The 56,924-nt window shown below is 71.2% G+C and carries 51 protein-coding genes (1 of these 51 running past the window's edge); 35 read left to right on the plus strand and 16 right to left on the minus strand.

Annotated features, from left to right (window positions below):
- From ACFY6U_RS32750 to truA, 3 genes are all read left to right on the plus strand, one after another.
- Positions 1-384: DNA-directed RNA polymerase subunit alpha C-terminal domain-containing protein (locus ACFY6U_RS32750; RefSeq protein ID WP_324612174.1), on the plus strand; the 384-nt coding region annotated here is incomplete at its 5' end.
- A gap of 181 nt (positions 385-565) precedes the next feature.
- Positions 566-1,069, plus strand: coding sequence for a 50S ribosomal protein L17 (gene rplQ / locus ACFY6U_RS32755; RefSeq protein WP_390043995.1), 504 nt, complete (start codon positions 566-568; stop codon positions 1,067-1,069).
- A gap of 129 nt (positions 1,070-1,198) precedes the next feature.
- A complete protein-coding gene (gene truA, locus ACFY6U_RS32760; RefSeq protein WP_390043997.1) occupies positions 1,199-2,044 on the plus strand; it encodes a tRNA pseudouridine(38-40) synthase TruA in 846 nt (281 codons plus the stop codon).
- A 3-nt stretch (positions 2,045-2,047) separates the two neighbouring features.
- Here truA and ACFY6U_RS32765 read toward each other — a convergent pair whose 3' ends face one another.
- The 6 genes from ACFY6U_RS32765 to ACFY6U_RS32790 all read right to left on the minus strand — a co-directional run bounded on the left by ACFY6U_RS32765 (position 2,048) and on the right by ACFY6U_RS32790 (position 10,881).
- Positions 2,048-4,075 (minus strand): acyltransferase family protein, encoded by a 2,028-nt coding sequence (locus ACFY6U_RS32765; protein WP_390043999.1) that lies wholly within the window; start codon positions 4,073-4,075, stop codon positions 2,048-2,050.
- A gap of 38 nt (positions 4,076-4,113) precedes the next feature.
- A complete protein-coding gene (locus tag ACFY6U_RS32770; protein ID WP_390044001.1) occupies positions 4,114-5,211 on the minus strand; it encodes a sugar phosphate nucleotidyltransferase in 1,098 nt (365 codons plus the stop codon).
- A 15-nt stretch (positions 5,212-5,226) separates the two neighbouring features.
- The gene (locus tag ACFY6U_RS32775) at positions 5,227-6,453 is read right to left on the minus strand and encodes a glycoside hydrolase family 113 (protein WP_390044002.1); all 1,227 of its coding nucleotides are present in this window, start codon (positions 6,451-6,453) and stop codon (positions 5,227-5,229) included.
- A gap of 21 nt (positions 6,454-6,474) precedes the next feature.
- Positions 6,475-7,926 (minus strand): glycosyltransferase family 2 protein, encoded by a 1,452-nt coding sequence (locus ACFY6U_RS32780; RefSeq protein WP_390044004.1) that lies wholly within the window; start codon positions 7,924-7,926, stop codon positions 6,475-6,477.
- A gap of 260 nt (positions 7,927-8,186) precedes the next feature.
- Complete coding sequence (locus tag ACFY6U_RS32785) at positions 8,187-9,572, minus strand: glycosyl hydrolase (protein ID WP_390044005.1); 1,386 nt, start codon at positions 9,570-9,572, stop codon at positions 8,187-8,189.
- A 430-nt stretch (positions 9,573-10,002) separates the two neighbouring features.
- Positions 10,003-10,881 (minus strand): hypothetical protein, encoded by an 879-nt coding sequence (locus tag ACFY6U_RS32790; RefSeq protein WP_390044007.1) that lies wholly within the window; start codon positions 10,879-10,881, stop codon positions 10,003-10,005.
- Between the two features lie 388 nt (positions 10,882-11,269).
- Between ACFY6U_RS32790 and rplM the strand changes: the two genes are divergently transcribed.
- From rplM to ACFY6U_RS32810, 4 genes are all read left to right on the plus strand, one after another.
- On the plus strand, positions 11,270-11,713 hold the full coding sequence (rplM, locus tag ACFY6U_RS32795; RefSeq protein WP_351502660.1) for a 50S ribosomal protein L13: 444 nt from the start codon (positions 11,270-11,272) through the stop codon (positions 11,711-11,713).
- Between the two features lie 42 nt (positions 11,714-11,755).
- Positions 11,756-12,268: a 30S ribosomal protein S9 gene (rpsI, locus tag ACFY6U_RS32800; RefSeq protein ID WP_093499626.1), complete on the plus strand. Its 513-nt coding sequence runs from the start codon at positions 11,756-11,758 to the stop codon at positions 12,266-12,268.
- Positions 12,269-12,448: 180 nt separating this feature from the next.
- Positions 12,449-13,807 (plus strand): phosphoglucosamine mutase, encoded by a 1,359-nt coding sequence (glmM, locus tag ACFY6U_RS32805; RefSeq protein ID WP_390044010.1) that lies wholly within the window; start codon positions 12,449-12,451, stop codon positions 13,805-13,807.
- A gap of 109 nt (positions 13,808-13,916) precedes the next feature.
- Positions 13,917-14,435 carry a hypothetical protein gene (locus ACFY6U_RS32810; RefSeq protein ID WP_390044012.1) on the plus strand — a complete coding sequence of 173 codons (519 nt, stop codon included), beginning with the start codon at positions 13,917-13,919 and terminating at the stop codon, positions 14,433-14,435.
- A gap of 88 nt (positions 14,436-14,523) precedes the next feature.
- On the opposite strand, the gene coaA is transcribed toward ACFY6U_RS32810, so the two are convergent.
- Positions 14,524-15,492, minus strand: a complete 969-nt coding sequence (gene coaA / locus ACFY6U_RS32815) for a type I pantothenate kinase (protein WP_390044014.1) — start codon at positions 15,490-15,492, stop codon at positions 14,524-14,526.
- Between the two features lie 219 nt (positions 15,493-15,711).
- On the opposite strand from coaA, the gene glmS reads away from it, so the two are divergent.
- The 7 genes from glmS (at position 15,712) to tsaE (ending at position 23,763) form a co-directional block, all read left to right on the plus strand.
- Positions 15,712-17,559 carry a glutamine--fructose-6-phosphate transaminase (isomerizing) gene (glmS, locus tag ACFY6U_RS32820; RefSeq protein ID WP_390044016.1) on the plus strand — a complete coding sequence of 616 codons (1,848 nt, stop codon included), beginning with the start codon at positions 15,712-15,714 and terminating at the stop codon, positions 17,557-17,559.
- A gap of 27 nt (positions 17,560-17,586) precedes the next feature.
- Entirely contained in the window at positions 17,587-17,958 is a 372-nt protein-coding gene (locus ACFY6U_RS32825) for a holo-ACP synthase (RefSeq protein WP_390044018.1), read from the plus strand.
- A 55-nt stretch (positions 17,959-18,013) separates the two neighbouring features.
- On the plus strand, positions 18,014-19,468 hold the full coding sequence (locus ACFY6U_RS32830) for an NAD(P)H-hydrate dehydratase (protein ID WP_390044020.1): 1,455 nt from the start codon (positions 18,014-18,016) through the stop codon (positions 19,466-19,468).
- Positions 19,469-19,670: 202 nt separating this feature from the next.
- Positions 19,671-20,594: a L,D-transpeptidase gene (locus ACFY6U_RS32835; RefSeq protein ID WP_390044022.1), complete on the plus strand. Its 924-nt coding sequence runs from the start codon at positions 19,671-19,673 to the stop codon at positions 20,592-20,594.
- Positions 20,595-20,686: 92 nt separating this feature from the next.
- Complete coding sequence (alr, locus tag ACFY6U_RS32840) at positions 20,687-21,892, plus strand: alanine racemase (RefSeq protein WP_390044024.1); 1,206 nt, start codon at positions 20,687-20,689, stop codon at positions 21,890-21,892.
- Positions 21,893-22,022: 130 nt separating this feature from the next.
- Positions 22,023-23,285, plus strand: coding sequence for an alpha/beta fold hydrolase (locus ACFY6U_RS32845; RefSeq protein WP_390044025.1), 1,263 nt, complete (start codon positions 22,023-22,025; stop codon positions 23,283-23,285).
- Positions 23,251-23,763 (plus strand): tRNA (adenosine(37)-N6)-threonylcarbamoyltransferase complex ATPase subunit type 1 TsaE, encoded by a 513-nt coding sequence (gene tsaE, locus ACFY6U_RS32850; protein ID WP_351491242.1) that lies wholly within the window; start codon positions 23,251-23,253, stop codon positions 23,761-23,763. The genes ACFY6U_RS32845 and tsaE overlap by 35 nt, the downstream gene beginning before the upstream one ends.
- A gap of 492 nt (positions 23,764-24,255) precedes the next feature.
- Here the strand turns inward: tsaE and ACFY6U_RS32855 are convergent, their stop codons facing one another.
- Positions 24,256-24,819: a hypothetical protein gene (locus tag ACFY6U_RS32855; protein ID WP_390044028.1), complete on the minus strand. Its 564-nt coding sequence runs from the start codon at positions 24,817-24,819 to the stop codon at positions 24,256-24,258.
- A gap of 136 nt (positions 24,820-24,955) precedes the next feature.
- Here ACFY6U_RS32855 and tsaB point away from each other — a divergent pair, with 136 nt between their 5' ends.
- The 4 genes from tsaB to ACFY6U_RS32875 are packed head-to-tail and all read left to right on the plus strand — an operon-like array spanning position 24,956 to position 27,501.
- Complete coding sequence (gene tsaB, locus ACFY6U_RS32860; RefSeq protein WP_390044030.1) at positions 24,956-25,612, plus strand: tRNA (adenosine(37)-N6)-threonylcarbamoyltransferase complex dimerization subunit type 1 TsaB; 657 nt, start codon at positions 24,956-24,958, stop codon at positions 25,610-25,612.
- A gap of 17 nt (positions 25,613-25,629) precedes the next feature.
- The gene (gene rimI, locus ACFY6U_RS32865) at positions 25,630-26,157 is read left to right on the plus strand and encodes a ribosomal protein S18-alanine N-acetyltransferase (RefSeq protein WP_390044448.1); all 528 of its coding nucleotides are present in this window, start codon (positions 25,630-25,632) and stop codon (positions 26,155-26,157) included.
- Positions 26,150-27,244 carry a tRNA (adenosine(37)-N6)-threonylcarbamoyltransferase complex transferase subunit TsaD gene (tsaD, locus tag ACFY6U_RS32870; protein ID WP_390044032.1) on the plus strand — a complete coding sequence of 365 codons (1,095 nt, stop codon included), beginning with the start codon at positions 26,150-26,152 and terminating at the stop codon, positions 27,242-27,244. Before rimI ends, tsaD begins: the two co-directional genes overlap by 8 nt.
- Positions 27,241-27,501 (plus strand): hypothetical protein, encoded by a 261-nt coding sequence (locus ACFY6U_RS32875; protein ID WP_390044034.1) that lies wholly within the window; start codon positions 27,241-27,243, stop codon positions 27,499-27,501. The genes tsaD and ACFY6U_RS32875 overlap by 4 nt, the downstream gene beginning before the upstream one ends.
- A 168-nt stretch (positions 27,502-27,669) precedes the next feature.
- Here the strand turns inward: ACFY6U_RS32875 and ACFY6U_RS32880 are convergent, their stop codons facing one another.
- The gene (locus ACFY6U_RS32880) at positions 27,670-29,973 is read right to left on the minus strand and encodes a glycoside hydrolase family 3 N-terminal domain-containing protein (protein WP_390044036.1); all 2,304 of its coding nucleotides are present in this window, start codon (positions 29,971-29,973) and stop codon (positions 27,670-27,672) included.
- Between the two features lie 129 nt (positions 29,974-30,102).
- Between ACFY6U_RS32880 and ACFY6U_RS32885 the strand changes: the two genes are divergently transcribed.
- The 6 genes from ACFY6U_RS32885 to ACFY6U_RS32910 all read left to right on the plus strand — a co-directional run bounded on the left by ACFY6U_RS32885 (position 30,103) and on the right by ACFY6U_RS32910 (position 35,852).
- Positions 30,103-31,134 carry a LacI family DNA-binding transcriptional regulator gene (locus ACFY6U_RS32885; protein WP_390044038.1) on the plus strand — a complete coding sequence of 344 codons (1,032 nt, stop codon included), beginning with the start codon at positions 30,103-30,105 and terminating at the stop codon, positions 31,132-31,134.
- Positions 31,135-31,238: 104 nt separating this feature from the next.
- Positions 31,239-32,585: an endo-1,4-beta-xylanase gene (locus ACFY6U_RS32890; protein ID WP_390044040.1), complete on the plus strand. Its 1,347-nt coding sequence runs from the start codon at positions 31,239-31,241 to the stop codon at positions 32,583-32,585.
- Positions 32,586-32,680: 95 nt separating this feature from the next.
- On the plus strand, positions 32,681-33,742 hold the full coding sequence (locus ACFY6U_RS32895; RefSeq protein WP_390044042.1) for an LCP family protein: 1,062 nt from the start codon (positions 32,681-32,683) through the stop codon (positions 33,740-33,742).
- Between the two features lie 110 nt (positions 33,743-33,852).
- Positions 33,853-34,209: a YciI family protein gene (locus ACFY6U_RS32900; protein ID WP_390044044.1), complete on the plus strand. Its 357-nt coding sequence runs from the start codon at positions 33,853-33,855 to the stop codon at positions 34,207-34,209.
- Positions 34,210-34,252: 43 nt separating this feature from the next.
- Positions 34,253-35,539 (plus strand): RNA polymerase sigma factor, encoded by a 1,287-nt coding sequence (locus tag ACFY6U_RS32905; RefSeq protein WP_390044046.1) that lies wholly within the window; start codon positions 34,253-34,255, stop codon positions 35,537-35,539.
- 103 nt (positions 35,540-35,642) lie between these two features.
- A complete protein-coding gene (locus tag ACFY6U_RS32910) occupies positions 35,643-35,852 on the plus strand; it encodes a hypothetical protein (protein ID WP_390044048.1) in 210 nt (69 codons plus the stop codon).
- On the opposite strand, the gene ACFY6U_RS32915 is transcribed toward ACFY6U_RS32910, so the two are convergent.
- Complete coding sequence (locus tag ACFY6U_RS32915) at positions 35,830-37,023, minus strand: methyltransferase domain-containing protein (protein ID WP_390044050.1); 1,194 nt, start codon at positions 37,021-37,023, stop codon at positions 35,830-35,832. The genes ACFY6U_RS32910 and ACFY6U_RS32915 overlap by 23 nt on opposite strands.
- Positions 37,024-37,113: 90 nt before the next feature.
- Here ACFY6U_RS32915 and ACFY6U_RS32920 point away from each other — a divergent pair, with 90 nt between their 5' ends.
- The 4 genes from ACFY6U_RS32920 (at position 37,114) to groL (ending at position 41,235) form a co-directional block, all read left to right on the plus strand.
- Positions 37,114-38,007, plus strand: a complete 894-nt coding sequence (locus ACFY6U_RS32920) for a polysaccharide deacetylase family protein (RefSeq protein ID WP_390044052.1) — start codon at positions 37,114-37,116, stop codon at positions 38,005-38,007.
- Complete coding sequence (locus tag ACFY6U_RS32925; protein WP_390044054.1) at positions 38,004-38,807, plus strand: polysaccharide deacetylase family protein; 804 nt, start codon at positions 38,004-38,006, stop codon at positions 38,805-38,807. Before ACFY6U_RS32920 ends, ACFY6U_RS32925 begins: the two co-directional genes overlap by 4 nt.
- Positions 38,808-39,174: 367 nt before the next feature.
- On the plus strand, positions 39,175-39,483 hold the full coding sequence (gene groES / locus ACFY6U_RS32930; RefSeq protein ID WP_004955293.1) for a co-chaperone GroES: 309 nt from the start codon (positions 39,175-39,177) through the stop codon (positions 39,481-39,483).
- A 126-nt stretch (positions 39,484-39,609) separates the two neighbouring features.
- Positions 39,610-41,235: a chaperonin GroEL gene (gene groL / locus ACFY6U_RS32935; RefSeq protein ID WP_351491273.1), complete on the plus strand. Its 1,626-nt coding sequence runs from the start codon at positions 39,610-39,612 to the stop codon at positions 41,233-41,235.
- Positions 41,236-41,325: 90 nt separating this feature from the next.
- Here groL and ACFY6U_RS32940 read toward each other — a convergent pair whose 3' ends face one another.
- The 3 genes from ACFY6U_RS32940 to ACFY6U_RS32950 form a co-directional block, all read right to left on the minus strand.
- Positions 41,326-42,033 carry an ester cyclase gene (locus ACFY6U_RS32940; RefSeq protein WP_390044056.1) on the minus strand — a complete coding sequence of 236 codons (708 nt, stop codon included), beginning with the start codon at positions 42,031-42,033 and terminating at the stop codon, positions 41,326-41,328.
- 105 nt (positions 42,034-42,138) lie between these two features.
- Positions 42,139-42,912 carry an SDR family NAD(P)-dependent oxidoreductase gene (locus ACFY6U_RS32945; protein WP_390044058.1) on the minus strand — a complete coding sequence of 258 codons (774 nt, stop codon included), beginning with the start codon at positions 42,910-42,912 and terminating at the stop codon, positions 42,139-42,141.
- Positions 42,913-43,009: 97 nt separating this feature from the next.
- On the minus strand, positions 43,010-43,678 hold the full coding sequence (locus ACFY6U_RS32950) for an MOSC domain-containing protein (protein ID WP_390044060.1): 669 nt from the start codon (positions 43,676-43,678) through the stop codon (positions 43,010-43,012).
- Between the two features lie 79 nt (positions 43,679-43,757).
- Here ACFY6U_RS32950 and ACFY6U_RS32955 point away from each other — a divergent pair, with 79 nt between their 5' ends.
- Positions 43,758-44,657, plus strand: a complete 900-nt coding sequence (locus tag ACFY6U_RS32955) for a LysR family transcriptional regulator (RefSeq protein WP_390044062.1) — start codon at positions 43,758-43,760, stop codon at positions 44,655-44,657.
- 136 nt (positions 44,658-44,793) lie between these two features.
- Here ACFY6U_RS32955 and ACFY6U_RS32960 read toward each other — a convergent pair whose 3' ends face one another.
- The gene (locus ACFY6U_RS32960; protein WP_390044064.1) at positions 44,794-45,123 is read right to left on the minus strand and encodes a WhiB family transcriptional regulator; all 330 of its coding nucleotides are present in this window, start codon (positions 45,121-45,123) and stop codon (positions 44,794-44,796) included.
- Positions 45,124-45,504: 381 nt separating this feature from the next.
- Here ACFY6U_RS32960 and ACFY6U_RS32965 point away from each other — a divergent pair, with 381 nt between their 5' ends.
- The 4 genes from ACFY6U_RS32965 to ACFY6U_RS32980 all read left to right on the plus strand — a co-directional run bounded on the left by ACFY6U_RS32965 (position 45,505) and on the right by ACFY6U_RS32980 (position 49,913).
- Positions 45,505-46,116 carry a response regulator transcription factor gene (locus ACFY6U_RS32965; protein ID WP_003948568.1) on the plus strand — a complete coding sequence of 204 codons (612 nt, stop codon included), beginning with the start codon at positions 45,505-45,507 and terminating at the stop codon, positions 46,114-46,116.
- Between the two features lie 277 nt (positions 46,117-46,393).
- Complete coding sequence (locus tag ACFY6U_RS32970; RefSeq protein ID WP_089099378.1) at positions 46,394-46,981, plus strand: sigma-70 family RNA polymerase sigma factor; 588 nt, start codon at positions 46,394-46,396, stop codon at positions 46,979-46,981.
- 199 nt (positions 46,982-47,180) lie between these two features.
- On the plus strand, positions 47,181-48,683 hold the full coding sequence (guaB, locus tag ACFY6U_RS32975) for an IMP dehydrogenase (RefSeq protein WP_390044066.1): 1,503 nt from the start codon (positions 47,181-47,183) through the stop codon (positions 48,681-48,683).
- Positions 48,684-48,788: 105 nt separating this feature from the next.
- Positions 48,789-49,913 carry a GuaB3 family IMP dehydrogenase-related protein gene (locus ACFY6U_RS32980; protein ID WP_132893015.1) on the plus strand — a complete coding sequence of 375 codons (1,125 nt, stop codon included), beginning with the start codon at positions 48,789-48,791 and terminating at the stop codon, positions 49,911-49,913.
- 137 nt (positions 49,914-50,050) lie between these two features.
- Here ACFY6U_RS32980 and ACFY6U_RS32985 read toward each other — a convergent pair whose 3' ends face one another.
- Complete coding sequence (locus tag ACFY6U_RS32985) at positions 50,051-51,259, minus strand: nucleotide sugar dehydrogenase (RefSeq protein ID WP_390044068.1); 1,209 nt, start codon at positions 51,257-51,259, stop codon at positions 50,051-50,053.
- 507 nt (positions 51,260-51,766) lie between these two features.
- On the opposite strand from ACFY6U_RS32985, the gene ACFY6U_RS32990 reads away from it, so the two are divergent.
- Positions 51,767-53,473, plus strand: coding sequence for a glycerol-3-phosphate dehydrogenase/oxidase (locus ACFY6U_RS32990; RefSeq protein ID WP_390044070.1), 1,707 nt, complete (start codon positions 51,767-51,769; stop codon positions 53,471-53,473).
- A gap of 221 nt (positions 53,474-53,694) precedes the next feature.
- On the opposite strand, the gene ACFY6U_RS32995 is transcribed toward ACFY6U_RS32990, so the two are convergent.
- A complete protein-coding gene (locus ACFY6U_RS32995; RefSeq protein ID WP_390044072.1) occupies positions 53,695-54,738 on the minus strand; it encodes a serine hydrolase domain-containing protein in 1,044 nt (347 codons plus the stop codon).
- A 169-nt stretch (positions 54,739-54,907) separates the two neighbouring features.
- Here ACFY6U_RS32995 and ACFY6U_RS33000 point away from each other — a divergent pair, with 169 nt between their 5' ends.
- On the plus strand, positions 54,908-56,924 hold the 5' portion of the coding sequence (locus ACFY6U_RS33000) for a serine/threonine-protein kinase (protein ID WP_390044074.1). Its footprint extends 62 nt past the window's final position; 2,017 of the gene's 2,079 nt are visible here — the first part of the coding sequence; its start codon is at positions 54,908-54,910; its stop codon lies beyond the right edge, outside the window.

Raw genomic sequence — 56,924 nt, forward strand, 5'->3', positions numbered from 1 at the left:
ACCCTGGTCGAGCTGTTCGGTCTGGCGCGTGAGCTGAACATCGACGCCGAGGGCATCGACATGGGCCCGTCCCCCACGGACGCCGCCCTGGCCGCGGACCTCGCGCTGCCGATCGAGGAGCTGGAGCTCACGGTCCGTTCCTACAACTGCCTCAAGCGTGAGGGCATCCACTCCGTGGGTGAGCTCGTGGCGCGCTCCGAGGCCGACCTGCTGGACATCCGCAACTTCGGTGCGAAGTCCATCGACGAGGTCAAGGCGAAGCTGGCCGGCATGGGCCTGGCCCTCAAGGACAGCCCGCCCGGATTCGACCCCACGGCCGCGGCTGACGCCTTCGGTGCCGATGACGATGCTGACGCCGGTTTCGTGGAGACTGAGCAGTACTAAGAGCTCGGGCCTTCCGGTCCGTACTCGGGTGCGGGTGCGCTGTGGCTTGTCGCGCAGTTCCCCGCGCCCCTTCCGGTCGGGCCCCTTCGGGGCCTCGACCGGATCTCCGACAGACGACCGTCTGCTCGGATACTGACCCCGGTACCTGATACGGCCGGGGCAGACACACAGGAGAAGAACCATGCCGAAGCCCACCAAGGGTGCCCGTCTGGGCGGCAGCGCCGCGCACGAGAAGCTGCTTCTCGCGAACCTCGCGAAGTCGCTCTTCGAGCACGGCCGTATCACCACCACCGAGGCGAAGGCCCGCCGCCTGCGCCCGTACGCCGAGCGTCTGGTCACCAAGGCGAAGAAGGGCGACCTTCACAACCGCCGTCAGGTGCTCCAGGTCATCACGGACAAGAGCATCGTGCACACGCTCTTCACCGAGATCGGCCCGCGGTACGAGAACCGCCCGGGTGGCTACACCCGCATCACCAAGATCGGTAACCGCCGTGGCGACAACGCGCCCATGGCTGTCATCGAGCTGGTGGAGGCGCTGACGGTCGCCCAGCAGGCGACCGGTGAGGCCGAGGCCGCCACCAAGCGTGCGGTCAAGGAGGCCGAGGAGGCCAAGGTCGAGGAGACCAAGGCCGACGAGGTCGTCGAGGACGCCAAGCCGGAAGGCGAGGAGCCGAAGGAGGCGTAAGGCCGTCCTTTGGCTGCCGGTCCGTCGTGACTGGTCGCGCAGTTCCCCGCGCCCCTGACGGGGCGCGTGAGTGGGTCCGTTCCTTTCGAGGGGCGGGCCCACTTTTTTCGTGCCTGAGAGGATTCTTCCGTGAGTGACGAAGTTCAGCCCGGTCATGTCCGGGTCCGTCTCGACCTGTCCTACGACGGCACCCACTTCCACGGCTGGGCCAAGCAGGCCGGCGGGAAGCGGACCGTGCAGGGGGAGATCGAGGATGCGCTGCGGGTCGTCACGCGGTCGCAGGACACGGTGTACGAGCTGACCGTGGCCGGGCGCACGGATGCCGGGGTGCACGCGCGGGGGCAGGTGGCGCATGTCGATCTGCCGGCCGGGGTGTGGGAGGAGCAGCGGGAGAAGCTGCTGAAGCGGCTCGCGGGGCGGCTGCCGAAGGACGTGCGGGTGTGGTCGGTCGGCGAGGCGCCGGCGGGGTTCAACGCGCGGTTCGCGGCGCTGTGGCGGCGTTACGTGTACCGGGTCGGGGACCGGCCGGGAGGCGTGGACCCGCTGCTGCGCAACCACGTGCTGTGGCACGACTGGGAGCTGGACGTCGACGTCATGGACGCCGCCGCGAAGTCACTCGTCGGCGAGCACGACTTCGCCGCCTACGCGAAGAAGCGCGAGGGTGCGACGACGATCCGGGAGATCCTCGGCTTCGGGGTGAGCCGGCGCGGCGACGGGGTCGTCGAGATCGAGGTCCGGGCCGACGCCTTCTGCCACAACCAGGTGCGGTCGATGGTCGGCGCGCTGTTGTTCGTGGGGGACGGGCACCGGGGCGTGGAGTGGCCGCGGAAGGTGCTGGACGCGGGGGTGCGGGACAGCGCCGTGCACGTCGTACGGCCGCACGGGCTGACCCTGGAGGAGGTCGCGTACCCGGCGGCCGACCAGCTGCTGGAACGGCAGCGGCAGGCTCGCCGGGTACGGGTGCGGACGGTCTGAGGGTCAGCCGGCCAGGGCCTTCTTGACGGTCGGCTTGAGGAAGGGCGCCAGCGACTTGGCGTAGCTGCCCGTCATATGGCTGTTGTCGAAGTAGACGATCTGGTCCGCGATCACCGTCGGGCAGACGTTGTCCGCGCAGAACGCGGGGAGTGAGTCGAGAACCGTGGCACCATGACGTTCCGCCACCTTCTGCTCGATGACGCGGAAGTCGGGGTATTCGACGGCCGTCTTCTCGTCGGGACTGCAGGCGGTGACGTCGTGGATGTGGGTGGCGAGGCAGTCCGGGACGTTCCGGCCGGGCTGCGGGGTGTCGGTGATGTAGACGAGGTTGGCGCCCGAGGCCTCGAACTTCTTGAACGCCTTCTCGGCGCCGGCCTCGGTCACCTCACGGCGGATGCGGCTGGTGACGACGATGACGTCCGGCTTGAGGTTCTCGATGTTCTTGAACGCCGACTCCCGCCAGCTGTCGCACTCGGAGTACTCGCGGTTCAGCTCGGGGTTCTTGATGGCGTAGACCTCGGGGGAGCAGCCGCCCTTCGCCATGGTCACGACCTTCACGTGCAGCGACTGCCCGAGCTCGTTGAACGCGTCACCCCACTGCCAGGCGTGCGAGTCGCCGATCACGACGAGCGTGCGCTTCCCCGTCTTGTCGCCGATGACGCAGTTGTCGCGCATGACGAACTTCTCGACGTCCGTGTTGTCGATGCAGCCGTAGTGGGTCGCGTCCTTGGGAGCCGTCGCCAGCGCGTTCAGTGCGGTCCCCGACAGTTCGCTCTGGGTCACGGCTTTCTGCACCGACGCCTCGCCGGCGTACCCGGTGGCGCCCCCGTTCACGGCGGCGGCCGAGGTGGCGAGGTTGAGAGGGATGAACAGGGCGCACGCCGTGGCCGCGGCGGCGCTCGCGGTCGCCGTGCCGCCGGCGAAGATGCCCTTCCAGGGGGTCGCCACCAGCTGCGGGTTGTTCCGGAACCGGGCCTCGACGACGTAGTACATGAAGACGGCCAGGATGAAGGACAGCGAGAGCACCCGGAAGCGGTCCGAGTAGGTGATGTCCCGTCCCACGACGTCGGGCCACAGGACCAGGATCGGCCAGTGCCAGAGGTACCAGCCGTAGCTCACGTTGCCGACGTAGTTGGTCACCGGGTTGTGCAGGATCCGCTCCACACCGAGGCGGGGATTGGCGCAGCCACCGGCGATGATCATGCAGGCGCCCAGCACGGGGCCGGCCACCGCGTAGCCCGGCAGCGGGGTCTCCTTGGTGATGACGAGCGCGGTGCCGATGGTGGTCACCAGGCCCAGCCAGGAGATCACCGCCGCCAGCCCCTGGTTCATGCGGGAGAGCAGCGGTGCGCCGAGTGCCAGCAGGATGCCGGAGGCGAGCTCCCAGATACGGGTCTGGGTGCCGAAGTAGGCGAGGGGCTGGTTCTCGGCGGTCTGCTTGACCGAGAGGTACAGCGACCCGCCGATCGCAGCCACCAGGAACAGCCCCACCAGGGCGCGGTTGCGGAAGATCTTGCGGGACAGCCAGGCCGTGACGACCAGGACGATCGGAGCGGCCACATAGAACTGCTCCTCGATGCCCAGCGACCAGAAGTGCTGGTAGGGGGACTGCGTCCCGTCGTTCGCGAAGTAGTCCGTGCCCGTCTCGACGAGGCGCCAGTTCATGAAGCTGAGCGCTGCGCTGAGACCGTCCTTCATGGTCTCGCGGAACCTGAGCGGGCTGGCGTACAGCCAGGCCACGACCGCCGTGGTGATGACCACGACGGCCATGCCCGGGGCGAGCCGCCGCATCCGGCGCGCCCAGAACTTGCTCAGCGACACCTTGCCGGTCTTGTCGATCTCGGCGAGGAGCTGGCTGCCGATGAGGAAGCCGCTCAGCACGAAGCTGACGTCCACGCCGCCGTGGATGTCGAGCAGACCGACGTGCATCGTGACCACCATCATGATGGCTACGGCACGCAGGCCCTGGATGTCCGGCCGGTACTTGCGCAGGCGTTCCGCCTGCGTGGCCGGTGAGCGATGGCTGGTCAACGGTTCTCCAGTAACTGTGTCCGGTCGGACCGGCGACTTCAGTGGGCCGTCAGGCAGGCGGCAGCCGTACCGCTGACGCGCACCCCTTGGCTGGGAATGCGGATGCCGCACGACAACCGCAGCTGGGCGGGCAGCTCGTTCTCGGCGCCGACGTGCGCGTGGCAGCCCACCACGACCTCGCGGAGAAACGATTCGTTGCCGATCGACGAGTCGTGGTCGACCACGGATTCGTGGATCCGGGCGCCCTCGGCCACGGTGACGTGCGCGCCGATGATGGAGCGGTCGACGACCACACGCGGGCCGATGACCGCGTACGGGCCGACCGTCGAGCCGCCGGTGACACGGGCGCTCGGGTGCACGGTGGCCGTGGGATGGACCAGCGCCTCGGCCGGCGGCCCCACCAGGGGCGAGGTCGCCCTGCCGGTGACCAGGTCGGCCGACCCCTGGACGAAGGCCAGCGGGGTGCCGAGGTCGCGCCAGTAGTCGTCCGTGGTGTGGCCGAAGACCCGCCCGCCGTCCGTGACGAGCCGGGGGAAGGTCTCCTGCTCGACGCTGACCTCCCGGTCGCCGGGGATGGCGTCCAGGACGGACCGGCGGAAGACGTAGCAGCCGGCGTTGATCTGGTCGGTGACGCACTCCTCCTGGGTCTTGGGCTTCTCCAGGAAGGACAGCACCCGGCCGGACCCGTTGGTGGGCACCAGGCCGAAGGCCCGGGGGTCGGCGACCCGGGTGAGGTGCAGCGTCACGTCGGCCTCGTTGGCCTCGTGGTACGCCAGGACGCCGCGCAGGTCCACGCCGGAGAGGATGTCGCCGTTGAGGACGAGCACCGGGGCGTCGGCCGGGCCGCGCAGCAGCCGCCCGGCGTTGCGGATCGCCCCGCCCGTGCCCAGCGGGACCTCCTCGACGGCGTAGGAGATGTCCAGGTCCCGTGAGAAGCCCCGGAACTCCTCCTCGAAGAGGCCGGCGAGATAGGACGTGGCGAACACCAGGTGCTCGACACCGGCGTCCATCAGCTTGGCCACCTGGTGGCGGATGAAGGAGGAGCCCGCGACGCCCAGTAGCGGCTTCGGGGTGTGGTTGGTCAGTGGACGCAGGCGGGTTCCCTTGCCGCCCACCAGAATGATGGCTTCCTGCATGAGTGCCTCGCTCGGTCAGCTAGCGGTGGTGGTTCCGGGGCCTGCGTAGTCCGAGGTGAAGCAGGTCTTGATCGCTTTCTCGGACTGGGGGCGGCCGGCGAAGTCGAGCCGGGAGGCGACCTTGTCGTCGGGCTTGGTGTCGGGGTCGTCGTCGAAGTAGATCGACCACCAGTAGACGCCGCTCATCTTCCGTTCCTGGACGACCTTGCAGACGGCGGTGTACCAGTTGGCCTGCACCTCGGGGTTGACCGCCCGCTTGGTGTAGAAGTCGCCGGGGGCGTGGTAGGCACCGTTCATGGCGCCGATGCCGGCCTCGGCGACGGTGATCTTGGGGAGGGAACCGGTGGCCTTCCTGTTCAGCCACTTGTTCCAGCCGGCGACCAGGTCCTGCACCGAGGCGTCGTCGTCGACCTTGACCGGGAAGTAGGCGTCGATGCCGAGATGGTTCACCGGCATGGTGATGGGTCCCTCGACGTAGTTGTCCCAGTTCGCGTCGTAGGCGACCTCGCCGCTGAACAGCTTCTCGGCGTCGTCCACGACGGTCTCCCAGTGCGGGTCGCCCTCCAGGGAGTTCAGCTCGGTGCCGATGACGAACGTGGCCGCCTTCTCGCTCTCGGCCGCCTTCAGGTACGGGGTGACGAACTTCTCGTACGAGGCGAACCAGGCGCTGCGGTCGGCGGGTTTGATGGAGCCGCGCCAGCCGTCCTCGGCCTTCAGGGAGTGCTCGTCCATCAGCGGCCGGATCGTGGTGCGCAGCCCGGCCTCGTGGAAGATCTCCAGGACGCGGGCGAGCCGGTCGGGGGTCGGGGTCTTGTCACCCCGGCTGACCGCCGTCGAGGCGAGCTTCCCGGTGAAGAACGGGAAGGAGACGCTGACCGAGTTGGCGTGCAGGCCGACCAGGTAGTTCGCGTGCAGCCGGGCCTGCTTCTCGATGTAGGCGAGGGAGTGCTTGGGGTTGTCCTCCCAGTAGAGCTGGGCGCCCCACTGCGGCATGCCCTTCTTCCACTCCTTGTCCACCTTGGCGACCTCGGTGGTCGGCGAGGGTGCCGCGGAGGTCCTGCCGTCGCCGCTCGTGGAGCCGGCCGGTCCGCTGTGCTCCTTGCCGTCGAGCACCAGGTGGGGCACGAACGAGCCGGACGACCACTGCAGCGGGTGGTCGCCGACCACGAAGGGGGTCGCCACCACGACGGCGATGACGGTGACGGGGAGCACGGCGAGCAAGGGCAGGCGTGCGCGCTTCATGACTGTGGGGTCTCTTCCGGGTCAGGCGGGCTTGGCGATGACGACGAACTTGTTCTCCTCGCGGCGAACGAACTTCCACAGGCCCTTGATGCCGCCGATGCCCTCGATGAGGGAGAAGAAGGGCAGCATGACGAGGACGGCCATGGGTTCCCACCACCTGCGCCTGCCGTTGAGGGAGGCGATCGCGTTGAGCCGCAGCCCTTCCCAGTACGCCCAGATCACGTAGGCGAAGCTGATCGACCAGAGGACGACCACGGACTGGGTCACGGGGGAGGTGTTCATGTCGCCGATGAACCAGGCCACGAACAGGATCGTGCCGACGTGCTGGAGCGGACCGAGGATCCAGCTCGTCACGCAGATGGTCAGGAACCAGCGGTAGCGCAGCGGCACCTTGCGGTTGAAGCAGAGGGCGACCAGGCCCCAGGCCCAGCGCTCGCGCTGCTTGATGAAGTCCTGGGTGTTGGCGGGCGAGGCGCCGTAGCAGCGGCCGTTGAACCAGTCGCTGCGCCCCGGGTAGAGGCGGCAGAAGGTCAGGGCCAGCCGGGCGTCCTCGACGATCTCCTTGGGGCCGAAGTCCCAGCCGATCTCCGCCTCGATGGAGGCACGGATGACGAGCAGCTCGCCGTGCACGCCGGCGGCCGGGGTACCGAGGCCTGTGAAGGCGCGGAACCGGGCGATGTCGTCGGCGGGACGGATCGCGTCGGCGAACCAGGTGAGCATGGACACGGCGTTCTCGCGCGGGTACGTCAGGATGCCCTGCGCCATGTGCTTGACCTCTTCGGGGGTCGCACGGCGCTGCCGGTTGATGAACTGGGCCAGGGACGCGGCGGTGTCGGGGCCGACCCCGGTGTCGTCGTCCATGTGCAGCACCCACACGTGGTCGAGGGCCTCGCCCTCCTCGATGCGCAGTTCGTGGGCGTAGTTGTTGGCGCGGGCCTTGAAGCGGGTGCCGTTCTTGGTCTGGTAGGCCTTCGGGACCGTGACCACGCGGATCAGGTGGCTGGTCGCGGCCAGCGCGTCGATGCGCTCGGCGGCCTCGCAGCCCTCCTCGGTGAGCACGTCCACGCGCATGTACGGGAACCACTCCGGCAGGTGCTCCACGTAGGAGAGGACGGAGCGCTCCAGGGCCGGGTAGGTGTCGTGGCGCCCGATCGTCGGCACCAGCACGGTCAGGAAGTCCTGCTCGACCAGGGCCGGCGGGGTCATCAGATGGGCCTTGCGGATCCGGCGGCGGATGAGCAGGAAGCCCTGGATCGACACCAGCACGCCGGGCACCGGAAGGGCCCAGCAGATGGTGATCAGCCAGGCCAGCGGCGAGTCGCTGGGGGTGTAGGACCACAGGCTGAAGAGGGTCAGGAACACCAGCGGGATCAGGAACGGGAGGATGCCCGGTTTCCAGTCAGCAGTGCGCTTGGCCAGCTTCGCGTTGTGTCGCGAATGCGGGGTTCCCCCGTCGACCACTGTCGATGCCATACGGCTACATGCTCTTCCGTGAGATCGGTGGCTGCCGGACGGCATGGCTCGGCGACGGGTGTGGTGACACGAGAAACCTCGTCTCGCCGCACACGTTGCGGGCCGTGATGTTGCCCCCCGGTGCCGTCTTCGGCGTTCTGCGGCCGGTTCAGATGCCCCCCGGGCGACCTGCGCCCCGGCCATGCAAGAAAACAAATCCTGCCACGTAAGAATCAGCCAAGAAACATCTGTGAGCAAGATGTAGTGGGAAAGTAATAATTCTATGGCTTGTGCAACGAAGCCCAGTCGAAGCCGGAGTGTTCGCCTCCGGTGCCGGTGATGACCTGCGAAGACGTGTACGTCCATTTCACGTCTTCTGGGGTGTTTTTCCCGCTCGGACCGGAGACATTGGTGTAGGTCAGGGCCTGGCCCCACACCGTCCAGAGCACCCACGGGGTGTCCGAAAGTGTGCTGTGCTGAGCGGAGCCGAGCGGAACGTAGAAGGACTCGGCCAGGACGCGGGGGCGGTCGTAGCGCTCCAGGCCCCGGTGCCAGACCTCGGTCCAGGGCCTGCCGTGGAACGGTCGCCGAGGGGTGTCGCTGTAGTCGTCCACGCCCACGACGTCGACGTACCGCCCGCCCGGGTAGTAGGCGCCGGGCTCCCGCGCGAAGGTGCCTTCCCAGGCGCTGGGGGCCCAGACGAAGAGCAGGTTGTGCAGGCCGCGGTCGTGCACCAGGTAGTCGTATGTGACATGCCACAGCTTCCGGTAGGCCGCCGGATCCTGCCCCGCCCACCAGAACCCGTGCCCCGGCCTGGCGTTCATCTCGTGGTACGGCCGCAGCAGGACCGGCACCCCGTGCTCCGCGAGGTAGCCGAGGTGGTCGGCGAGATAATCCAGGTCCAGCAGCAGGGCCCGGTGCTCGGCGGTGCCCGGGGTGACCACCCGGCCGAACCAGCCGCTGTCCCGGGCCGCCGGGGAGTTCTGGTAACGGGTCTGCTCGAAGCCCTTGACGGTGCTGCCCGGGTAGGGCTGGTGGAAGGAGAAGCCGACGATGCCCGCCGGGCCGCCCCCGTTCTGCGGCAGGCTCACCCGGGTCCCGGAGGCGCAGTCGAGGTGCGTGCCAGAGGGGTGGTAGGAACCGTCCGCCGGCCGCGGCAGCCCCGCCCACACGCCGAGCGCCAGGTCCACCGCGTCCTCGACGTACCCCCAGCACCTGCGGCAGCTCGGCCACGAGGAGCGGGAGTACGTGCGCGGCTCGCCCACCGCCCAGCCCGGCTGTCCGTACCCGGGCCCCAGGTCCACCTCCACGAACCCCGGGAACCTGCCGGTGATGTCGTGGGCCTTCTTGTAGTAGTAGCCGGGCTGCTTGGTGCCCCGGTAGTCGCCGTACGACGCGTTGTAGCGCTCGTTGTGCAGCTCGACGTGCTGGCCGATGACCGTCCGTGACGGTTCGCCGCGCCGCGCCCGGTTCTCCAGGCCGGCGAGCAGGGCGTAGACCCGGCGGGCGGCGGGCGTCGCCTCGGGATCGCGGTTCCGCAGTTCGGTGGGGACGAGCGAGGGGGTCCGCGGGGAGTCCTCGGCGTCCCGCCAAGCCCACCACACAGCCGACGGCCCCAGTAGCCCGGCAGCGGCACCCGCCCCTATGAGCGCAACCCGTCTCCGCATGCGCATGACCCCCGCCCGCCCCCGTATCTCTCCCCGACCGGCCCCCAACCTCTGGCCGAAACCATTCTGCCCCGCCCCGAGCAGGGCGCCCCGTAAGGGGCGCTGGGGGTACCCCGGCCGAAGGCTGGGGGAGGAACTGCGCGACCGGCCACGATGACGCCGCAGTGCACCTGGTTGAGCTGGAAGCCGGCCGCGTCGATGGCGTTCCGGACGGCCGGCTGGTCGTCGGTGGAGTCGTCGCCGAGGGCGCGGTACGCGGTGTCCCGCACGTTCAGCCGGCCCGCGGCGGCCGCCTCCGGCACCGGCGCGGGCCGGCGAGCAGTCTGCGTCTGGACGTGTCCGTCATGAGTCCCCCCAAGGGCGCGACGACCGGTGCTGGCCCTGATCACCGGTCGGGTAGGGGGAGGCTCTCACGCGCCGCGCGGACGGGTCACCGGTCGGCCGCCGCCGACGCCTGGGCCTCGCCGCGGCGGTGGATCTGGCGGAAGGTGAACTCCGCCAGGTCGTCGCCGGCCTGGAAGACCTTGGTGTCCTTGGTGGTGACGTCCTTGCCGTTCAGGAAGCCGGCGGTGGTGAAGTACGCGTAGCGGCCGTACGCGTTGGTCGTCGTACGGCAGACGCCGGAGTCGCAGAAGGCCTTCACGCCGGAGCCGGCCAGGGCCGTCACGAAGCCCTTCTTGTCGGCCTCGGTCTTGGCCTTGCTCGCCTGCGCCTCGGTGTTGAACACGGCCACGCCGACCGTGACCGCGACGCCGTCCTTGGAGTAGGTGACCCGCAGCAGGCGGGTGCAGCCGTCCTTGTCGAGGACGGTCGGGAGGGTGCCCTTGGCGGCCGTGGAGCACTTCTTGGTGTCGGCCGTGGCGCCCTTCTTGTAGACCGTCCCGCCCATGGTCAGCTGGGTGCCGGGGAAGAGGGTCTCGGCGCTCAGCGGTGCCGTGTCCTTCTGCACGCTGGATATGAACTCCTGCGGGTCCAGCGGTGGCGGCGCGCTGGTCGGCGCGAAGGACGGCACCGAGCCGGCCGTGTCGCTGGGCAGCGAGCCGCTGGCCGGCAGGTTGGTGGGCGTGCCGGAGGCCTTGTTGTCGCCGTTCGCGGACACCACGGCCATCGCGACGGCGGTGCCGATCGCCAGCGTGGCGACCACGCCACCGCCTATGAACAGCACTCTGCGGCGCTTGTTCCGCGTTTCCGAGGCCTCGGCGAGCGACGCCCAGTCCGGAGTCTGGCCGGTGCCGCTGCCCCACGGCTGCTGAGACTGCGGTTTCCACGGATCCCACTGGGACTGAGGTCCCCCCTGCCCATAACTCATGGGGCGCATCTTAGACGGGGGCCGGGCGGTACCGGTGCGACTGTACGAACGGAGAATGGGGACCTTCAGGAGACCTTCGGGGGACCTTTGGGGGCAGGACGGCGCATCCCGGTACGGCCGCGCGCCCAGGATTTCCGCCCCGGTCGACGACCGCTCGTCCCGATGTCCACGCGAGCTCGTTTTGACCCTTCCGGGGCCACCCCGGTACGCTAGCTCTTCGTTGTGTATTGGCTTGCTCATTCTCACGGGACGGGCCCTTACACCGGTCCACCGGGCCGATGACCAGCAACCCCACGTACGCGGTATGCGTCGCCGCAGTGGTCCAGGCTGTCGTGATCGTTTCGGTGACCTGTTCAGGACCATTCACTCGAAGCGAAGGCTACGAACCGTGCGTACGTACAGCCCCAAGCCCGGCGATGTGACGCGCCAGTGGCACGTCATCGACGCTCAGGACGTCGTCCTGGGTCGTCTCGCCACCACTGCAGCGACCCTCCTCCGGGGCAAGCACAAGCCGATCTACGCGCCGCACGTCGACGCTGGTGACTTCGTCATCATCATCAACGCCGACAAGGTGCACCTGTCCGGCAACAAGCGGACCCAGAAGATGGCGTACCGCCACTCCGGCTACCCGGGCGGTCTGCGCTCCGTCCGCTACGACGAGCTGCTGGACAAGAACCCCGAGAAGGCCATCGAGAAGGCCGTCAAGGGCATGCTCCCCAAGAACACCCTGGGCCGTCAGATGCTCACCAAGCTGAAGGTCTACCGAGGCGAGAACCACCCGCACGCTGCGCAGCAGCCGGTTCCGTTCGAGATCACCCAGGTCGCGCAGTAATCCCGGCCACCCCCTAAGACTGAAGAGAATCTGAGGAGCATCGTGGCCGAGACCACTGCCGAGCAGCCGCTCGAAGAGCTTGACATCGACAGCTACACCACGGAGTCGGACGTCCCCGTCGAGGGCGAGTACACCTCCGAGTCCCTCGCGTCCCGCTTCGGCGACCCGCAGCCGGCCGCCGGCCTGGGCCGTCGCAAGAACGCCATCGCCCGCGTCCGGATCGTCCCGGGCACCGGCAAGTGGAAGATCAACGGTCGCACCCTCGAGGACTACTTCCCGAACAAGGTGCACCAGCAGGAAGTCAACGAGCCCTTCAAGGTGCTCGAGCTCGAGGGCCGTTACGACGTCGTCGCCCGCATCGCCGGTGGCGGTGTCTCCGGTCAGGCCGGTGCGCTCCGTCTCGGTGTCGCCCGCGCGCTGAACGAGGCCGACGTCGACAACAACCGCGGCCCGCTCAAGAAGGCCGGCTTCCTCAAGCGCGACGACCGTGCGGTCGAGCGCAAGAAGGCCGGTCTGAAGAAGGCCCGCAAGGCCCCGCAGTACAGCAAGCGCTAATCACCAGCTGCCTGCACGTACTCCGAACGCCCCGGCGGCACGCCACATGTGCCGTCGGGGCGTTCGTTTATCCCGGTCAAGGGCGTATAACGACACAAGACGCTCAAAGGCTGGTGTGATCGCATGACTAAGCGCCTGCCATCATTTCCTGGCAGCAAGGACGCTTCTTCAGGAGGACAAGTGGGACGACTCTTCGGCACGGACGGCGTGCGGGGTGTCGCCAACGCGGACCTGACCGCCGAAATGGCGCTCGGCCTGTCCGTCGCGGCGGCGCACGTGCTGGCCGAGGCGGGTACGTTCGAGGGCCACCGGCCGACGGCGGTCGTCGGACGGGACCCGCGCGCGTCCGGGGAGTTCCTGGAGGCGGCCGTGATCGCCGGTCTGGCGAGCGCGGGCGTCGACGTCCTGAGCGTGGGCGTCCTCCCGACCCCCGCCGTGGCCTTCCTCACCGGCGCGCTCGGCGCCGACCTCGGCGTCATGCTCTCCGCCAGCCACAACGCCATGCCCGACAACGGCGTCAAGTTCTTCGCCCGCGGCGGCCACAAACTCGCCGACGAGCTGGAGGACCGGATCGAGGCGGTCTACGACTCCCACCGGCACGGCGAGCCGTGGGAGCGGCCGACGGGTGCGGGCGTGGGCCGGGTGCGGTCGTACGGCGAGGGCTTCGAGCAGTACGTCGGTCACCTCCTGTCGGTCCTGCCCAACCGGCTCGACGGGCTGAAGATCGTCCTGGACGAGGCGCACGGCGCGGCCGCGGGGGTCTCGCCGGAGGCGTTCCGCCGGGCCGGCGCCGAGCTCGTCACCATCGGCGCGGAGCCGGACGGGCTCAACATCAACGACGGCTGCGGGTCGACCCACCTCGGCAAGCTCAAGGCCGCGGTCGTCGAGCACGGCGCGGACTTCGGCATCGCGCACGACGGGGACGCGGACCGCTGCCTCGCCGTCGACCACACCGGCGAGGAGGTCGACGGCGACCAGATCCTCGCGGTGCTCGCGCTCGCCATGCGGGAGCGCGGTGAGCTGCGTGCCGACACCGTCGTCGCCACCGTCATGTCCAACCTCGGCTTCAAGCTGGCGCTGGAGCGGGAGGGGCTGCACCTCCTGCAGACCGCGGTCGGCGACCGGTACGTGCTGGAGGAGATGAAGGAGCACGGGTACGCCCTCGGCGGCGAGCAGTCCGGCCACGTCATCATCCTCGACCACGCGACGACCGGCGACGGCACGCTGACCGGGCTGCTGCTGGCGGCGCGGGTCGCCGAGACCGGGCGGACGCTGCGGGAGCTGGCGGGCGTGATGGAGCGGCTGCCGCAGGTGCTGATCAATGTGCCGGACGTGGACAAGTCACGGGTGAAGACGTCCGGGGACCTGGCGGTGGCGGTCGCGGAGGCGGAGCGGGAGCTGGGGGAGACGGGGCGTGTGCTGCTTCGCCCTTCGGGGACCGAGCCGTTGGTGCGGGTGATGGTCGAGGCGGCCGACATCGAGCAGGCCCGGTCGGTGGCCGGGCGGCTGGCCGATGCGGTGAAGTCGGCGCTGGGTTGAGCTGCAAGGCGTAGCAAAAAGTGCGCGACTGATCACCGGCTGTTTCTCTTGCGTCGAGGCCGCTCTGTGCGGCGCCCCCTCGACGGAAGAGAAACACAGCATGAAGATCGTGAGCACCATCCTGAAGCGAGCGGCCGGTCCGGTTCTGGTGGCGGGTCTCGTCGTCACCTCGTCCGCCACCCCGGCCGCCGCCCAGACACCGGGCTCCACGGCGTTCCGTATCCTCGGCGGACTGGTCGTACTCCAGGCGCGCGCCGGAGTGAACAACCAGGTCACGGCCGACACTTCCACCGGCCGACTGGTCCTCACGGACACCACGGGCATCGCGATCGGCCCGGGCTGCACCCGGGTGAACGCCACCAGCGCGGACTGCGGCAGCGCCGCCACGGTCAGCCGACTCGCGGTACAGCTGGGCGACGGGGACGACACCTTCAACGGCTCCAACGCTGCCGTCAGCACCACCGTCGATGCCGGTACGGGCGTCGACAAAGTGACCACCGACGGCCGCAGCGACGTCATCAGCGTGGAGGACAACGCGGGTGGTGACACGGTGGACTGCGGCGCCGGCGCCGACACGGTGTTCGCCGACCCCGGCGACACCGTCGTGAACTGCGAGAGGCGGCTCTAGGGGCCGCCGGAAGCCGCCGGGCTTCGCCGTACGTGCACGCTGCCCGGCCCGGAGCGACTTCCGGGCCGGGCAGCGGCACTTGGGCGCCCTACAGCTTGCGGAGCCGCAGCCGCTGCACCTTGTGGTCCGGTCCCTTGCGGACGACCAGGGTGGCGCGGCCGCGGGTCGGGGCGATGTTCTCCACCAGGTTGGGCTTGTTGATGGTCCGCCACAGGCCGCGGGCGTAGTCGACCGCCTCCTCCTCGGACACCTGGGTGTACTTCCTGAAGTACGAGTCCGGGTCCTGGAAGGCGGTCTGACGGAGCTTCCTGAAGCGGTTGAGGTACCAGCGCTCGATGTCCTCCGCGTTCGCGTCGACGTACACGCTGAAGTCGAAGTAGTCGGCCAGGCCGACGCGGGTACGGCCGTCCTGGCCGGGGAGTGCGGGCTGCAGGACGTTGAGGCCCTCGACGATGAGGATGTCGGGGCGGCGGACCGTGAGCTTCCGGTCCGGGACGATGTCGTAGATGAGGTGGGAGTAGACGGGGGCGGTGACCTCGTCCTTGCCGGCTTTGATGTCGGCGACGAAGCGGGTCAGGGCCCGGCGGTCGTACGACTCGGGGAAGCCCTTGCGCGACATCAGGCCGCGCGCTTCGAGCTCCTTGGTCGGGAGCAGGAAGCCGTCCGTCGTCACCAGCTCGACGCGCGGGTGCTCGGGCCAGCGGGACAGCAGCGCCTGGAGCAGACGGGAGACGGTCGACTTGCCGCAGGCCACGGAGCCGGCGACGCCTATCACGAACGGGGTTCCGGACTGGGAGCCCTGCTCGCCGAGGAAGGTGTTCAGGGCGCCTCTGAGGCCGTCCGTGGCCCCGACGTAGAGGTTGAGCAGCCGCGACAGCGGGAGATAGACGTCCCGCACCTCGTCGAGGTCGATGACATCGCCGAGACCGCGCAGCTTCTCGACCTCCTCGGCGGTGAGCGGCAGCGGCGTCTTGTCGCGGAGCGCGCTCCACTCGGCACGGGTGAGGTCGACGTAGGGAGTCGCCTCCGGCTTGTGCCGGTGGGCGCTCCGGGGCATCGGGGAGACCGGAGAGATCACATTCCATTGTTAACGGAGTTTGAACGGCGCGGGGGGTGGGGTCGGTCACGTGGGGTTCTGATCATGTGCAGTCGGCGCAGGCGAGGTGGACGCCGCAGACCCGGCACCGGAAGAGGCAGGCGGTGATGGGCCGATAATTTCCGATTTCGGGCACGCTGAGCCGTGTTCGGGCCGGGGGCGGCACTTAGGCTGCCGGTCATGTGCGGAATCGTGGGATACGTGGGGGCGCAGTCTGCGCTCGATGTGGTGGTCGCCGGGCTCAAGCGGCTGGAGTACCGGGGGTACGACTCGGCGGGGGTCGCCGTGCTCGCGGACGGTGGGCTGGCGTCGGCGAAGCGGGCCGGGAAGCTGGTCAACCTGGAGAAGGAGCTGACGGAGCGGCCGCTGCCGGCCGGTGCCACCGGTATCGGGCACACCCGCTGGGCCACGCACGGCGGGCCGACGGACGCCAACGCGCATCCGCACCTCGACAACGCGGGCCGGGTCGCCGTCGTCCACAACGGGATCATCGAGAACTTCGCCGCGCTGCGGGGGGAGTTGGCCGAGCGCGGGCACGACCTCGCGTCCGAGACGGACACCGAGGTGGTCGCGCACCTGCTCGCCGAGGAGTTCTCCGTCACCGCCGACCTCGCCGAGGCGATGCGGCTGGTGTGCCGGCGGCTGGAGGGCGCGTTCACGCTGGTCGCGGTGCACGCCGACGAGCCGGACGTGGTCGTGGGCGCGCGCCGGAACTCCCCGCTCGTGGTGGGCGTCGGAGAGGGCGAGGCGTTTCTCGCCTCGGACGTCGCCGCGTTCATCGCCCACACGCGGTCGGCGATCGAGCTGGGCCAGGACCAGGTGGTGGAGCTGCGCCGGGACGGCGTGACGGTGACGGGCTTCGACGGCGCCCCGGCGGACGTCCGCTCGTACCACGTCGACTGGGACGCGTCGGCGGCGGAAAAGGGCGGGTACGACTACTTCATGCTCAAGGAGATCGCCGAGCAGCCCAAGGCGGTCGCCGACACCCTCCTGGGCCGCATCGACGCGAACGGCTCGCTGACGCTGGACGAGGTCCGGATCGGCGCCGCCGAGCTCCGGGAGGTCGACAAGGTCGTCATCGTCGCCTGCGGTACGGCCTTCCACGCCGGCCTGATCGCCAAGTACGCCATCGAGCACTGGACGCGCATCCCGTGCGAGGTGGAGCTGGCGAGCGAGTTCCGGTACCGGGACCCGATCCTGGACTCGCGCAGTCTCGTCATCGCCATCTCCCAGTCCGGCGAGACCATGGACACGCTGATGGCCCTCAGGCACGCCCGCGAGCAGGGTTCGAAGGTCCTCGCGATCTGCAACACCAACGGCTCGACGATCCCGCGCGAGTCGGACGCGGTGCTGTACACCCACGCCGGACCGGAGGTCGCGGTCGCCTCGACCAAGGCGTTCCTCACCCAGCTGGTGGCCTGCTACCTGGTGGCGCTGTACCTCGGCCAGGTGCGGGGCACCAAGTGGGGCGACGAGATCAGCGCGGTGATCCGGGACCTCTCGCACATCTCCGGCGAGGTCGAGCGGGTCCTGGAGACCATGGAGCCGGTACGGGCGCTGGCACGGTCGCTGGCGGACAAGAAGACCGTGCTGTTCCTCGGCCGGCACGTCGGCTACCCGGTCGCCCTCGAAGGCGCCCTGAAGCTCAAGGAGTTGGCGTACATGCACGCCGAGGGCTTCGCGGCGGGCGAGCTGAAGCACGGGCCGATCGCGCTGATCGAGGCGGACCTGCCGGTGGTGGTCGTGGTCCCGTCCCCGCGCGGTCGCTCGGTGCTCCACGACAAGATCGTGTCCAACATCCAGGAGATCCGGGCCCGCGGCGCCCGCACCATCGTGATCGCGGAGGACGGCGACGAAGCGGTCGTACCGTACGCCGACCACCTGATCCGGATCCCCGTCACCCCCACCCTCCTGCAGCCGCTGGTCGCCACGGTCCCGCTCCAGGTCTTCGCCTGCGAACTGGCCACCGCCCGGGGCAACGAGGTGGACCAGCCGAGGAATCTCGCCAAGTCGGTCACCGTGGAGTGAGCGTGGCGTGACCTTAGGGTGCTGACCATGAGCATCATCGGGGTAGGCATCGACGTCGCCGAGATCGACCGGTTCCGGGAGTCGCTGGAGCGGACTCCCGGGCTGGCCGGGCGGCTTTTCGTGGAACGGGAGTTGTATCTGGCGAGCGGGGAGCGGCGCGGTGTCGCCTCGCTCGCGGTGCGGTTCGCGGCCAAGGAGGCGTTGGCCAAGGCTCTCGGCGCGCCGCCGGGGCTGCTCTGGACGGACGCGGAGGTGGTCGTCGAGGACAACGGCCGGCCGCGGCTGCAGGTGAAGGGGAGCGTGGCCGCCTGCGCGGCGGAACTCGGGGTGCGGTCGTGGCATGTGTCGCTCAGTCACGACGCCGGGGTGGCGTCGGCGGTGGTGATCGCCGAGGGGTGACACGGGCGGGGCGGGGCGGATGCGCGTCCCGCGGGTTCCGGGGGAGACTCGGGGCATGCGGACTGCTTACAGCGTGGAGACGGTACGGGCGGCCGAGCGGGAGCTGATGGCGCGGCTGCCGGAAGGGGCGCTGATGCAGCGGGCCGCCGCCGGGCTGGCCGCCGCCTGCGCCGAGTTGCTCGGACGGGTGTACGGCAGCCGGGTGGTCCTGCTCGTCGGCAGCGGGGACAACGGCGGGGACGCGCTGTACGCCGGGGCACGGCTGGCGCGCAGAGGGGCGGGGGTCGCGGCCGTACTGCTCGCGCCGGAGCGTACGCACGAGGGCGGGCTGGCGGCGCTGCGCCGGGCGGGCGGGACCGTCGTACGGGACGGCGGCGCCGAGGAGTTGCTCCTGCGGGCCGATCTCGTCGTCGACGGGATCGTGGGGATCGGCGGGAAGGGCGGGCTGCGGCCCGAGGCGGCCGCGCTGGTGGCGGTCGTGGAGCGGTCCCGGGCCGCCGTCGTCGCCGTGGACCTGCCGAGCGGCGTGGAGGCGGACAGCGGTGAGGTGCGCGGGGCGGCCGTACGCGCGGACCTGACCGTGACCTTCGGGACCCACAAGCCGGGGCTGCTGATCGATCCGGCGCGGGAGTACGCCGGTTCGGTACGGCTGGTCGACATCGGGCTCGAACTGCCCGAGGAGGCCGAGCTGGAGGCGTTGCAGGACGTGGACGTGGCGCGGCTGCTGCCCATGCCGTCGGCGGAGAGCGACAAGTACCGGCGGGGAGTGGTGGGCATCGTGGCCGGCTCGGCGCGCTATCCGGGGGCGGCCGTGCTGGCCGTCGCCGGGGCGTTGCGGGGCGGGGCCGGGGCCGTACGGTACGTCGGTCCGGCCAAGGACGAGGTGCTGGCCCGCTTTCCCGAGACGCTGGTGTCGGACGGGGGGCCGCGCAAGGCCGGGCGGGTCCAGGCGTGGGTGGCCGGACCGGGGGTCGGGGACGACGCCGACGCCGTCGCCGAGGTGCTGGAGGCGGACGTGCCGGTGCTGGTCGACGCGGACGGGCTGCGGCTCGCCGACCGGGACACGGTGCGCGGCCGTACGGCGCCGACCCTGATGACGCCGCACGCCGGGGAGGCGGCGGCCCTGCTGGGGGTACGGCGGGAGGAGGTCGAGGGCGGTCGGCTCGCGGCGGTGCGGGAGCTGGCGGCGGCGTATCGGGCGACGGTGCTGCTGAAGGGGTCGACGACGTTGGTGGCGGCGGTCGGGGGAGGGGCCGCCGCCGTCCGGGTGAACGCGACGGGGACGCCCTGGCTCGCCACCGCCGGGAGCGGGGATGTGCTGTCGGGGCTGGCGGGGTCGTTGCTGGCGGCGGGGCTGGACGGGCGGGACGCGGGGAGTGTGGCGGCGTATCTGCACGGGCTCGCGGGGCGGTTCGCGGCGGAGGGGGCGCCGACGGTGGCTCACGCCGTCGCCGACGAGTTGCCGTCGGCCTGGCGGGGCGTCTTCCCACCCGCCCACCCGACTCGCTAGGCCGAGCCCGCACCGTCACGGGGCTCCGCCCCGGCCCCGGCCCCGGCCCGACGCCCGACGGTCGGGTGCGGGCGGGTGGGGCGGGTGGGGGCTGGTTGCGCAGTTCCTCCCCCAGCGCCCCTTACGGGGCGCCCTGCATCCCCCGGGTGACCTCCCCGCGCGGCTTCCCGGAATCCCGGATGCTGCGGGGTTGTCTGATCGCATGATTAGTGGACGAATTGTGTGTCAGCGGGGCGGTCTTGCGCGGGGTGCCGCAGGAACCCTCGTCGCTGCCGTGGCCGTTCTCTCGCTGGGTGCCGGGACCGGGGTCGCGGCCGGTGGCGTTCCCGGACCGGGCGCCGCCGTCCCCGAGTCGGAGCTGGTACCGGGGGTCGCGCCGGGGCCCGCGCAGCCCTGGCAGATCGACACCCCCGACCAGATGCTGGCGCCGAAGGTGTACACGCCCAGCGCCAAGGAGGACGCCGTCGAGCCGAAGGCGGCGCCGCCGGGGACGTACGACCTCATCGAGTACGTGCCGCTCAGCGACGCCGTCTCCAAGGTGAGCTGCTCCAAGCTCACCGGGCCGTATCAGAAGCAGATCGAGCAGTGGCTGAAGCTGAAGGCGGACGGGAAGCAGTCCGCCGCCGACTGCAAGGCCATCCAGAAGTTCCAGAAGACGTACAAGATCAAGCCGGCGATCGGGTTCGCCGGGCCCGTGACCTGGTACCAGATGATGCTCCTGTCGGCGAAGAAGAACCCGAACGCCGCCAGGAACTGCCCCGTGAAGTCGTACCGGGTCGCCTGCGTCGACCTCAACCGGCAGGTCACCTGGGTGCAGAAGGGCAGCAAGGTGGTCTACGGGCCGGTGCAGATGCGCAGCGGGCGGAAGGGGTACGCGACCCGGGCCGGGTGGCACACCGTCTACTGGCGGCACAAGAACCACTGGTCGACCCTGTACAACTCGCCGATGCCGTACGCCCAGTTCTTCGACGGCGGACAGGCCTTCCACGCCGTCTACGGCTCCATCTACACCACCGTCGGCTCCTGGGGCTGCGTGAACCTCAAGCTCGGCGACGCGAAGAAGCTGTGGGGCGTGCTGAAGAAGGGCGACAAGGTCTACGTGTGGGGGCACCGGACCGGTACTTGAGTCCGTGATCGGCGGGTACCCGAGGACGGCCGGTGCTCAACCAGGGGCTGTGCCGGAGGGCTGTCGGAGGCCTCTGAGACACTGGGGGCGCGATGAGTGATACACCGACTGCGCAGACCGCACCGACCGCGCCCCTGCGCGCCCGCGCCGAGATCGACCTGGCCGCCCTGCGGGCCAATGCGCGGACCCTGCGTGCCCTCGCGCCGGGCGCGGCCCTGATGGCCGTCGTGAAGTCCGACGCGTACGGCCACGGGGCCCTGCGGTGTGCCCGCGCGGCCGTCGAGGCGGGCGCGAGCTGGCTGGGCACGGCCACCCCGGAGGAGGCCCTGGCGCTGCGCGCGGACCCGGAGCTGCCCGCGGACGTGCGGATCATGTGCTGGCTGTGGACTCCGGGCGGGCCCTGGCGGGAGGCCGTCGAGGCCGACCTCGACGTGTCCGTGAGCGACATGTGGGCCCTGCGGGAGGTGACCGAGGCGGCCCGGACGGCAGGCCGGCCGGCCCGCGTGCAGCTCAAGGCCGACACCGGACTCGGGCGCAACGGCTGCCAGCCCGCCGACTGGCCCGAGCTGGTCCGCGAGGCGCTGCGCGCCGAGGCGGCGGGGCTGGTCCGCGTCACCGGGCTGTGGTCGCACTTCGCCTGCGCCGACGAGCCCGGCCATCCCTCCATCGCCGCCCAGCTCACCCTCTTCCGCGAGCTGCTCGGGTACGCCGAGGAACAGGGCGTGCGCCCCGAGGTGCGGCACATCGCCAACTCGCCGGCCACCCTCACCCTGCCCGAGACCCACTTCGACCTCGTCCGCACGGGCATCGCGCTCTACGGCCTCTCGCCCAGCCCCGAGCTGGGCAGCGCGGCCGACTTCGGCCTGCGCCCCGTGATGACGCTGTCCGCCTCCCTCGCCCTGGTCAAGCACGTACCGGGCGGGCACGGGGTCAGCTACGGGCACCACTACGTCACGCCCGGCGAGACCACCCTCGGACTCGTCCCCGTCGGCTACGCGGACGGCATCCCGCGGCACGCCTCCGGCGCCGGGCCCGTCCTGGTCGGCGGCAAGTGGCGGACGGCCGCCGGGCGCATCGCCATGGACCAGTTCGTCGTGGACCTCGGTGGCGACGAGCCGGAAGCCGGCGCGGAGGCCGTGCTCTTCGGTCCGGGCGACCGGGGCGAACCCACCGCCGAGGACTGGGCCCAGGCCGCGGGCACGATCGCATACGAAATCGTCACCCGCATCGGAACCCGGGTTCCCCGCGTCTATGTGAACGGGGAACCGACTGGGCAAGAACCAGGGGACGGCGCCTGACCTTCGGGGTTCGGCGGCGGCACGACCCGGTTACACCTGTATCAACAGCAACATCAGCAACAGGCATCGCGTCAGCATCACCCGTGTTCACCTGAGCAGCGAACTGCAGTACGGCGAAGAGGAGCGGTACGTGAGCGAGAGCAGTGCGGAGGCCGTAGCGGAAGCCGCCGCGGCGGCCGTCGTCGCCTCGGCCACGGGGGCGGCCTCCGGCAGCTGGCGCAAGGTGACGGGCGTCGCCGGAGCCGCCATAGGAGTGCTCGCCGCCGGTGCCGCGGCCGGCGTCGCCGTGGAGCGGATGACCGTCGGCCGCGGGATGCGCCGCAAGGCCCGGCTGGCACTGGACTCGGCAGGCCCGTACGGCACCCTGCGCGGCACCCCCGGCAAGGCGTACGCCGACGACGGCACCGAGCTGTACTACGAGGTCGACGAGGTGGAACCCGACCCCGGCCCCGCCGTCTCGCCGCGCCGCCGCCGGCTCTTCGGCCGCAAGGCGCCCGCGCCCGTCACCGTCGTCTTCAGCCACGGCTACTGCCTCAACCAGGACTCCTGGCACTTCCAGCGGGCGGCCCTGCGCGGGGTCGTGCGCACCGTGCACTGGGACCAGCGCAGCCACGGCCGCTCCGGACGGGGCGTCGCCCAGCACGAGGACGGGGTGGAGCTCACCATCGACCAGCTGGGCCGGGACCTGAAGGCCGTCCTGGACGCGGCCGCGCCGCAGGGGCCGATCGTGCTGGTCGGGCACTCCATGGGCGGCATGACGGTGATGGCGCTGGCCGCGCAGTATCCCGACCTGATCCGGGAGCGGGTGGTCGCCACCGCCTTCGTCGGTACCTCGTCCGGGCGGCTCGGCGAGGTCAACTTCGGGCTGCCGGTCGCCGGGGTCAACGTGGTGCGCCGGGTGCTGCCCGGGGTGCTGAAGGCACTGGGCACGCAGGCCGCGCTGGTGGAGAAGGGGCGGCGGGTCACCGCCGACCTCTTCGCCGGGATCATCAAGCGGTACTCGTTCGCGTCCAAGGACGTCGACCCGGCGGTGGAGCGGTTCGCGGAGCGGATGATCGAGTCGACGCCGATCGACGTCGTCGCCGAGTTCTATCCGGCCTTCACCGACCACGACAAGACCGCCGCGCTCGCCTACTTCCAGAACCTGCCGGTGCTGGTGCTGGCCGGGGTGCAGGACCTCGTCACGCCCAGCGAGCACAGCGAGGTCATCGCCGACCTGCTGCCCGACGCCGAGCTGGTGCTCGTCGCGGACGCCGGGCACCTGGTCATGCTGGAGCACCCGGAAGTGGTCACCGACCGCCTCGCCGACCTGCTCACCCGCGCGGGTGCCGTGCCGGCAGGGGCTACGGTAAGTGGCTATGGAAGCACCAGCAGCACGGCACAGCCAGGCTGAGACCGAGTTGATCGTCACCTCCCCTGAGCAGATGGGGGAGCTGGGCCGCCGACTGGCGAAGTTGCTGCGCGCCGGTGACCTCGTGATGCTCAGCGGGGAGCTCGGCGCCGGCAAGACGACGTTGACGCGCGGGCTCGGGGAAGGGCTCGGTGTGCGCGGGGCCGTCACGTCGCCGACGTTCGTCATCGCCCGCGTGCATCCCTCCCTGGGGGGCGGGCCGCCGCTCGTCCATGTGGACGCCTATCGCCTGGGCGGCGGGCTCGACGAGATGGAGGACCTGGACCTCGACGTCTCGCTGCCCGAGTCCGTGGTCGTCGTGGAGTGGGGCGAGGGCAAGGTCGAGGAGCTGACCGACGACCGGCTCATGGTCCGGATCCACCGGGCGGTCGGCGACACCGCCGACGAGGTGCGGCACGTGACCCTGGCGGGGCTGGGGGAGCGGTGGGACGGGGTGGATCTCGGGGTGCTGTCCGCCTGAGCACCGTGTGAACGTTCCGACAAGGCGTCGGCAAGATATTGCGCCGGACGTATCGGGCGTGGTCACATGGTACCCAGTCCGTAGTTAGGTCTACCTAACTACGTCCGCCCCCGCACCTCAGGAGGCGCCAGTGTCCGTGTCCCAGTCCGAGGAGCGGCGACCGGCCGTGGTCGCCGTGGCCCCCGGTGTCTCCATGCGCGAGCTGCTGGCGGCCTGTGTGGCGGCCGACGCGGTGTCCCGGCCGCCGAGAGCGCCGGAGCTGCCTGCGAAGCCGATTTCGGCAGCGCCCCGAAGGGGCGCGGGGAACTGCGCGATCAGCCACGACGGCGCGGCAGCCGACGGATCGCGGTACTTGCCGCGGAGCGCTTAGGCGGGTTCGGCCGGTAGGTCCGTGCGGGCCGGTGGGGGCTGGTCGCGCCCACGCGGCGGAGCTGCACATCAGATACGGCCCCGCGCCCCCGGGCGGCGGCTGCGCCGCCGATCAGGGGCGCGTCAGCGGATCACGATCACCTTCACCCCGATCGTCGCGAAGTTCCACATCGCGTTGCCGTCCGCGCGGGTCTCGCGGATGCCGCCCGTCTTCACCGTGGGGTCGGGGGGTGCGGCGGCGCGCTGGGCGGTGACGGCGCTGAAGCCGATCGCCGAGCCGTCCTTCGTGGTGGTGAAGCGGACCACGTGTTCGATGGGGAGGCCGTCCGTGCCCGTGACGGCCTTCGAGCGGGACGTCACCCAGTACGCGCCGAGCGGCGGGTCGATGGTGCCGGGGCTCACCTTGAAGGTGCGCTCGACGCGGCCCCGCTCGCTGACGAGCCAGACCCGGTCGTCGTCCACCGAGTACACCACCCGTTCACCCGTCCCGGAGGTGTTCGGCAGCGCGGTGGGGTGACGGCGGTCCCGGGGCGCCTTGGCGCCCGGCGCTCCGGGCGCGGGGCTCGCCGACGACCGGCTGCCGAGACCGGGCGGGACGGTGGCCGAGGCCTGGTAGGCGAGGAATCCGACCGCCCCGACGGCCGCAGCGGTGAGGCCGGCCACGACTCCCGAGCTGGTCCCTGCCACGTGCGCCACCTCTGCCTGCCGTAGAGCCTCACGGGGAGTCTCGCCGTATATGTCGTACTTCGTACAGACCGTAGCAGTCAGTGACCGTCCGACCCGGCCGGGCGTGCTCGCGGCGCCGGAGCCGTAGGCTGTTCGCGTGCTCTTGCTCGCTCTGGATACCGCCACCCCCGCCGTCACCGTCGCCCTGCACGACGGTACGGCCGTCATCGCCTCGTCGAGCCAGGTGGACGCGCGCCGGCACGGCGAGCTGCTGCTGCCGGCCGTCGACCGCGTCCTCGCCGAGGCCGGGGTATCGCTGGACGCCGTCACCGAGATCGTCACCGGCATCGGTCCCGGCCCCTACACCGGCCTGCGGGTCGGTCTGATGACCGCGGACACCTTCGGGCTCGCGCTCGGCGTGCCCGTCCACGGCCTGTGCACGCTCGACGGGCTCGCCTACGCGGCCGACATCGAGAAGGGCCCGTTCGTCGTCGCGACCGACGCCCGCCGCAAGGAGGTCTACTGGGCGGTGTACGAGGACTCGCGCACCCGGCGCACGGACCCCGCCGTCGACCGGCCCGCCGACATCGCCGAGAAGGTGGCCGGGCTGCCTGCCGTCGGCGCCGGGGCGCTGCTCTACCCCGACACCTTCCCGGTCGTCCACGAGCCCGAGCACGTCTCCGCCGCGGCCCTCGCGTCGCTGGCCGCCGCGAAGCTGGCCGCGGGCGAGGAACTGCCCGCGCCCCGGCCGCTGTACCTGCGCCGGCCGGACGCCCAGGTGCCCAAGAACTACAAGGTGGTCACCCCGAAGTGACCGCACAGCTGCGCGAGATGCGCTGGTGGGACATCGACCCGGTCCTGGAGCTGGAGAAGGACCTGTTCCCCGAGGACGCCTGGTCGCGGGGGATGTTCTGGTCCGAGCTCGCACACGCGAGGGGACCCGGGGCGACCCGCCGGTACCTGGTGGCCCTGGAGGGCGACCGGATCGTCGGGTACGGAGGGCTCGCCGCCCAGGGCGCCGCCGCCGACGACAGCGGTTCCGCCGCGGTCGGCGACATCCAGACCATCGCCGTACGCCGTGACCAGTGGGGCACCGGGCTCGGCGCGGAGCTGCTCACCGAGCTGCTGCGGGCCGCGACCGCCTTCGAGTGCGCCGAGGTCATGCTGGAGTGCCGGGTCGACAACATCCGCGCCCAGAAGCTCTACGAGCGGTTCGGCTTCGAGCCCATCGGGTTCAGACGCGGCTACTACCAGCCGGGGAACGTGGACGCCCTGGTGATGCGCCTGACGACCGGGCAGCCCGGCAGTGGCTCCGCCACCGGGCCCACCTCCGAACAAGGAACCGAGATCAATGGCTGACGAACCCCTGGTTCTGGGGATCGAGACCTCCTGCGACGAGACCGGCGTCGGCATCGTCCGGGGCACCACCCTGCTCGCCGACGCCGTCGCCTCGTCCGTCGACGAGCACGCCCGCTTCGGCGGAGTGGTGCCCGAGGTGGCGTCCCGGGCCCACCTGGAGGCGATGGTCCCGACCATCGAGCGTGCGCTGAAGGACGCGGGCGTGAGCGCGAAGGACCTCGACGGCATCGCGGTCACGGCGGGCCCCGGCCTGGCCGGCGCGCTGCTGGTCGGCGTCTCGGCAGCGAAGGCGTACGCGTACGCGCTCGGCAAGCCGCTCTACGGCGTGAACCACCTCGCCTCCCACATCTGCGTCGACCAGCTCGAACACGGCCCGCTCCCGGAGCCGACGATGGCCCTCCTGGTCTCCGGCGGCCACTCCTCCCTCCTCCTCTCCTCGGACATCACCTCCGACGTACGACCGCTCGGCGCCACCATCGACGACGCGGCCGGCGAGGCCTTCGACAAGATCGCGCGCGTCCTGAACCTGGGCTTCCCGGGCGGCCCGGTCATCGACCGGTACGCGAAGGAGGGGGACCCGCAGGCCATCGCCTTCCCGCGCGGGCTCACCGGGCCCCGCGACCCGGCGTACGACTTCTCCTTCTCCGGGCTCAAGACGGCGGTGGCCCGCTGGATCGAGGCCAAGCGGGCGGCGGGCGAGGAGGTCCCGGTCCGCGACGTGTCCGCCTCCTTCCAGGAGGCGGTCGTGGACGTCCTGACCCGCAAGGCCGTCCGGGCCTGCCGTGACGAGGGCGTCGACCACCTGATGATCGGCGGCGGGGTCGCCGCCAACTCCCGGCTGCGCGCCCTCGCGGCGGAGCGCTGCGAGGCGGCCGGCATCCGGCTCCGGGTGCCGCGCATGAAGTTGTGCACGGACAACGGCGCGATGGTGGCCGCGCTCGGCGCGGAGATGGTCGCACGCAACCGGACCCCGTCCGGCTGGGACCTCTCGGCGGACAGCTCCCTGCCGGTGACGGACCCGCACGTCCCCGGCAGCCACCACCACGACCACGTCCACGAGGTCAGCAAGGAGAACCTGTACTCGTGACAGTCGCCTTGATGTGGGAGGCACGGGCGACGGAGGGCCGGGGCGCGGAACTCGTCGCCTGGGCGCGCGAGCAGAAGCTCCCCGAGGCCCCGTCGCGCCGGGAGACCTTCCAGGCACCGCAGGACCGGGTGCTGGTCATCACGTGGTGGGAGGCGTCGTACGACGCCTCGGACCTTCCCGAACTCCCCGACCCGCCCCGTGACTTGGTCACCCGGCCGGTGCACCGGTGGCGGTTCGAGGCCGTCGGCGAGGGCTAGTCGGTGGAGATCAGCGGACGCGATCGTCGTTGTCGGCGGCCTATTGCCGGAACGTCCTGCCTGGAGCACGGGTGATCTGGGTGACGGTGTCGCGTACGGCGAGAAGTTCAGCAGTGCCCAGGGCCCGCCTGGGCCCCTTTCGTCGCGCACGCTGCCGCGTCCTGACGGTCAGTCCACCTCCGTCTCGCAGCGCAGCACCCGGTCCGGCCCCAACCGTCGTACCGGACCGGTCAGTTGGAGTGTCACCGTGCCCTGGGTGTCCGCGCTCGACGCCCCCACGCGCAGCTCCAGTGCCCCCGGCTCCACCACCCGCGCCCCCTCCCGGTCCGTGAACGCCGACAGGTCCGCGTGGAAGTGGAAGGTCACCTTTCTCGATGCGCCCGGGGCCAGGTCCACGCGCTGGTAGCCGATCAGGCGGACGTCCGGGCGGGTCACCGACGCCACCGGGTCGTGCAGGTACAGCTGTACGACCTCGGTGCCTGCCCGCTCGCCCGTGTTGCGGACCGTCAGCGTCACGTCGTAGGAGCCGTCCGTGGTGATCTCGGCCGTGGCCGGTGAGCCGAGGGTCCAGGCGAACGCCGTGTAGGAGCGGCCGTGGCCGAAGGGATACAGCGGGGTCGGGTCCAGGTTGCTGACCTCGCCCGCGAGGCCGAGCGGGGGCTGGAGGTAGGTCCAGGGCTGGCCGCCGGGCTCGCGGGGCACGCTCACCGGGAGGCGGCCCGAGGGGTTGACGCGGCCCGACAGCACTCCCGCCACCGCCGGGCCGCCCTCCTCGCCGGGGAAGAACGCCTGGACGACCGCGCCGAGCCGGCCGTGCCAGCGGCCCAGCGCGTACGGGCGGCCGGTGAGCAGGACGAGGACCACCGGGACGCCCGTCGAGAGGAGTGCGTCCAGCAGGTCCGCCTGAACGCCCGGCAATCCGAGGTCCGTGACGTCGCAGCCCTCGCCCGAGGTGCCCCGCCCGAACAGGCCCGCGCGGTCGCCCAGGACCGCCACGCACACGTCGGCCTCGGACGCGCGTGCCACCGCTTCCGCGAAGCCGGACGGGTCCGGGTCCGTGACGTCGCAGCCCTCGGCGAACGTCACCTTCGCGTCCGGGAGTTCGGTGCGCAGGGAGTCGAGGACGGTAGGGATGGCGATGCCCAGGTCGACCTCGGGGTGGTGGGTCAGGACGTGGGACGGGAAGGAGTAGCAGCCGAGCATGGCGAGGGCGTCGGCGGCGCGCGGGCCCACCACCGCTATGCGGGTGTCGGGGGCGAGGGGGAGCGCGCCGTTCGGGTTGTCCAGCAGGACCACCGACTCCTCGGCCAGGCGGCGGGCCAGCGCGCGGTTCGCCGTCGAGTCGAGGTCGATCGGGCCCTCCCGCGACGGCTCCGGGGTCCAGTCCTCGTCCAGCAGGCCCAGCTCGCACTTCTGGAGCAGGACCCGGCGGGCCGCGCGGTCGACGAGTGACTCCGGGATCGCGCCTTCCCGCACCGCCGCCACCAGCGGACGCCCGTAGCACTTCAGCGTCGGCAACTCGACGTCGATGCCCGCCGCCAGGGCGAGATGGGCCGCCTCCGCCTCCGTACCGGCGACCCGGTGCAGTGTCTGCAGGAAGCCGATGCCGAAGTAGTCGGCGACGACCGTGCCGTCGAAGTCCCATTCCGCGCGCAGGAGGTCGGTCAGGAGGCGGGGATCCGCGGAGGCCGGGACGCCGTCGGTCTCGTTGTACGCCGCCATCACCGAGCGGGCTCCGCCCTCCCGGAGCGCCATCTCGAACGGGGGGAGGGTGACATCCGCGTACTCCCGTACCCCGGCGCGGACCGGGGCCAGGTTGCGGGCGCCCGCGGAGGAGGCGTAGCCGGCGAAGTGCTTGAGGGTGGCGATCACCCCGGCCGACTCCAGGCCCCGGACGTACGCGGAGCCGATGGTGCCGACGAGGTACGGGTCCTCGCCGATCGTCTCCTCGACCCGGCCCCAGCGCGGGTCGCGGACCACGTCCAGGACGGGGGCCAGGCCCTGGTGGACGCCGACCGAGCGCAGGTCCTCGCCGATGTGCCGGCCCAGCTCCTCGACAAGGGGCGGGTCGAAGGCGGCGCCCCAGGCGAGCGGGACCGGGTAGGCCGTCGCCTGCCAGGCGGTGAAGCCGGCCAGGCACTCCTCGTGGGCGATCGCCGGGATGCCGAAGCGGCCGGCCGCGGTGATCCGGCGCTGGGCGCGGGCCAGTGCTCGCGCGCCCAGCGCCGGGTCCACCGGGGCGGTGCCGAAGGAACGCGTCAGCTGGCCGATGCCGAGGGTGATCAGCTCGTCCCAGTCGTAGTCGGCGGTCATCTCGCGTTGCAGCGGGGCGACCCCGTCGCCGTCCGTGGCGGCGCCCACCCAGACGCCGTACAGCTGGGCGGTCTTCTCCTCCAGCGTCATCCGGGTGAGCAGGTCGTCGACACGGGTGGCGGCGGGCAGTGCGGGGTCGCGCCAAGGAGCGGAGGTCATGAAACTCCCGTCTCTGTTCTCTGCTACGAACGCTGCTACGAATGTTTCGTACCACACACCGAATGTTCCGGGAACCTATGGCGTGCGAGGGTCTTCGTCAAGGGGGAGCGCAGGGATACGATCGCGGGCATGACGCCTCCGAAGCCCGCAGAACCGCAGACGGCGACGCTCGCCGAAATCGCCCGTGAGGCCGGTGTGTCCGCTCCGACTGTTTCGAAGGTCCTCAACGGGCGCGCCGACGTGGCCCCGGCGACCCGCACCCGGGTCGAGGAACTGCTGCGCGCCTACGGCTACCGGCGGCGGCGCGCCGAGGCCTCCCGGTCGCCGCTGATCGACCTGGTCTTCCACGAGCTGGAGAGCGCCTGGGCGATGGAGGTCATCCGGGGGGTGGAGAACGTGGCCCGGGACGCCGGGCTGAGCGTCGTGCTCAGCGAGAGCGCCGGGCGGCTCACCCCGGGGCGGACCTGGGCGGACCAGGTGGCGGCGCGGCGGCCGCACGGGGTGGTGCTGGTGCTGTCGGGTCTTGACGAGTCGCAGCGGGCGCTGCTGCTGAGCCGCTCCATTCCGTTCGTGGTGATGGATCCGGCGGGGGATCCGGGGCCGGACGTGCCGTCCATCGGGGCCACCAACTGGCAGGGCGGGCTCGCCGCCACCCGGCACCTCGTCGAACTGGGGCACCGGCGCATCGGGGCGATCAGCGGGCCGTCCCGGATGATGTGCAGCCGGGCCCGGGTGGACGGGTACCGGGCCGCGCTGGAGACCGCCGGGCTGCCGGTGGACCAGGCCCTGGTCAAGGCCGGCGACTTCCACCACGACGCGGGCTACCGGCTCGGCCTGGAGCTGCTGCGCATGCCCGACCGGCCCACCGCGATCTTCACCGGCAACGACCTGCAGGCCCTCGGGCTCTACGAGGCCGCGCGTGAGCTGGGGCTGCGCATCCCGGAGGACGTGAGCGTCGTCGGGTTCGACGACCTGCCGGTGGCCCGCTGGGTGGGGCCGCCGCTGACGACCGTACGGCAGCCGCTGACCGAGATGGCCGAGGCGGCGGCGCGGCTGGTCCTCGAGATGGGGCGGGCGGAGGAGGCGACGACCGCGACCCGGGTGGAGCTGGCGACCAGCCTGGTGGTGCGGTCGAGCACGGCGGCGCCCGCGGCCGGGTGAGGCGGGCTTGGCCAAAAGTTGACGTATTGACGGGTGGTGCGGGCGTCTCCACACTCCTCCGAAGCCAATCGGTTGGACGACCGAAAGTTTCGGAGGTACCCGCAATGAGATCTCTGAGAACGGGCTCTTCCCTGGCGGCACTGTTGACAGGCGCCGCGCTGCTGTTCACGGCGCCGTCGGCGCACGCCGCCGACACCCCGCTGCGCGACCTCGCCGCCGCGAAGGGCAAGGTCATCGGCACCGCGGTCACCGGCTCCAAGCTCACCGGCACCTACGGCGACCTGGCCGGCAGCCAGTTCAGCTCGCTGACCCCGGGCAACGCCATGAAGTGGGGGACGGTCGAGCCCACTCAGGGCACGTTCAACTGGACCGAGGCCGACCAGATCGTCGCCTTCGCCCAGGCCCACAACCAGCAGGTGCGCGGCCACACCCTGGTCTGGCACAGCCAGAACCCCAGCTGGCTCACGAACGGCACCTGGACCTCCGCCCAGCTCGGCAGCCTGCTGCAGAACCACATCAGCACCGAGGTCGGCCGCTACAAGGGGAAGATCGCCGCCTGGGACGTCGTCAACGAACCCTTCAACGAGGACGGCACCTACCGGTCGACGATCTGGTACAACGGCCTCGGCTCCGACTACATCGCCAACGCCCTGACCTGGGCACACGCGGCCGATCCGGCCGCCAAGCTGTACATCAACGACTACAACGTCGAGGGCGTCGACGCGAAGAGCACCGCCCTGTACAACCTGGTCAAGGACCTGAAGAGCCGGGGCGTCCCGATCGACGGGGTCGGGCTGCAGGCCCACCTGATCCTCGGCCAGGTGCCCGCCACCCTCCAGCAGAACATCCAGTGCTTCGCCGACCTGGGCGTCGACGTGGCGATCACCGAGCTCGACATCCGGATGGCACTGCCCTCCGACAGCACCGAACTCGCCCAGCAGAAGGCCGACTTCAAGTCGGTGGTGGCCGCGTGCGTGGCGGTGAGCCGCTGCGTCAACGTCACCGTGTGGGGCTTCACCGACTCCGACTCCTGGGTGGACAGCACCTTCCCGGGCTACGGCGCGGCGACCCCGTACGACGCCGACTACGCGCCGAAACCGGCGTACTACGGCATCGCCGAGGCGCTCGGCGGCACCACGACCACCCCGCCGCCGACCGGTGCCTGCACCGCCGCCTACAGCGTGACCAGCCAGTGGAACACCGGGTTCACCGGCCAGGTGACGATCTCCTGTTCAGGGGCCGCGCTGAGCTCCTGGCACGTGAGCTGGACGTACGCCGCAGGGCAGCAGATCACCCAGGCCTGGAACGCCGGCTGCACCCAGTCGGGCGCGGTCGTCTCCTGTGCGAACGCCTCCTACAACGGGACGGTGGCGGACGGGAGTTCGGTCACCTTCGGGTTCAACGCGTCCTGGAGCGGGAGCAATCCGGTGCCCGCGGTCACCCTGGGCTGAAGCCCGAGTGAGAAGGGTGAGATTTTCCGAAGAAAACCGCTTCGCGGCGCTCGCGCTAACAGTCCCCTAATAATTCGGACTTACGTTCCTGCCTTGTGACGGGACACGAGGAGCAAGGCGGCGCGGGCAGACGGGTGGGCCGGCGGTCGAGAGCGCTGAAGATCGTCGGCCTCACCCTGGCGGGGGTCATGACGCTCGGCATCGCCGGCGCGGGGTGGGTCTACTGGCACCTCAACGACAACATCAAGAGCGTCGACATCAACAGCGCGCTCGGGGACGACCGCCCGGCGAAGGCGGTGACGACACCGACGGCCGCCGCGTCCGCCTCGGCCTCCGCGTCCCCGCTGCCCACCGGCTCGATGAACATCCTGGTGCTGGGCTCGGACTCGCGCAGCGGCAAGGAGAACAAGAAGCTCGGCGGCGGCAGCAGCTCTGGTGCCCGCTCCGACACCGCGATGGTCGTCCACATCGACGCCGGCCGGACCTCCGCCACGATCGTCAGCATCCCGCGCGACACCCTGGTCACCCGGCCCTCCTGCCCGCTCTCCTCCGGCGGCTCGACGTCCGTGGCCTACAACGCGATGTTCAACAGCGCCTACTCGGTGGGCGGGGCGGTGTGCGCGGTCAAGACGGTGGAGTCGATCACCGGCGTGCGCATGGACCACTACCTGGAGATCGACTTCTCGGGCTTCGCGAAGCTGGTCGACGCGCTCGGCGGGGTGACCGTGACCACCGACCAGGACATCGACGACGACGACAGCCACCTGCACCTGAAGAAGGGCACCCACCACCTCGACGGCACCCAGGCCCTGGCGCTCGCCCGCACCCGGCACGGCATAGGCGACGGCAGCGACCTGGGCCGGATAGGCCTCCAGCAGAAACTGGTGAAGGCGCTCCTGGACCAGATGGCCTCCATCAGCCTGCTGACCGACCCGGCCAAGCTCTACGAGGTCGCCGACGCGGTCACCTCCAGCCTCACCACCGACACCGGCCTGGACTCGCTCAGCGAGCTGATGCGGCTCGGGCAGAGCCTGAAGGGACTGACCTCCGAGCACACGAAGACGGTGATGATGCCGGTGGTGACCGCGCCCTCCGACCCCAACCGGGTGATCGCGAAGGAGCCGGCGGCGAACGAGCTGTGGGACTCGCTGCGCTAGGCCGGAAAAAAACCCCGGGGAATTCCGGCGGGTGTGTCGATCCGGTGGCGGGCCGTTCGACGCAAGGGTGAGATGCGGGGAGAGACCCCGCCGGAACCCGAGGAGCCACCATGCCCCGTTACCTGTCGCTCGTGCGCATCGACGAGACCACCGCCCCCGCCGAGGGCCCCAGCGAGGCGCTGATGCAGCGGATGGGCGAGCTGATCGAGGAGATCACGAAGGCCGGCGTGATGCTGGACACCGCCGGCCTGACGCCGACCGCCGACGGCACCCGGGTGCACTGGGAGGGCGGGAAGATCTCCGTCACCGACGGGCCGTTCACCGAGGCCAAGGAGGTCATCGGCGGCTACGCGATCATGCAGTGCAAGGACAAGGCCGAGGCCCTGGAGTGGACCAAGCGGTTCCTCCAGGTGCACGAGGAGTTCTGGACCGTGACCTGCGAGGTCCGGGAGATCGCGGAGGGCTGACCCTCCTGGCGTACGTCCGGCGGTGGGTGTTGCATGGGGGGCTGTGAGCACACAGCCCCCCGCCGACGCCCCCGCGGACGCCCAGGCCGACCCCCGCCACGCCATCGAGACCGTCTTCCGGCTCGAGTCGCCCCGCGTGATCGCCGGCGTCGCCCGGATCGTCCGGGACCTCGGCATCGCGGAGGAGCTGGCGCAGGACGCGCTGGTCGCAGCCCTGGAGCAGTGGCCCCGGGACGGGGTGCCCGGCAATCCGGGCGCCTGGCTCATGGCGACCGCCCGCCACCGCGCCGTCGACCTGGTCCGGCGCCGGGAGAACTACGCCCGCAAGCTCGCCGAGATCGGCCGCAGCACCGAGACCACGGCCCCGCCGGAGGAGCCCGCCGACCCGGAGGACATCGACGACGACCTGCTCCGGCTCGTCTTCACCACCTGCCACCCGGTGCTCTCGCCCGAGGCCCGCACGGCCCTCACCCTGCGCCTCCTCGGCGGCCTGACCACGGCCGAGATCGCGCGTGCCTTCCTCGTCCCCGAGCCGACGGTCGCTCAGCGCATCGTCCGCGCCAAGCGCACCCTCGCGACGAAGAACGTCGCCTTCGAGGTGCCGTACAGCCCCGACCGCGAGGCCCGGCTCGGCTCGGTCCTGGACGTCATCTACCTGATCTACAACGAGGGGTACGCGGCCACGGCGGGCGACGACTGGCTGCGCCCGTCGCTCTGCGAGGACGCGCTGCGGCTGGCCCGGGTGCTGTCGGGGCTCATGCCGAAGGAGCCGGAGGTGCACGCCCTCGCCTCGCTCCTGGAGTTCCAGTCCTCCCGCACGGCCGCCCGCACCGGCCCCGACGGCGAACCGGTCCTGCTCAGGGACCAGAACCGCCGCCGCTGGAACCGCATGCTCATCGCCCGCGGCATCAGGGCCCTGGCCCGCGCGGACGCCACGGCGACCGGCGTCCCGGGGCCGTACGCCCTCCAGGCGGCCATCGCGGCCTGCCACGCGCACGCGTACACGTACGAGGAGACCGACTGGAGGGCCATCGCCACCCTGTACGGGCTGCTGGCGGCCCGCTCCCCGTCCCCGGTCGTCGAGCTGAACCGAGCGGTGGCCGTGTCGATGGCCGAGGGCCCGGCGGCCGCCCTGGAGATCGTGGACCCGCTGACCGCGGAACCCGCCCTGAGCGACTACCACCTGCTGCCGAGCGTCCGCGCCGACCTGCTGGCCCGCCTCGGGCGTACGGCGGAGGCCCGCACGGAGTTCGAACGGGCCGCGGGCCTCGCGCGCAACGAGCGGGAACGGGAGCTGCTGCTGGCCAGGGCGCGGGAGTGCGCTTCGTAACCTTTCGGCAGACTGCTGTTCAAGCGACGCGCACAGCACGGAGTACGTCGACCTGAAGTCGGCCGGCACCCAGGCCGCCATCGCCTTCGGCGGCACCGGTTCGGTGACGGCAGGTGCGCTGAACACGGCCGGCTCGTCGATCAGCGCGAGCGGGAACGACTTCGTGTACCAGCCGTACTGCAACGGCCTCGCCGCGACGAAGAGCGCCCTGGCGCTGCGCACGGACGCCGGTGCGCCCGCCGCGGCCCCCACCGGGTCCGGTACGGCGGCCGACCGGAACCTCGCGCCGCTCAGGACCGCCCAGCACCAGTAGCCGGCTGCGCGGGGGCGCCGACGAGCATGGTCGGCGCCCCCGCCACCCGGGTCAGGAACACGGTCGCCGCGTTCGGTCCCTGCGGCTTGACCTTCCTGCGCAGTTCCTCGGGCTCCACCGCGGAGCCGCGCTTCTTCACGGTCAGGTTCCCGACCTCGCGCTCGCGCAGCAGGGCCTTCAGCTTCTTGACGTTGAAGGGGAGTTCGTCGGTGATCTCGTACGCCGTCGCGCAGTCGGAGGCTTGGAGGGTGTCGGCCGTGACGTACGCGATCGTCGGGTCGATCAGGCCCGCGTCCAGCTCCTCGGCCACCTCGGCGACCAGGTGGGCACGGATGACGGCGCCGTCCGGCTCGTACAGGTAACGGCCGACCGGGCGGACGGCGGGGTCGGGCAGGCCGCGGCCGAGCAGGGTGCGCGGGCCGGGGAGGAGGGTGGCGCGGACGGCCCCCGGGGCGCCGGTGCCGAACCAGAGGACGGCTTCCTTGACGTCGCCGTGGTCCGAGATCCACTCGGCCTCGGCCGCCGCCGGGACCGCCTCGTGCGGGATGCCGGGGGCGATCTTCAGCGCGGCCACGCGGGCGGCCGACGCGGTGGCGACCGCCCAGGACAGCGGCGGTGAGTAGGCCTCCGGGTCGAAGATGCGGCCACGGCCGCCGCGCCGGGCCGGGTCGACGAAGACGGCGTCGTGGCCGGCCGTGTCCACCTCCTGGACGTCCGCCTCCCGTACCTCGATCAGGCCGGCGAGCCCGAGCGCCTCGGCGTTCGCGCGGGCGGCGGCCGCCGTCACCGGATCCCGGTCCACGGCGAGGACGCGGATTCCGGCCCGGGCGAGCGCGATCGCGTCGCCCCCGATCCCGCAGCACAGGTCGGCCACCGAGGTCACCCCGAGCGCCTTCAGCCGCCCCGCCCGGTACGCGGCGACACTCGCCCGCGTCGACTGCTCGACCCCGTTCGGGGTGAAGAACATGCGGCCCGCGTCCGCCTCCCCGAACTTCGCCGCCGCCCGCTGCCGCAGCCGGGCCTGGGCCAGCGCCGCCGACACCAGCTCGGCGGGGTGCTCGCGGCGCAGCCGGGTGGCCACGGCCAGCTCGTCGGCGGGCGCGGTGCCGCGCACCTCGTCGAGGAGGGCGTGGCCCTCGGGGGTGAGGAGGGGGGAGAGGAGGTCGTTCACCGGGTCATTGTCGGCCAGTCGGTGGATGGTTCGCCTCCGGCCGCGGTGTCTGCCGGGGTTCCGGGGAGAGGGCTGGAAAGATCCGAGGCCATGCGAGCAGTCGTACAAAATGACAAAAATAGGGTGGTTTTGGCCATGGCCGCCCTCGCCGCCGTGGCGGCCGTCACCGTCGTCTCCGGCTGCGCCGGACCGGAGGACGAGGCCGGGGTCCGTCCCGCCGCGGGCCAGCAGGCCCATCGGGCCGCCGCCGCCCCCGACGACCACGCCGCCCTGGTCGCCGCCGCCCGGCGCTGGGGGCTGGACGCGGTCCCGCTGCGGCCCCCGGCCCCGCCGAAGTACAAGCCGAGGATCACCGCTCGCGACGGCTTCGAGGTGGACGGCCAGGTGGAGGACGACCTGCCCCCGGTCTTCACCACCGTCCCCACCAGGAAGAAGGTCGTCTTCCTCACCGTCGACGACGGCTCCGAGAAGGACCCGGACTTCCTGCGGATGATGAGCGAGCTGCGGATCCCCTACACCGCGTTCCTCAGCAACTACCTGGTCAAGGACGACTACGGCTACTTCCGCCGGATGCAGGCCGAGGGCCACACCCTCAACAACCACACCCTCACCCATCCCTACATGCCCGGTCTGACCTACGAGGAGCAGAAGCACGAGATCTGCGGCATGCAGGACATCATGAAGCGGCAGTTCGGCAAGGCGCCGACGGTCTTCCGGCCGCCCTACGGCAACTACAACGGCGACACCCTGCGCGCCGCCAAGGCCTGCGGCATCAAGTACGCGCCGATCTGGGACGAGGAGGTGTTCGTCGACCACTGGGAGTACCGCGAGTGGGACCGCGGACTGCACCCCGGTGACATCGTCCTCACGCACTTCCGGGGCCGGAACGACTGGGACGGCACCATGGTCGACGACATGCGCCGCTTCCTGAACAAGGTCACCCGCGACGGCTACGCGGTGGCGCGCCTGGAGGACTACCTGTGAGCCGACCGAGGGCGACGGCCGCCGTCCTGGCCGCCGCCCTCCTCCTGTCGGCCTGCGCGCCGTCCGTCGACCCCATCGAACGGCTCGGCAGGAAGGCCGCCGACCGGGTGCACCCGCACGGCCCGTCGGGCGAGCCGCCGTACCGCCGCTGGGGCTTGACCGCGCCCCTCTCCCCGGCCCCACGCCCGCCGCTCCACCCGCTGTCCCTCCGCACCACCCGCCCCCCGGTCGTCGACCACATCCCCACCTCCGACCGGGTGGTCTTCCTGACCTACGACGACGGCGCCGAGAAGGACCCCCGCTTCGTCGACATGGTCCGCGAACTGCGGCTGCCGGTGAGCATGTTCCTCACGGACAGCGTGGTCGGCCCCGGCTACGGCCACTTCGCCCGCCTGCAGTCGGTCGGCGCGAGCGTCCAGAACCACACCCTCGACCACCCGGCCATGCCCGGCCTGCCGTACGCCGGCCAGCACGCCGAGATCTGCGGCCAGCAGGAGAAGCTGAAGTCCCGGTTCGGCATCCGCCCCCGCCTCTTCCGCCCGCCCTACGGCATCTACGACACCACCACCCTGCGCGCGGCGGCGGACTGCGGGGTCACTGCGGTGGTCCTGTGGCGGGCGGCGATGACCCCCGACGGCATCACCTACCGCACCGGCGACAAGCAGCTCCGCCCCGGCGACATCATCCTGGTCGGCCCCGACGAGGCCCTCGGCCCGACCCTCAGGAGCCGCACCGCCCGCCTCCTGCGCCGCGTCCAGGCGGCCGGCCTGACGGTGGGCCGGCTGGAGGACTATCTGTAGTCCTACCTCCGGGCTTGGCCGCACATCCCGCCGGTCGGGTGTCTGACGACGGCGCTCGGCCACAAAATCCAGCCCGTCCGGCGTTTGGGGACGAGGCCGAAGGCCGACAGGCGGGGGTCTGGGGGCGCCAGCCCCCAGGGACGGTCACCGCAACACCGCGCAACCCGGTTTTTTCGGCGCCGCGCCGCAGGCAATTGGCACTCCGCTTGACCGAGTGCTAATCGCGGTCATAGTCTCGGCTCTGGCACTCGGCAGATGAGAGTGCCAACAACGCGACGGGCAGGTCCGGCACCCGCGACGACGGATCCACCTGGTCGCCACCTCAGACAGTTAACCCCGTGAGATCTCCGAAGGGGGAGGTCGGATCGTGACGACCGCCAGCTCCAAGGTTGCCATCAAGCCGCTTGAGGACCGCATCGTGGTCCAGCCGCTCGACGCCGAGCAGACCACGGCCTCCGGCCTGGTCATCCCGGACACCGCGAAGGAGAAGCCCCAGGAGGGCGCCGTCCTCGCCGTGGGCCCGGGCCGTTTCGAGAACGGCGAGCGCCTGCCGCTCGACGTCAAGGTCGGCGACGTCGTGCTCTACAGCAAGTACGGCGGCACCGAGGTGAAGTACAACGGCGACGAGTACCTCGTCCTCTCGGCTCGCGACGTGCTCGCGATCATCGAGAAGTAAGCCTGCGACTTACACCTCAAGCACTCCGCTTGAAGCTGCGCCCCTGGCCCCCGCGATCCTCCAAGAAGCCGGGCGCCAGGGGCGCAGTCTTGTTCACCCCAGATTTCCGAGAGGGCATCCGCTGCCATGGCGAAGATCCTGAAGTTCGACGAGGACGCCCGTCGCGCCCTTGAGCGCGGCGTCAACAAGCTTGCCGACACGGTGAAGGTGACGATCGGCCCCAAGGGCCGCAACGTCGTCATCGACAAGAAGTTCGGCGCCCCCACCATCACCAACGACGGTGTCACGATCGCCCGCGAGGTCGAGATCGAGGACCCGTACGAGAACCTCGGCGCGCAGCTGGTGAAGGAGGTGGCGACCAAGACCAACGACATCGCGGGTGACGGTACGACCACCGCCACCGTGCTGGCCCAGGCGCTCGTCCGCGAGGGCCTGAAGAACGTCGCCGCCGGTGCCTCCCCGGCCGCCCTGAAGAAGGGCATCGACGCCGCGGTCGCCGCCGTCTCCGAGGACCTGCTCGCGTCGGCCCGCCCGATCGACGAGAAGTCCGACATCGCCGCCGTCGCCGCGCTGTCCGCCCAGGACCAGCAGGTCGGCGAGCTCATCGCCGAGGCGATGGACAAGGTCGGCAAGGACGGTGTCATCACCGTCGAGGAGTCCAACACCTTCGGTCTGGAGCTGGACTTCACCGAGGGCATGGCCTTCGACAAGGGCTACCTGTCGCCGTACTTCGTGACGGACCAGGAGCGCATGGAGGCCGTCCTGGAGGACCCCTACATCCTCATCAACCAGGGCAAGGTCTCCTCCATCGCGGACCTGCTGCCGCTGCTCGAGAAGATCATCCAGTCCAACGCCTCGAAGCCGCTGCTGATCATCGCCGAGGACGTCGACGGCGAGGCCCTGTCGACCCTGGTCGTCAACAAGATCCGCGGCACCTTCAACGCGGTCGCGGTCAAGGCCCCCGGCTTCGGCGACCGCCGCAAGGCGATGCTGGAGGACCTGGCGATCCTCACCGGCGCCACGGTCGTCTCCGAGGAGGTCGGCCTCAAGCTCGACCAGGTCGGCCTGGACGTGCTCGGCTCCGCCCGCCGTGTCACCGTCACCAAGGACGACACCACGGTCGTCGACGGCGCCGGTGACTCCGGTGCCGTGACCGGCCGCGTCGCCCAGATCAAGGCCGAGATCGAGAACACCGACTCCGACTGGGACCGCGAGAAGCTCCAGGAGCGCCTCGCGAAGCTGGCCGGCGGCGTGTGCGTGATCAAGGTCGGCGCCGCCACCGAGGTGGAGCTGAAGGAGAAGAAGCACCGTCTGGAGGACGCCATCTCCGCGACCCGCGCCGCGGTCGAGGAGGGCATCGTCTCCGGTGGTGGCTCCGCGCTCGTCCACGCCGTGAAGGTCCTCGAGGACAACCTCGGCAAGACCGGCGACGAGGCCACCGGTGTCTCCGTGGTCCGCAAGGCCGCCGTCGAGCCGCTGCGCTGGATCGCCGAGAACGCCGGCCTGGAGGGCTACGTCATCGTCTCCAAGGTCGCCGAGCTGGAGAAGGGCAACGGCTACAACGCCGCCACCGGCGAGTACGGCGACCTGGTCAAGGCCGGCGTCATCGACCCGGTCAAGGTCACCCGCTCCGCCCTGGAGAACGCCGCCTCCATCGCCTCCCTGCTCCTGACGACCGAGACCCTCGTCGTCGAGAAGAAGGAAGAGGAAGAGGCCGCCGCCGCAGGCCACTCGCACGGCCACTCGCACTGAGGCGACAGTCTCTGAGCTGAGGAAGCCCCCGCTCCCGGTCGTCCGCCGGGAACGGGGGCTTCGCCCCTCGCGGGTACTTCGATGGTCGGCCTACTTCGCCAGTGCGTCCAGCGCACCCAGCTGTGCCAGCAGCCCCATCCGGTCGTACTGCAGCCAGCCCTCGGCCATCTTCCCGTTCGCGTCGAAGCGGTGGATCGTGGTCCCGGCCATGGTGACCTGCCGGCCGGTGTTCGGGATCCCCATGAACGGCCCCTGGTGCACGCCCGTCCAGAGCCACCTGGTGCACACCCGGTCGCCCTGGGCGATCTGGTCCTCGACGCGGAACGTGAAGTCGAAGGCCCCCCGCCACATCTCCAGCTTGCGCCGCATCGCGTCCATGCCGATGGTGTCCTGTCCCTCGACCGGATCGTGGTCGTGGTAGTCCTCGGCGAGCAGGCCGTCCAGCGGAGCCAGCGGGCCGGCCGCCGCGATCGTCTCGAAGAACCGCCGCGCGGTGCCGGCGTACAGCCCCTCGTCGCGCACCACGTCCAGATCGGTGAACGTCGGCGTCCCCTCGCACAGCGCCAGCAGCTCGTGGAAGACCTTGTCGGTCTCCGGCAGCCGTGAGTTCCGCATCGCCTCCTCGTACGACGGGAACTCCACGATCTCCACGACGTGCTCCGCGTCGCTGCGGTCCTTGCCGACCAGCGTGTGCGTCGCCGTCCGCTTCCCCTTGGTCTGCTCGACCCACCTGTCCATCAGCCGGTCCATCTCGTCGAACCGCCTGGTCCTGCACTCGATGAGCTGCACGAACGTCATGAAACCGCCTCCGGCCCCCCTGCGGGCGCGACCGAACTACACCATCGTCTCACCGGCCCCGTTCCGGTGGGTCCCGGTGCGCCCTGGTGCAGCCCGGCCGGCTCCCTACTGCGGCCCGTACTTGCGGCCCGTCTTCGAGCTGATGCCGCCCACCAGCCCGCGCGGCGCCATCTTCGCCAGGCCCGTCAGCACCTTGTAGCGGGGATCCGGGACCGACAGCGTCTTCCCGCGCGCGAGGTCGGCCAGCGCCGCCGCGACCAGCTTGTCGGCGTCCAGCCACATCCAGCCCGGGATGTTGTCCGTGCCCATCCCGGCCCGCTGGTGGAACTCCGTACGGACGAACCCCGGCGCCAGCGCCATCAGCCGCACCCCGGTGCCCGCGAGGTCGCGCGCGGCGCCCTGGGTGAACTGCACGACCCACGCCTTGGAGGCGCCGTACGTCCCGCGCGGCACGAAGGCCGCCACCGAGGCCACGTTGACGACACCGCCGCGGCCGCGCTCGCGCATCGCCTCGGCCGCCGCCGAGGTCAGCCGCAGCACCGCCTCGCAGTGCACCTTGAGCATGCGCAGCTCGTCGGCCATCGAGACGTCCAGATAACGGCCCTTGTTGCCGAAGCCGGCGTTGTTGACCAGCAGGTCGACCGGGTTCTTGCGGTCCCCGAGCCGGGCGGCCACCGACTCGATGCCGGCGTCCTCGGCGAGGTCGGCGGTGAGCACCTCCGCCTCGATGCCGTGCCGGTCGTGCAGCTCGGTCGCCTGCTCGCGCAGCCGCTTGGTGTCCCGCGCCACCAGGACGAGGTTGTGCCCGTCAGCCGCCAGCCGCCGCGCGAACGCGGCACCGATCCCCGCGGTCGATCCCGTAATCAGAGCCGTTGTCATGGACCAAGGGTAGTTACCCGGACTGACGGCGTCCGCTGTGCGCACCGGCTCTCCCTAACGGTGAAGTGCCGGTGAACGGCCTGCGCGTGACAGCCGTTCAGCCGCTCTGCGCCGCCACGTACTTCCGGGCCTGCGCCAGCGCCTCCGGGTGCAGCGCCGCGCCCGCCGCGAGCAGCCGGGGCAGCAGCTCCCGCTCGGTGGTGGTCGCGCGGAACTCCATCGCCGCCGTCACCCCGTGCTCCGGCAGGTGGATGATCTCGATGGGGTCGCCGGACCGGATCTCACCCGGTTCGATCACCCGGAGGTAGGCACCGGTGGCACCCTTCCGCGTGAATCTCTTCACCCATCCCCGCTCGCCCAGATGGCCCTGAAAAGTACGGCACGGGATGCGCCCCGAGGTGACCTCCAGTACAACCCCGGAGCCGATCCGCCAGCGCTCGCCGATCAGCGCCTCCGACACGTTCAGCCCGTTTGTCGTGAGGTTCTCACCGAAACAGCCGTTCGGCAGCGGCCGGCCGAGCTCCTTCTCCCAGTGGTCGAGGTCCTCGCGCGCGTACGCGTAGACCGCCTGGTCGTCGCCGCCGTGGTGGCGCAGCTCGCACACCGCGTCCCCGGCCAGCCCGCTGCCCGCGGTCCCCTTGGGCCCGGGCGCCGCCACCCGCACCGGCCCGTCCACCGGCCGCTTGTCGATACCGGTCACGCCGTCGACCTGGTCCGTGTGCGGCGACGGCGTCGGACGGCCGAGGTTCACCGAGAGAAGCTCCATGCTCCGACGGTACGGGAGCATCCTCAAAGCGTCGACGCGTTTTCGGGCGCCCTGTCCAAGCCCGTCTTATGCTCAAGAGATGATCGAGGCACGTCATCTCCGCGTCCTGCGCGCCGTCGCCACCACCGGGTCCTTCTCGGCGGCGGGGCGCGAACTGGGCTGCACCCAGCCCGCCGTCAGCCAGCAGATGAAGGCCCTGGAGACCTCCGTGGGCACCCCGCTGCTGGTCCGCAACGGCCGCGAGATGCGCCTGACCCAGGCCGGCGAGGCCCTGGTCCGGCACGCCTCCGGGATCCTCGCCGGGCTCACCGCCGCCGAGGAGGAGGTCGCCGCGATCGCCGGGCTGCGCGCGGGCCGGGTGCGCCTGGTCTCCTTCCCGAGCGGCAGCTCCACGCTGGTCCCGACGGCACTCGCCGCCCTGCGCGCCGCCCACCCCGGCACCCGCGTCTCCCTGGAGGAGGCCGAGCCGCCGAAGTCCGTGGAGCTGCTGCGCGCGGGTGACTGCGACATCGCGCTGGCCTTCCGCTACGAAGGTGCCGCGGACGCCGAGGAGTGGGACGACCTGGTGGTACGGCCGCTGCTCACGGACCGGCTCGTCGGCCTGGTGCCGGAGCGGCACCGGCTGGCCCGGGCGGAGTCGGTCGCCCTCGGGGAACTCGCAGACGAGCCCTGGATCGCGGGCTGCCCGCGCTGCCGGGGGCAGCTCGTCCAGGCGTGCGAGAGTGCGGGCTTCACGCCCCGCATCGACTTCGCCACCGACGACTACCCGGCCGTGGTCGGCCTGGTCGGGGCGGGGCTGGGCGTCGCCGTACTGCCGCGGCTGGCGGTCGAGTCGGTACGGCCGAGAGGCGTCCGCACGGTGGTCCTCGAGCCCGCGGTGCGGCGGGAGATCGTCGCCCTCACCCTGGCCGACCTGGCGCAGGTGCCGGCGGTGGCGGCGACGTTGGAAGAGCTGGGCCGGGCGGCCCGGCGGGCGTAGCGGCTCACAGGCCGTCGGGGGCGCAGGCGCGGCCCGGCGAGGGCACCCACGTGCGCGTGCCCGGTCGTCGGCAGGTGCTCAACGAATTGTCAACAGATTGCAGAAACGTTCTTTCATGTGTCGGAGGCGGAGCTTCTCAGGTGTCGGAGGCGGCGCCGCCGCTGGTCGTCGACGCCGACACCAGCCTGTTGCGCGCCCGCCCCATGAGCTCTTCACGCTCGTCCTCGGTCAGGCCGCCCCACACGCCGTACGGCTCGCGGACCGCCAGCGCGTGCGCCGCGCACTCTGCGCGGACCGGGCACCTCATGCACACCTCCTTGGCCGAGTTCTCACGGGCACTCCGAGCCGCCCCGCGCTCGCCCTCGGGATGGAAGAAGAGCGAGCTGTCGACCCCACGGCAGGCAGCCAGGAGCTGCCAGTCCCACAGGTCCGCGTTCGGTCCGGGAAGGCGGGAGAAATCTGCCATTACGTGACCCCTTGTAGCCGTTCTGGGCGGATACGGTGCCAATAACCGTATATCTCCGGTCTAGAGAGATGAAAATATGACTCATTGGCAATCTAGCCCCAGACACCGTGAAACGGGAAGAAAAAGGTCTAAATGGGGCATTGGTTGTGATGAAAAGTTGAGGGTCTGACGTCCATGTCTGCACCGTGTCCGCACCCTCACGTAGAGTGCCGAAGACGGCATGCAGCCCCGTAACTCTTTCGAGTGACCGTCGTTGAGAGTGCGGTGGCGGTTGAAGCAACAAGCGCTCGGGCAGGCGTCCGAGACGTTCGACCGCACAGGTGACGATTCCGTACCAGCCTGGAGGCTCAAGGTGACGCGCATCAGCTGCGGAGGGCGGTCATGACATCCGTCCTCGTCTGCGACGACTCCCCGCTTGCCCGAGAGGCGCTGCGCCGCGCGGTGGCGACCGTGCCCGGCGTCGAGCGTGTGACGACGGCGGCCAACGGCGAGGAAGTCCTCCGCCGCTGGGGCGCCGACCGATCCGACCTGATCCTGATGGACGTGCGCATGCCCGGACTGGGCGGCGTCGAGACCGTGCGCCGGCTGCTGTCCGCCGACCCCGGCGCGCGCATCATCATGCTCACGGTCGCCGAGGACCTGGACGGCGTGGCCCTGGCCGTCGCCGCCGGCGCCCGCGGGTACCTGCACAAGGACGCCTCGCGCGCCGAACTGCGGGCAACCGTGACCCAGGCCCTCGCCGACCCGACCTGGCGGCTGGCCCCGCGCCGCCTCCGCTCGGCCGAGATGGGCGCCGCGCCCACCCTCACCGCGCGCGAGATCCAGGTCCTGGAGGGTATGAGCCACGGCCGTTCCAACGCCGAGATCGGCCGCGAGCTGTTCCTCTCCGAGGACACGGTGAAGACCCACGCCCGCCGGCTGTTCAAGAAGCTCGGAGCGTCCGACCGCGCCCACGCGGTGGCCCTCGGCTTCCGCTGGGGACTGGTTCGCTGACACGGCGGTGAGCTGCACCGCAGCGGAGAAGCGGACCGACCGGACGCCCCCGCCTACCCCAGGGCGGGCGGGGTCCACAAGACGGAGCGCCGGAGGCGCGCTGCTCGTTTCGGCGCGGATGCCGCATCCTTGAGGTGTGGAGTCTCTCGGGGACGAGTCGTTCGAGCGGAAGGGGAGGGCGCAGGAGATGAGTTCCGGCGCACCTGCTCATAACGCTTCGGTGCACAACGAAGGACGCGATGCCACGCCGCCGACGGCAGCAGGGCACCATGGACCGATGCGCGACGACGAGGCGGTCACCGCCGTAGGGACGATCGGCGCTCTCGTCCATCGCGCCGTAGACGGGGACGAGCAGGCCACGCACGACCTGCTCGCCCATGTCCACCCCCTCGCGCTGCGCTACTGCCGCACCCGCCTGTCCCGCCTCCCGGGCGACGCCCGCCACTTCGTCGAGGACCTCGCCCAGGAAGTCTGCGTGGCGGTCCTGCTGGCCCTGCCCCGCTACCGCGACACCGGCCGCCCGTTCGAGGCCTTCGTCTTCGCGATCGCCTCCCACAAGGTCGCCGACCTGCAGCGCGCCGCCATGCGCCACCCGGGCTCCACGGCCGTCCCCTCGGACGAGATGCCGGAACGGCCCGACGACTCCCTCGGTCCCGAGGAGCGCGCGCTGCTCAGCAGCGACGCCGAGTGGGCCAAGAAACTCCTGGCCAACCTCCCGGAGAACCAGCGCGAGCTGCTGCTGCTCCGCATCGCCGTGGGGCTCACGGCCGAGGAGACCGGCCAGATGTTGGGAATGTCACCGGGCGCGGTGCGCGTCGCCCAGCACCGGGCCCTGAGCCGGTTGCGGGCGCTGGCGGAGCAGTAGGCGACCGGGTCCCGCCCTGCGGCCTACGGGCCCCGCTCCCTGGAGCCGACGGGTCCACCTCCTCCCCGATGAACAGGCGCGCCCTCGTTCCCGTACGAACATACGAAGCCCGAAGCTGAGTCGTACCGTGGAATTTGGGAGCCGTGCTTCCCGTTAGCATGGACATCCGCACCGATCAAGGCCATTTGGGGAAGGTGTCATGACCACCAACGTCGACGGAGTGCCCGACAAATTCGCCACCCTCGGGCTGACCTACGACGACGTGCTGCTGCTGCCGGGAGCCTCCGAGGTCCTCCCGAACGCGGTCGACACCTCGTCCCGCATCTCTCGCAACGTCCGGGTCAACATCCCGCTGCTGTCCGCGGCGATGGACAAGGTGACCGAGTCCCGCATGGCGATCGCGATGGCCCGCCTCGGCGGTGTCGGCGTGCTGCACCGCAACCTCTCCGTCGAGGACCAGGTCAACCAGGTCGACCTGGTCAAGCGGTCCGAGTCCGGCATGGTCACCGACCCGATCACGGTGCACCCGGACGCGACCCTCGCCGAGGCCGACGCACTGTGCGCGAAGTTCCGGATCAGCGGTGTCCCGGTCACCGACCCCGACCGGAAGCTGCTCGGCATCGTCACCAACCGCGACATGGCCTTCGAGAGCGACCGCTCCCGCCGTGTCCACGAGGTCATGACGCCGATGCCCCTGGTCACCGGCAAGGTCGGCATCTCCGGCACCGAGGCCATGCAGTTGCTGCGCAAGCACAAGATCGAGAAGCTGCCGCTCGTCGACGACCAGGGCGTCCTCAAGGGTCTGATCACGGTCAAGGACTTCGTCAAGGCCGAGAAGTACCCGAACGCCGCCAAGGACTCCGAGGGCCGCCTGCTCGTCGGCGCCGCCGTCGGCGCCAGCCCCGAGGCCCTGGAGCGGGCCCAGGCGCTCGCCGAGGCCGGCGTGGACTTCCTGGTCGTCGACACCTCGCACGGCCACAACAGCAACGCCCTCAGCTGGATGGCGAAGATCAAGTCGAGCGTGGACGTCGACGTGATCGGCGGCAACGTCGCCACCCGCGACGGCGCGCAGGCGCTGATCGACGCCGGTGTCGACGGCATCAAGGTCGGCGTGGGCCCCGGCTCGATCTGCACCACCCGGGTGGTCGCCGGCATCGGCGTCCCGCAGGTCACCGCCATCTACGAGGCCTCCCTCGCCGCCCGCCCGGCCGGCGTCCCGCTGATCGGCGACGGCGGCCTGCAGTACTCCGGCGACATCGGCAAGGCGCTGGCGGCCGGCGCCGACACGGTGATGCTGGGCTCCCTCCTCGCGGGCTGTGAGGAGTCCCCGGGCGAGCTGCTCTTCATCAACGGCAAGCAGTTCAAGTCGTACCGCGGCATGGGCTCGCTGGGCGCCATGCAGTCGCGCGGCCAGGGCCGGTCGTACTCGAAGGACCGCTACTTCCAGGCCGAGGTCTCCTCCGACGACAAGCTCGTCCCCGAGGGCGTCGAGGGCCAGGTGCCCTACCGCGGCCCGCTGGCCAACGTGCTGCACCAGCTGGTCGGCGGTCTGCGCCAGACCATGGGCTACGTGGGCGCGGCCACCGTCGACGAGATGGAGTCCAAGGGCCGCTTCGTGCGGATCACCGCCGCGGGCCTCAAGGAGAGCCACCCGCACGACATCCAGATGACGGTCGAGGCGCCGAACTACAGCCGCAAGTAGTCGCCAGAGCCTTTCCAGGGCGGTCCCGGGCGCACCGGGGCCGCCCTTGCCGTACCCGTCGGCGATACTGGAAGACGCTGAAACGCAGAGGGAAAGGCCACAGACGTGACTGAGATCGAGATCGGGCGCGGCAAGCGCGGCCGCCGGGCGTACGCCTTCGACGACATCGCCGTCGTCCCCAGCCGCCGTACGCGGGACCCGAAGGAGGTCTCGATCGCCTGGCAGATCGACGCCTACCGCTTCGAGCTGCCGTTCCTGGCCGCCCCCATGGACTCGGTCGTCTCCCCGGCCACCGCGATCCGCATCGGAGAGCTCGGCGGCCTCGGCGTCCTGAACCTCGAAGGCCTCTGGACGCGGCACGAGGACCCGCAGCCGCTGCTCGACGAGATCATCGGGCTGGACGCCGACACCGCCACCCGCCGCCTCCAGGAGATCTACTCCGCCCCCATCAAGGAGGAGCTGATCGGCGCGCGCATCAAGGAGGTGCGCGACTCCGGCGTGGTCACGGCGGCCGCGCTCTCCCCGCAGCGCACCGCCCAGTTCTCCAAGGCGGTCGTGGACGCGGGCGTCGACATCTTCGTCATCCGCGGTACGACGGTCTCCGCGGAGCACGTCTCGTCCTCGCACGAGCCGCTGAACCTGAAGCAGTTCATCTACGAGCTGGACGTCCCGGTGATCGTCGGCGGCTGCGCCACGTACACGGCGGCCCTGCACCTGATGCGCACGGGCGCGGCGGGCGTGCTCGTCGGCTTCGGCGGCGGCGCGGCCCACACCACGCGCAACGTGCTCGGCATCCAGGTCCCCATGGCCACCGCGGTCGCGGACGTGGCCGCCGCCCGCCGCGACTACATGGACGAGTCCGGCGGCCGCTACGTCCACGTCATCGCCGACGGCGGTGTCGGCTGGTCCGGCGACCTCCCCAAGGCGATCGCCTGCGGCGCCGACTCGGTGATGATGGGCTCCCCGCTGGCCCGCGCGACCGACGGTCCCGGCAAGGGCCACCACTGGGGCATGGAGGCCGTCAACGAGGAGCTCCCGCGCGGCAAGAAGGTCGACCTCGGCACGGTCGGCACCCTCGAGGAGATCCTCACCGGCCCGTCCCACACCCCCGACGGCTCGATGAACCTCTTCGGCGCCCTGCGCCGCGCCATGGCCACCACCGGCTACAGCGAGCTGAAGGAGTTCCAGCGCGTCGAGGTGACGGTCGCGGACTCGCAGCACAAGCGGTAGCCGCCGCACGACGGACGGAGGGCCGGTCACCCCGGGCGGGTGACCGGCCCTTTCGCATGCCCGAGTGCGCTGGTGGGGGCGCGTTGTGCGGGGGAGGGGCGTGCGGTTGCGCCGACTTCTGCGAGCGCCGGGCCCGCTCAGAGCCGGTGCGCCGCCCCGGTCGGGGTCGCCCCGCGCGTGTCCAGCAGCAACTGGGCCTTCACCGACAGGCCCTGCAGGTCGTACGTGCGGTGCTGCTGGACCAGGATCGTCAGATCGGCGTCGGCGGCGGCCTCGTAGAGGGAGTCCGCGCGCGGCACCGGGCGGTCCAGGACGCTCCAGGAGGCGACGTGCGGGTCGTGGTAGCTGACCGAGGCGCCCAGCTCCATGAAGCGGATCGCGATCTCCTGGGCGGGGCTGCTCTGCTGGTCGGCGAGGTCGGCCTTGTAGGTGACGCCGAGCAGCAGCACGCGCGCGCCGCGCGCGGACTTGCCGTGCTCGTTGAGGAGGGCGGCGGCGCGCTGCACGACGTACCCCGGCATCCGGCTGTTGACCTGCTGGGCCAGTTCCACCATGCGCAGGCCGCGGCCCGCGCGGCCGGACAGGTCCTGGGCGACGCCGTGGCCGCCGACACCGGGGCCGGGGCGGAAGGCCTGGAAGCCGAACGGCTTGGTCTCCGCGCAGCGGATGACGTCCCACAGGTCGACGCCCAGGTCGTGGCAGAGGACGGCCATCTCGTTGACGAGGGCGATGTTGACGTGCCGGAAGTTGGTCTCCAGGAGCTGCACGGTCTCGGCCTCGCGCGGGCCACGCGCGCGTACCACCTTGTCGGTGAGCCGGCCGTAGAACGTGGCGGCCGACTCCGTGCACGCGGGCGTGAGGCCGCCGATGACCTTCGGGGTGGTGGCCGGCGTGAAGTCGCGGTTGCCGGGATTCACCCGGCTGGGCGAATAGGCGAGGTGGAAGTCGCGGCCCGCGCGCAGGCCCGAAGCCTTCTCCAGCAGGGGCCGCAGGAAGTCCTCGGTCGTTCCCGGACGGACCGGGGACTCCAGGATCACCGTCGTGTGCGGACGCAGTCGCTCGGCCAGGGTGCGCGCGGCGGCCTCCACCTGGCTCAGGTCGAGCCCGCCGTCGGCGCCGCGCGGGGTCGGCGCGCAGATCACGGCGGTGCGCACCCGCCCCAGCTGTGCCGGGTCCTCGGCCACCCGGAAGCCCTTCGCGAGCATCCGGCGCAGCTCGGCGGGGCTCAGCGAGCCCGCCTCGGGGCCGGTGGCGTAGCCGATCGTGGAGACGCCGGCGGCCACGGCGGCCTGGGCGAGGGGCAGGCCGTAAGGGCCGAGTCCGATGACGGCGAGGTCTGCGGGCATGGTGGTGGGCCGTCCTTCCCAGTAACCGAAGCGGGACAGGTGCGCAAGCCCGGTGGACAGGATGAGCGAGGCGCACGGTCAGACTAGGAGTAAATATGACCGTTATGCGGGATTGTGTTCATGTGTCTTCCGTGGGTTCGGTGACCGTTGTCCACAGGCTGGGGGTGAGTGGTGGCTGAAGCCGGGCAAGCCGGTCAGAATTTGGGCAGGGGCCACGCCCGCCGGGGGCGCGGCCGACGCGACCGATGACCGACGACGCGACCGATGACCTACGAGGCGTTCGACCGCCGGACGACTCGATCGACGACGCGATCTGCGGCGCAGCCGACGACGCGATCGACGGCCGACGACGACCAGTGACCGACATCGACCCAAGACCGACGGGTACCAGTAACCGATGGCGGTTGATCGCCGGGGGCGCCCGACGACCCACGGCGGTCGACGGCCGACGGCGAGCGGTGGCCCACGGCGAGCGACGGCCGCATGGCGGCAGAGCGGGAGGCAGCGGTGAGGACAGCGACACTGGGGCCGGAGCAGCGAGCGGCGTCCCTGGCGGCCATGGCAGAGCGCGAGCTGGACGTGCTGGTGGTGGGCGGTGGAGTGGTCGGCGCGGGCACCGCGCTGGACGCGGTCACCCGAGGCCTGAACACCGGCATCGTCGAAGCCCGCGACTGGGCCTCCGGCACCTCCAGCAGGTCCAGCAAGCTGATCCACGGCGGCCTGCGCTACCTGGAGATGCTCGACTTCGCCCTGGTCCGGGAGGCCCTCAAGGAGCGCGGCCTGCTCCTGGAGCGCCTCGCCCCGCACCTGGTCAAGCCGGTGCCCTTCCTCTACCCGCTCCAGCACCAGGGCTGGGAGCGCCTGTACGCCGGCTCGGGCGTCGCGCTCTACGACGCGATGTCGATGGCCCGCGGCCACGGCCGGGGCCTGCCGGCCCACCGCCACCTGAGCCGCCGTCACGCCCTGCGCGTCGCGCCCGCGCTGCGCAAGGACGCCCTGGTCGGCGCCCTCCAGTACTACGACGCCCAGATGGACGACGCCCGCTATGTGGCGACCCTGGTGCGCACGGCGGTGTCGTACGGCGCGAAGGCGGCCAACCGCGCGCGCGTGACCGGTTTCCTGCGCGAGGGCGAACGGGTCGTCGGGGCCCGGGTGCAGGACGTGGAGGGCGGCGGGGAGTACGAGATCCGCGCCCAGCAGGTCGTCAACGCGACCGGGGTGTGGACCGACGACACGCAGGCGCTGGTCGGCGAGCGCGGCCAGTTCCACGTGCGTGCCTCCAAGGGCATCCACCTGGTCGTCCCCAGGGACCGCATCCACTCCACGACCGGCCTGATCCTGCGCACCGAGAAGTCGGTCCTGTTCGTCATCCCCTGGGGCCGGCACTGGATCATCGGCACCACCGACACCGACTGGGACCTGGACAAGGCCCACCCGGCCGCCTCCAGCGCCGACATCGACTACCTCCTCAACCACGTCAACTCGGTGCTCGCGGTGCCGTTGTCGCGCGACGACGTCCAGGGCGTCTACGCCGGTCTGCGTCCGCTGCTGGCCGGCGAGTCCGACGCCACCAGCAAGCTGTCGCGCGAGCACACGGTCGCGCATCCGGTGCCGGGGCTCGTGGTCGTCGCGGGCGGCAAGTACACGACGTACCGGGTGATGGCCAAGGACGCCGTCGACGAGGCGGTGCACGGGCTCGACATGCGGGTCGCGGAGTGCGTCACCGAGGACATCCCGCTGCTCGGTGCGGAGGGGTACCGGGCGATGTGGAACGCCCGGGCCAGGATCGCCGCCCGCACCGGCCTGCACGTGGTCCGGGTCGAGCATCTCCTCAACCGCTACGGCTCGGCGGCGGAGGAGGTCCTGGACCTCATCGCCGCCGACCCCGGCCTGGCCGAGCCGCTGTCGGCCGCCGACGACTACCTGCGCGCCGAGGTCGTCTACGCCGCTTCCCACGAGGGCGCCCGCCACCTCGACGACGTCCTGACCCGCCGCACCCGCATCTCCATCGAGACCTTCGACCGCGGCACCCGCAGCGCTCGCGAGGCTGCCGAACTGATGGCCCCCGTCCTCGGCTGGGACAAGGACCAGATCGAGCGCGAGGTCGAGCACTACGAGAAGCGCGTGGAGGCGGAACGCGAATCCCAACTCCAGCCGGACGACCAGACAGCGGACGCGGCAAGGCTGGGAGCCCCGGAGATCGTGCCGCGGTGATTCCCTGCCGGGGGTGGGGCGCGTGGGGCCGGGTGGGGCTGGCGTGAGTCGGCGGGGTTCGGTGTTTGTCGGTCGACCGCCGGAAAGTTCTTCCCCGTCGCGATGGCGTCGAGTCACGACGGGGGTTTCCGGTGGTACCGGAGCGGCCGCGCCAGCCGACCGTCCGACATCACCTGATCGAGCGACCCCGCGTCGGGATCTCCCTCCGAACCCCAACCGTTCTACCCATTGCGAGGGCAGAACTCGGCAGTGAGCAGTGCGGGTTCGAGGGCCGGGTCTGCGATCGCCGTCGTGTTCACACGGAACGTGAGGACATGTCGGCCGCCGATCGAGGCAGCGCTCCGCACATAGCTGCCCGCGATCCGGCCGTTGTGCCCCCACACCGTGGTCCCGCACGGCAGCTTCACAGGAAAGATCCCCAGGCCGTACGCGCCATGTGCGGCACGGGTGTCCAGCATCTCGCGCAGCCGGCGCGGGGGCAGCAGCTCGCCGTCCAGCAGCGCCGCGTAGAAGCGGTCCAGGTCGTCGAGCGTGGTCACCAGCTCACCCGCCGCGCCGGCCACGCGCGGGTCGAGCTCGGTGACGTCGGAGCCGTCGGTCGCGTAGGCGCGGCCGTGCGGGGAGGGCAGGGTGGTGCGGGCGCCGGGGAAGGACGTGCCCGTGAGACGGAGGGGGGTGATGATGCGGCGCCGGACCTCGGTGGCGTAGGAGTGGCCGGTGACCTGACGGATGACCATGCCGAGCACGACGTAGTCGGTGCTGGAGTAGGCGTAGTGACCCGGCCGGGTCGAAGGGAGGGCGAGTGAGACGCGTACGGCCTGAAGCGGGGTCAGGGGGACGGCCCCCCGGGTGACCGTCGTGAAGTCGGGGAGTCCGCTGGTGTGGCTGAGCAGGGCTCGCAGGGTGATCCTCCGCCCGTCGACGCCACGTCCGCGCAGCAGTCCCGGCAGATACCGCTCCACGGTGTCGGACAGGGAGAGCCGGTGTTCCGCGGCCAGTTGCAGGACGACGGTGGCGATGAAGGTCTTCGTGATGCTGCCGGCGCGGAAGCGGTCGGCACGGGCGACACCCGGACCGGCGGACGCATAGCGGACGTCGTCGCCGTCGTGGACCAGGAGAGCCGCGGCGGGTGCCCTGCCTTTGGTGACGAACTGTGACAGGAGGGGGTCCCTGGCCTCCGCCGAGGACGCGGAACCGCCCATCAGAGGGGCGAACATCAGGGCAAGAGAGACCGGTATGGTCACCAGTGTCCGAAGCGACGGCATCCGGGTTCCTCCCTTCTCGGGACCCATCATCCCGCCCGCGTGACGCCCTCGTCACCGGGGGTTCCGACAGGCCGGCCCCGATGCGCGGTCAGGGGGCCCCTGGGCGTTGGGCACTTGTCGGGTGAGGGACAATGGAGGCTCTGTCAGGGCGGGTTGCATGAGGGGACGCATGTCGGAGGCGGAGCGGGCGGGGACTTCTCGTCAGGAGACTCGTCAGGACAACAAGGAGCGTCTTCTCGCCGGGCGGTACCGGCTGGGAGGAGTGCTCGGCCGCGGCGGCATGGGCACGGTGTGGCGGGCCGAGGACGAGACCCTCGGCCGGACGGTGGCCGTCAAGGAGCTGCGGTTCCCGTCGAACATCGACGAGGAGGAGAAGCGGCGCCTGATCACGCGCACCCTGCGCGAGGCCAAGGCGATCGCCCGGATCCGCAACAACAGCGCGGTGACGGTCTTCGACGTGGTCGACGAGGACGACCGGCCCTGGATCGTGATGGAGCTGGTCGAGGGCAAGTCGCTGGCCGAGGTCATCCGGGAGGACGGCCTGCTGGAGCCGAAGCGGGCGGCCGAGGTCGGGCTGGCGATCCTGGACGTGCTGCGGTCGGCACACCGCGAGGGCATCCTGCACCGGGACGTGAAGCCGTCCAACGTGCTGATCTCCGAGAGCGACGGCCGGGTCGTGCTCACCGACTTCGGTATCGCCCAGGTCGAGGGCGATCCGTCCATCACCTCCACCGGCATGCTCGTCGGCGCTCCCTCCTACATCTCCCCGGAGCGGGCCCGTGGTCACAAGCCCGGCCCGGCGGCCGACCTGTGGTCGCTCGGCGGCCTGCTGTACGCGGCGGTCGAGGGCGCGCCGCCGTACGACAAGGGGTCGGCGATCGCCACCCTGACGGCGGTGATGACCGAGCAGCTTGAGGAGCCGAAGAACGCGGGACCGCTGAAGGACGTCATCTACGGGCTGCTCACCAAGGATCCGGCCAAGCGGCTGGACGACGCGGGCGCGCGGGCGATGCTCGACGCGGTCATCAACGCGCCGGCGGAAGTGCCCGCGGACGCCACCCGGGTCGTACCGCTGCCTCCGCAGCCCGAGGTGCCGCAGGAGGAGAAGGGCACCGGGGCCAAGCGGGGCGAGGAGGCCGGGGAGAAGCTGCGCGGGGCGCTGCGGTCGATGCGGAAGGCCGCGGGTGCGGCGGGTGCCGCGGCCGCGACCCGGACGAAGAGCACCGGCGCGGGCGCCGAGGCGGGCGCGGGCGCGTCCGCGGCACCCGCCGCCCCGGTCGTGACCGGTTCGCCCTCGGGGCCGGTCGGGGGTGCGCGTCCGGCCGCCGCCGGCGGGTCCGGCGCCGCCACCGCTGCGGCGGGGAGCAAGCCGGCAGCGGGCAAGGCGAGTTCGGGGTGGCCCGTGATGACGCCGCCGGATCTGGATGTGGCGCCCAGGCCCGTGCCCAAGGCACCGCTCACCGACGTGGTGCCGAAGCGCACCCTGGTGATCATCGCCGTGGTGGTGGTGCTCGCGGTGCTCGGTACCGTGCTCGCCATCGTGCTGAACGGCGACGACGGGGACAGCAAGGGGAGCGGCAGGAGCGGCGGTTCCAAGGCGGTGACGTCGGCAGGAGCGAGCGCGAGCAGCGGTTCCGGTTCCGGTTCGAAGTCCGGTTCCGGGGACTCCACCAAGCAGGACACGAGCGGTGGTACGCGGACGGACGGGGACGACTCGGCGGCCGACGCCTCCGGGAGCGGGAACTCGGCCGACTCCGGCGACGACTCGTCCTTGGCGTCGAACTCCAGTGGCAGCGACACCGGCGGCGGTGGCAGCGCGCCGGTGGTGAGCAAGTACAAGGGCGACCAGGGGTACTCGATCGGGCTGCCCAAGGGCTGGAAGTTCCAGACCAGCAGTTCCGCCGGAGACCGGTTCACCGGGCCCGACGGGCAGAAGCTGCTGATCGCCTGGACGAGCACGCCCAAGGACGACCCGGTGGCGGACTGGGAGAACCAGGAGCGTTACATGGTGCGCTCCCAGTACCAGAAGATCCGCATAGCCGAGGTGAGCTACCGCGGCTGGAACACGGCCGACTGGGAGTTCACCTACGTCGACGGCGGCACCAAGTACCACACGATCGACCGGGGGTTCGTCGTCAGCTCCAAGCAGGGGTACGCGCTGATGTACACCGCGAAGGCCGACGACT

Source organism: Streptomyces sp. NPDC013157 (assembly GCF_042899865.1).
GTDB lineage: Bacteria > Actinomycetota > Actinomycetes > Streptomycetales > Streptomycetaceae > Streptomyces.

Coding starts and splice junctions, on each gene's coding strand:
- ACFY6U_RS32970 (WP_089099378.1), top strand. CDS start 46,394: ATGCGCGACGACGAGGCGGTCACCGCCGTAGGGACGATCGGCGCTCTC.
- ACFY6U_RS32950 (WP_390044060.1), bottom strand. CDS start 43,678: ATGGAGCTTCTCTCGGTGAACCTCGGCCGTCCGACGCCGTCGCCGCAC.
- alr (WP_390044024.1), top strand. CDS start 20,687: ATGAGTGATACACCGACTGCGCAGACCGCACCGACCGCGCCCCTGCGC.
- ACFY6U_RS32920 (WP_390044052.1), top strand. CDS start 37,114: ATGCGAGCAGTCGTACAAAATGACAAAAATAGGGTGGTTTTGGCCATG.
- tsaD (WP_390044032.1), top strand. CDS start 26,150: ATGGCTGACGAACCCCTGGTTCTGGGGATCGAGACCTCCTGCGACGAG.
- ACFY6U_RS32775 (WP_390044002.1), bottom strand. CDS start 6,453: ATGAAGCGCGCACGCCTGCCCTTGCTCGCCGTGCTCCCCGTCACCGTC.
- guaB (WP_390044066.1), top strand. CDS start 47,181: ATGACCACCAACGTCGACGGAGTGCCCGACAAATTCGCCACCCTCGGG.
- ACFY6U_RS32940 (WP_390044056.1), bottom strand. CDS start 42,033: ATGACGTTCGTGCAGCTCATCGAGTGCAGGACCAGGCGGTTCGACGAG.
- ACFY6U_RS32770 (WP_390044001.1), bottom strand. CDS start 5,211: ATGCAGGAAGCCATCATTCTGGTGGGCGGCAAGGGAACCCGCCTGCGT.
- ACFY6U_RS32995 (WP_390044072.1), bottom strand. CDS start 54,738: ATGCCGTCGCTTCGGACACTGGTGACCATACCGGTCTCTCTTGCCCTG.
- ACFY6U_RS32965 (WP_003948568.1), top strand. CDS start 45,505: ATGACATCCGTCCTCGTCTGCGACGACTCCCCGCTTGCCCGAGAGGCG.
- ACFY6U_RS32945 (WP_390044058.1), bottom strand. CDS start 42,912: ATGACAACGGCTCTGATTACGGGATCGACCGCGGGGATCGGTGCCGCG.
- ACFY6U_RS32830 (WP_390044020.1), top strand. CDS start 18,014: ATGCGGACTGCTTACAGCGTGGAGACGGTACGGGCGGCCGAGCGGGAG.
- coaA (WP_390044014.1), bottom strand. CDS start 15,492: ATGCCCCGGAGCGCCCACCGGCACAAGCCGGAGGCGACTCCCTACGTC.
- ACFY6U_RS32880 (WP_390044036.1), bottom strand. CDS start 29,973: ATGACCTCCGCTCCTTGGCGCGACCCCGCACTGCCCGCCGCCACCCGT.
- rimI (WP_390044448.1), top strand. CDS start 25,630: ATGCGCTGGTGGGACATCGACCCGGTCCTGGAGCTGGAGAAGGACCTG.
- rplQ (WP_390043995.1), top strand. CDS start 566: ATGCCGAAGCCCACCAAGGGTGCCCGTCTGGGCGGCAGCGCCGCGCAC.
- ACFY6U_RS32790 (WP_390044007.1), bottom strand. CDS start 10,881: ATGAGTTATGGGCAGGGGGGACCTCAGTCCCAGTGGGATCCGTGGAAA.
- ACFY6U_RS32955 (WP_390044062.1), top strand. CDS start 43,758: ATGATCGAGGCACGTCATCTCCGCGTCCTGCGCGCCGTCGCCACCACC.
- ACFY6U_RS32890 (WP_390044040.1), top strand. CDS start 31,239: ATGAGATCTCTGAGAACGGGCTCTTCCCTGGCGGCACTGTTGACAGGC.
- ACFY6U_RS32825 (WP_390044018.1), top strand. CDS start 17,587: ATGAGCATCATCGGGGTAGGCATCGACGTCGCCGAGATCGACCGGTTC.
- ACFY6U_RS32785 (WP_390044005.1), bottom strand. CDS start 9,572: ATGCGGAGACGGGTTGCGCTCATAGGGGCGGGTGCCGCTGCCGGGCTA.
- ACFY6U_RS32985 (WP_390044068.1), bottom strand. CDS start 51,259: ATGCCCGCAGACCTCGCCGTCATCGGACTCGGCCCTTACGGCCTGCCC.
- glmS (WP_390044016.1), top strand. CDS start 15,712: ATGTGCGGAATCGTGGGATACGTGGGGGCGCAGTCTGCGCTCGATGTG.
- ACFY6U_RS32885 (WP_390044038.1), top strand. CDS start 30,103: ATGACGCCTCCGAAGCCCGCAGAACCGCAGACGGCGACGCTCGCCGAA.
- ACFY6U_RS32780 (WP_390044004.1), bottom strand. CDS start 7,926: ATGGCATCGACAGTGGTCGACGGGGGAACCCCGCATTCGCGACACAAC.
- ACFY6U_RS32960 (WP_390044064.1), bottom strand. CDS start 45,123: ATGGCAGATTTCTCCCGCCTTCCCGGACCGAACGCGGACCTGTGGGAC.
- ACFY6U_RS32900 (WP_390044044.1), top strand. CDS start 33,853: ATGCCCCGTTACCTGTCGCTCGTGCGCATCGACGAGACCACCGCCCCC.
- groL (WP_351491273.1), top strand. CDS start 39,610: ATGGCGAAGATCCTGAAGTTCGACGAGGACGCCCGTCGCGCCCTTGAG.
- ACFY6U_RS32835 (WP_390044022.1), top strand. CDS start 19,671: ATGATTAGTGGACGAATTGTGTGTCAGCGGGGCGGTCTTGCGCGGGGT.
- tsaE (WP_351491242.1), top strand. CDS start 23,251: ATGGAAGCACCAGCAGCACGGCACAGCCAGGCTGAGACCGAGTTGATC.